This is a genomic window from Pseudomonas sp. AC083 (genome assembly GCF_979253165.1).
The window spans coordinates 1-55,162 of the sequence record NZ_CEEDDH010000004.1 but is presented as its reverse complement, the minus strand read 5'-3'; the positions used below and the strand labels follow the sequence as shown (position 1 = coordinate 55,162).

The window sequence follows — 55,162 nt, the reverse complement described above, 5'->3', positions numbered from 1 at the left end:
TGCAACCAGTGATGACGCTCGAATCGAAAGTCATCAGCGTGCGTGAATTGCCGGCCGGTGAACCGATCGGCTATGGCGCCAGGTTCATCACCGACAAGCCAATGCGCATCGGCGTGGTCGCCATGGGCTACGCCGACGGTTACCCGCGTCAGGCGCCGACCGGCACGCCGGTGCTGGTGGCCGGCAAACTCAGCCGCCTGCTGGGGCGTGTGTCGATGGACATGCTCTGCATCGACCTGACCGACATACCGGAAGCAGGCCTCGGTTCCAACGTCGAACTGTGGGGCAAAAACATCCTCGCCAGCGACGTGGCAAAGTGGGCCGAGACCATCCCGTATCAGATCTTCTGCAACCTGAAACGGGTGCCAAGGCTCTATTCCGAGGGTTGACGCCGCTACGGGGGCCAAGTGTTGTAAATACTGAACGCTGTCGCCATGATAACGCTCAATATTCTTACAACATCAGGAGGCTCCCGCCTTGGACGTCGGTGAACGACTGCAATCGATCCGCAAGCTCAAAGGGCTTTCCCAGCGTGAACTCGCCAAACGCGCGGGCGTCACCAACAGCACCATTTCGATGATCGAAAAGAACAGCGTCAGCCCTTCGATCAGTTCGCTGAGAAAGGTGCTCGGCGGCATTCCCATGTCGATGGTCGAGTTCTTTTCCGAAGAGATCCTGCAGGACCAACCGACCCAGATCGTCTACAAGGCCAATGAGCTGATCGACATCTCCGACGGCGCCGTGACCATGAAACTGGTCGGCCGCGCCCACCCGAGCCGGGCCATCGCCTTCCTCAACGAAATCTACCCGCCGGGCGCGGACACCGGCGAAGAAATGCTCACCCACGAAGGCGAGGAAACCGGGATTCTGGTAGAAGGTCGCCTGGAGCTGGTGGTGGGGCTGGAAACTTTTATCCTCGAAGCCGGCGACAGCTACTATTTTGAAAGTACCAAGCCGCATCGTTTCCGTAACCCGTTCGACGTGCCGGCGCGACTAATCAGCGCAGCCACGCCGGCGAATTTCTAAGCAGAAGGCGCCAGGCCATGGCGGCGAAGGTGCCCGAACCGATTTACCGATGGGCAACAAGACCCCTCTAACCATGGGGTTGTTTCAGTACAGCGGCCTACCCGCTATACTTGCGCCCGCCTGCGAACCGTGGCCGCAGGCGTGAATAGCCACCATTGAGGGTGAACGCGTGAACCTAATTATGAAAATGCTGGCTGCACCAGCAACCGTACTGGCCCTCTGGGCTGTCAGCGCTCAAGCTGCGACAAATGACGACATCGCCAAACGCCTCGAGCCGGTCGGACAGGTGTGTGTGCAAGGGCAGGAATGCAAGGGTATGGAAGTGGCCGCGACGGCTGGCGGCGGTGGCGGCGCGAGAACCCCGGACGAGGTGATTGCCAAGCACTGCAACGCTTGCCACGGTACCGGCCTGTTGGGCGCGCCGAAAATCAATGACACTGCAGCCTGGAAGGAGCGCGCTGACCATCAGGGTGGCCTCGACGGCATCCTCGCCAAGGCCATCACCGGCATCAACGCCATGCCGCCAAAAGGCACCTGCGCCGATTGCTCCGATGAAGAGCTCAAGGGCGCGATCAAAGAGATGTCCGGTCTGTAATCAGCGCCGGCTTTGAAAAAAACCGTCTTCGGACGGTTTTTTTGTGTCTGTGGTTTCTGGTTTCCGATTCATTCAGGCCCTGATCCCTCCAAACCAAATGCTGTCCTTTGCAGCAAACTCAAGGCAATCTCGGTCTACCCCTATCAACGGAACGGGCGGGAGGCTTCAGATGGTGCAGTTGTGTTCGATCGAACAGGCGGTGGACGACGTGCTGGCGCGTTTGCCTGCGCACATCCACATGGGCCTGCCGCTGGGGCTGGGGAAGCCGAATCACTTCGTCAACGCGCTGTATCGGCGGATCAAGGAGCTGCCCGAGCGGCAGCTGACGATCTATACCGCGCTGTGCCTCGGTCGGCCGAATCTGGGCGATGGCTTGCAGAAGCGCTTTATCGAGCCCTTTGTAGAGCGGGTGTTTGGTGATTATCCGGAGTTCGATTTCCTCGCCGATCTGCAGCGCGACAGCCTGCCCGCCAACATCCGCATTCAACAGTTTTTCATGCAGCCGGGCAGTCTGCTCAACAGCGCGCCGGCGCAGCAGGATTACGTCAGCAGCAATTACAGCCATGCCGCTCGCGACATCAACGCAGCGGGTCTCAATCTGGTGGCGCAATTGCTCGCCAGCAGCAGCGAACACCCTGATCGCTTAAGCCTGAGCTGCAACCCGGACATCACCCTCGACCTGTTGCCGATGATCGCCAAGCGCCGCGAGGCGGGGGAGACCATTGTGCTGGTCGGCCAGGTGCATACGGATCTGCCGTACATGCCCGGCGATGCGGAAGTCGACATCGACACGTTTGATCTGCTGATCGACGAGAAGGACAGCAGCACGCTGTTTTCCACGCCGAACATGCCCGTGGGCTTTCAGGATCATTTCATTGGCTTGCACGCCAGTACGCTGGTGCGCGATGGCGGTACATTGCAGATTGGTATCGGTTCGATGGGGGATGCGTTGACTGCTGCGCTACTTGCCCGTCAGGCCGATAACGCCGGTTATCAGGCGTTGCTCGATGACATCAACCTCAGCCAGTGGGCGCAGTTGATCCAGCGCGAGGGCGGCACCGCGCCATTTGCCAAAGGCCTTTACGGTTGCAGCGAGATGTTCGTCAACGGGCTGTTGGTATTGGCGGATGCCGGGATCATTCGGCGCAAGGTCTATCCGGATGTGCCGACTCAGGAGCAGGCCAACGCCGGTACCCTCGACGAAGCCGCGCAGCCCGACGGTATCTCGGTGCACGGCGGCTTCTTCCTTGGCCCGCGCAGTTTTTATGAGCGGCTGCGCGAGTTGCCGCAAAGCAAGCTGCTGGAATTCAACATGACCCGCATCAGCTACATCAACGAGCTGTACGGCCAGGAAGAGCTCAAGCGCTTGCAGCGCATTGATGCGCGCTTCATCAACACCGTGTTCACCATGACTCTGCTCGGCGCCGGCGTGGCTGATCAATTGGCAGACGGACGCGTGCTCAGCGGTGTTGGCGGCCAGTACAACTTTGTTGCTCAGGGTCACGCGCTGGAGGGCGCGCGATCGATGTTGATCCTGCGCAGCTGGCGCGAGTCCGGCGGCGAGGTCAGCTCCAATATCGTCTGGGACTACGGCCACTGCACGATCCCGCGGCACTTGCGCGACATCGTCGTCACCGAGTACGGCATCGCTGATCTGCGCGGTAAATCCGACGCGGCGGTGATCGAAGCGTTGCTCAACATCAGTGATTCTCGCTTCCAGCCGGGGCTGATCGAGCAGGCGCAGAAAGTCGGCAAGCTGCCGAAGGATTTTCGTCTCGATCCACGGTTTGCCGACAACACACCGCAACGCTTGCAGGCGATTGCCGCGCGGCATCCGAACCTGTTTCCGGAGTATCCGCTGGGCTGTGATTTCACCGCCATCGAACGGGATCTGCTGCGGGCGCTGAACTGGCTGAAGAGCAAGTTCAAGCTGACCGAGATTCTCGACTTGGGCAAGGCAGCGCTGGATGCGCCGGAGGCCTCGGCGTTCCCGGAACATCTTGAGCGGATGCAACTGACGAATCCGGAGGGCCTGAAGGAGGACCTTTTCCAACGCCTGCTGCTCACAGGCCTGAAAGCTACCGCGCAATAACTGCCCACACCAGAACCCATTGTGGGAGCGAGCCTGCTCGCGAAAGCGGTGTGTCATTCACTCAACAGGGTGACTGACACAATGCATTCGCGAGCAGGCTCGCTCCCACAGGGTAACTCGGTGCCGCTGGTTATTCGATAAAGGTGACGACGCCATCCTTCAGCGATTGCACGCGGGCCAGGGATTCAACGCGGTAGCCCTGCGAGTCCAGTTCGGCGCGGCCGCCCTGGAACGACTTCTCGATGACGATGCCCAGACCGGCAACGGTGGCGCCGGCCTGTTTGATGATCGAGATCAGCGCTTGCGAGGCCTTACCGTTGGCCAGGAAGTCGTCGATGATCAGCACGCGGTCGCTGCTGGTCAGGTGGCGCGGGGAGATGGCCACGGTGCTTTCGGTCTTCTTGGTGAACGAGTAGACGGTCGCCGAGAGCAGGTTTTCAGTCAGGGTCAGTGACTGTTGCTTGCGGGCGAAGATCACCGGCACGCCGAGGTTCAGACCGGTCATGATCGCCGGGGCGATGCCCGAAGCTTCGATGGTGACGATCTTGGTGATCCCGGAATCCTTGAACAGCGCGGCGAATTCGTCACCGATCAGCTTCATCAGGGCCGGGTCGATCTGGTGGTTCAGGAAAGCGTCGACTTTCAGGACCTGATCGGAAAGCACGATGCCTTCTTCGCGGATTTTTTTGTGCAGTGCTTCCACAACAGCTTCCTCTGTTGGCGCGATGGGCGCCGAAGGTAGATTAAAAAGTAGTCGATTCTAGCGCTTTAACATCGCGCGTATGTCGGCCAATGCGCTATTGCCACGCACGGCTTTGACTTCAGTCGGGGTGTCGTCGTTGCCTTCCCAGGCCAGATCGTCCGGCGGCAGCTCATCCAGAAAGCGACTCGGCGCGCAGTCGATGATTTCGCCGTACTGCTTGCGCTTGGCAGCAAAGGTGAACGCCAGGGTCTGGCGGGCGCGGGTGATGCCCACGTAGGCCAGGCGGCGTTCTTCTTCGATGGTGTCGGCTTCGATGCTGGAACGGTGCGGGAGGATTTCCTCTTCCATGCCCATGATGAACACGTAGGGGAATTCCAGGCCTTTGGAGGCGTGCAGCGTCATCATTTGCACGCCTTCGGCGCCGTCCTCTTCCTCCTGCTGGCGCTCGAGCATGTCGCGCAGCACCAGTTTGCCGATGGCGTCCTCGACGGTCATTTCGCCGTCTTCGTCTTTCTCGAGGGTGTTTTTCAACGCCTCGATCAGGAACCAGACGTTGCCCATGCGGTAGTCCGCCGCCTTGTCGCTGGAGCTGTTGGTGCGCAGCCAGTTCTCGTAGTCGATGTCCATGACCATGCTGCGCAGCGCCGAGATCGGATCTTCGCCGGCGCACTGCTCGCGGACCTTGTCCATGAAGCGCTTGAAACGCGCCAGGCGATCAGTAAAGCGGCTGTCGAGATGTTCGCCGAGGCCAATTTCGTCGGTGGCGGCGTACATCGAGATCTTGCGCTCGGTGGCGTAGTTGCCGAGCTTTTCCAGGGTGGTCGAGCCGATCTCGCGGCGCGGCACGTTGATCACGCGCAGGAAGGCGTTGTCGTCATCCGGATTGACGATCAGGCGGAAGTAAGCCATCAGGTCCTTCACTTCCTGGCGACCGAAGAAGCTGTTGCCGCCGCTCAGGCGATACGGCACCTGGTGGTGTTGCAGCTTCAACTCGATCAGCTTGGCCTGATAGTTACCGCGATAAAGAATGGCGAAATCGCTGTACGGGCGGTCGGTGCGCAGGTGCAGGCTGAGGATTTCCATGGCCACGCGCTCGGCTTCGGCGTCCTCGTTGCGGCAGCGGATCACGCGGATCTCGTCGCCGTGGCCCATCTCGCTCCACAGCTGTTTTTCGAATTCGTGCGGGTTGTTCGAGATCAGTACGTTGGCGCAGCGCAGGATGCGGCTGGTGGAGCGGTAGTTCTGCTCGAGCATCACCACTTTCAAGGTCGGATAGTCGTCCTTGAGCAGCATCAGGTTTTCCGGGCGCGCGCCACGCCAGGCGTAGATCGACTGGTCGTCGTCGCCGACCACGGTGAACTGGTTGCGCTTGCCGATGAGCATCTTCACCAGCAAATACTGGCTGGCGTTGGTGTCCTGGTATTCGTCGACCAGCAGGTAACGCACCTTGTTCTGCCACTTTTCGAGAATGTCGGCGTGTTCTTCGAAGAGCTTTACCGGCAGCAGGATCAGGTCGTCGAAGTCCACCGCGTTGAACGCCTTGAGCGTGCGCTGATAGTGGGTGTAGACGATGGCGGCGGTCTGCTCCTTGGGGTTGCGCGCGTTTTCCAGGGCCTGGGCGGGCAGGATCAGGTCGTTTTTCCAGGCGCCGATCATGTTCTTGATCTCGTCGACGCCGTCGTCGCCTGCGTATTCCTTCTGCATGATGTCGGTCATCAGGGCTTTGACGTCGGTCTCGTCGAAGATCGAGAAACCGGGTTTGTACCCCAGCCGCGCATGCTCCTTGCGGATGATGTTCAGGCCCAGGTTGTGGAAGGTGCAGACGGTCAGGCCGCGCCCTTCGCCGGCACGCAACAGGGTGCCGACCCGCTCTTTCATTTCGCGCGCGGCCTTGTTGGTAAAGGTCATGGCGACGATGTACTGGGCGCGGATGCCGCAGTTCTGGATCAGGTGCGCGATCTTGCGCGTGATCACGCTGGTCTTGCCGGAGCCAGCACCGGCGAGCACCAATAGAGGGCCGCCGACGTAGTTCACGGCTTCTTGCTGCCGGGGATTGAGTCGGGACATACGAAAATTCGGGAGTCGTTGACGAAATGGGCCGGCATTTTAACAGGCTCAGCGATTTCTGCTGCTCTGTCCGACTTGTGACGCAGCACGCGATTCAGATTTGCCGCTTTTGTTACTTTCACGCAGGATACGCGGGGATTTTGCGGCTAATGTTCTCATTCGTGACACAAAATAACGTTTCGATGCCGTTGTCATCAGACAACGCATTGGTCATTGTTCAGCACAACGGCATAATGCCCCGCCTACATCATTGCAGAGTCTAGGGAGTCAGCTTGTCTACGCCTGTCGAACCCTTGCGTTTGCTGCTACTGGCCGAAGAGCCAGCGTGGACAGCGTTGTTGCGTGAGTGTCTGGCTCCGATGGGGAGCGCGGCGGTGCTGATCAGCGCGCCGAACTGGGATTCGGTCAGCCGCCTGTTCGAGGACAACCGCCACGCGGTATTACTGACTCTGCCGGCGTTGCAACCGCCGCCCGGGCGTTGCAGCCTGCCGACCGTTCTGCTGCTGGAGCACGAACCGGCCACCGCGCCGGTCGGTGTCAGCGACTGGCTGGTGTTCGACGCCCTCGACGCCGGCATGCTCCAGCGTTGCCTGCGCCATGTGCGCGAGCGCGGCGTGCTGGAAAACACTCTTCAGCGCCTCGCCGAACAGGACCCGCTGACCGGTATCGCCAACCGTCAGGGCTTCCAGACCCTGCTCACGGCGCGCCTTGCCGAAGGCGACGGTCGCGGCCTCGCCCTCGGCCATCTCGATCTCGACAACTTCCGCCATGCCAACGACGCTCTCGGTCATCAGGCCGGCGATCGCTTGATCCTGCAAGTGGTCGCGCGGCTGAAAAGTCAGCTGGAGGCCGGCGATCAACTGGCACGGCTGGGCAGCGATGAATTCGCTCTGCTGATCGATACCCGTCGTGCACCGCAACGCGCCGAGTGGATGGCCGAACGCATTACTGAGGCGTTGGCCGAACCTTACTGGGTTGACGGCGAAAGCCTGCTGATCGGTTCCAGCCTCGGCATCGCCCATGCCCGCGCCAATGGCGGTGCCGATCCACTGATGTGGCACGCCCATATCGCCATGCAGCAGGCCAAGAGCACGCAGGGCTGCACTTTTCATATCTTCAACGAACGCATCAACCGCAACGCGCGCAGCATGGCCGACCTCGAAAGTGAACTGCGCCGTGCCCTGCGCCGCGATGAGCTGGAGCTGCATTACCAGCCACGCCTGAATCTTGAAGACGGCCAGATTGTCGGCCTCGAAGCGCTGGTGCGCTGGCGTCATGGCGAGCGCGGTCTGTTGCCACCGAGTGAATTTGTGCCGCTGGCCGAGCAGAGCGGTCTGATCGTGCCGCTGGGCTACTGGGTCATTTCCCGCGCCTTGCGCGATATGCAGGCGTTGCGCGAGCAGGGGCTGCCGGCGCTGCACATGGCGATCAACCTGTCGTTCCGCCAGTTTCAGGACAGCCAGTTGCTGCCGACGCTCAGCCGCCTGATTGCCGAGCGTGGCGTCGAGGCGCAGTGGCTGGAATTCGAACTGACCGAAACCGCGGTTATGCGGCGCAGCGATCTGGTCAAACAGACCATGGATGCGCTCGGCCGCCTCGGTGTGCGCTTCTCGCTGGACGATTTCGGCACCGGGTTTTCGTCGTTCGTGCACCTCAACAGCTTGCCGATTACATTGCTGAAGATCGACAAGAGTTTTGTCGGCGGCATGGAACAGCGCGATGAGAACCGCAAACTGGTGCACGCGATGATCAACCTCGCGCACAACCTGCACCTGGAAGTAGTCGCGGAAGGGGTCGAGACGCCGGAGCAACTGGAGTTGCTGCGCGGGTTCGGCTGCGATCAGGTACAGGGTTATCTGATCAGCCGACCGTTGCCGCTGGATGAGTTGGTGGAATATCTGACGTCGGGGTCGAACCAGCAGCCGGCTCTGGAAATCGTCGGTTGATCACGATTGTTGCGGCTGGCACAAACCCCCGTGGGAGCGAGCCTGCTCGCGAAGGCGTTATGTCAGCTGAATGATCTGGGCCTGACACTCGGTCTTCGCGAGCAGGCTCGCTCCCACAAAGGAAACCCTCATTCGGCCTGGGGGATGTTGAAACCTTGAGATTGCGGCTCGCGTCGAATCATCCGCTGCATCTTCCATTCGAACGCCAGCGTCAGGCTCACCGCCGCGCACGCCAAGCCCAGCGCCAGACCCCACCAGACACCCGTCGGTCCCCAATTGAGATGGAAAGCCATCCACCACGCCGCCGGCGCGCCAATCAGCCAATAGCAAGCGAGCCCCACGAGAAACGTAGTCTTGGCATCCTTGAGCCCGCGAATACAGCCCATGGCAATCGTCTGCGTGCCATCGAACAGCTCGAACCACGCCGCTACGGCCAGCAGGCTCACCGCCAGACGGATCACTTCGGCAAAAGCCGGATCGTTGTGGTCAAGGAACAGGCCGACCAACTGGTTGGGCCACAGCCAGAACACCAGGGCAAAGCCGAGCATCACCACGGCGCCGAAGGCGATGCCGACACGCCCGGACATGCGCGCATCGACCAGTTGCCCGGCGCCGTAGTGTTGGCCGACGCGCATGGTGATGGCGTAAGACATCCCGGCCGGGACCATGAAGGCCACCGACACGATCTGCAGGGCGATCTGATGCGCACCCATTTGCGTGCTGCCCATTGTGCCCATGCACAGCGCAGCGAAAGCGAACAACCCGACCTCTACCGCATAGGTGCCGCCAATCGGCAGACCCAGGCGCCACAACTCTTTCAGGTATTGCCGGTTCGGCCGCGCCAGGCCGGCGCGCAACGGATAAGCGTCATACGCCGGATGCCGGCGGATATGCCAGGCCAGCGCCAGTGCCATGCAGTTGGCGACAATCGCCGTGACCAGACCGATACCGGTCAGGCCCAGTTGTGGCAGGCCGAACATGCCGGTGATCAGCGCGTAGTTGAGCAGGAAGTTGGCCAAGGTGCCGGCGAGGCTGATGACCATCACTGGCGTCGCCCGGCCAATCGCACTGGTAAAACCGCGCAGGGCCATGAAGCTCAGGTAACCGGGCAGGGCGAAGGGCAGGGCGATGAGAAATTGCCCGGCGGCGTTGACGTTGGTTTCGGTTTGGCCGAACAGCAGCAGCACGGGTTTGAGGTTCCACAACAACAGCCCGGCGCCGAGGGCCATCAGCCAGGCCAGCCACAGTCCGGCCTGGGTCAGGCGTGCGGCACCGATGATGTCGCCGGCACCCTGACGGATTGCCACCAGTGTGCCGACCGCTGCAATCACGCCGATGCAGAAAATCGACACGAACGAGTAGCTCGCGGCACCGAGGCCGCCACCGGCCAGCGCTTCGGGGCTGAGGCGCGCCATCATCAGGGTGTCGGTCAGCACCATCAGCATGTGCGCCAACTGCGAAGCAATCAGCGGCCCCGCCAGCCGCAGAATGGCCCAGAGTTCGGTACGCACAGGATGCTGCATGGTCATCACCACCCAAATATCAGAGGAAGCATAAGAGCGTCGATTCTCGGCGCTTGGCAGGCTTTGCACAAAGGGATAAAAAGGATGGGTGGCATGATTAATACTCATCCTTAATCGTCCTGCCGAATTGGCTGAATCCCCGCTATTGGAGCTTTGTGTATGTCCCGACGCCTTCCGCCGTTGTATGCCCTGCGCGCATTCGAAGCGGCAGCGCGACACAGCTCGTTCACCCGCGCGGCGGAAGAACTGTCGATCACCCAGAGCGCGGTCAGTCGGCACATGCGCACTCTTGAAGAACACTTCGCCTGCCGGCTGTTTCACCGCAGCGGGCGCAATTTGCAACTGACCGAATCGGCGCGGCTGCTGCTACCCGGTATCCGCGAAGGCTTCGCCGCCCTTGAGCGCGCCTGCAATACCTTGCGCGCCGAGGACGACATTCTGCGCATGAAAGCGCCATCGACCCTGACCATGCGTTGGCTGCTGGCGCGGTTGAGTCGCTTCCGCCATTTGCAGCCGGGCAATGAGGTGCAACTGACCAGCGCATGGATGGATATCGATTCGGTGGACTTCAATAACGAACCTTTCGATTGTGCGGTGTTGCTCAGTGACGGGCATTTCCCGCCGGACTGGGAAGCGAGCCTGCTGTTTCCCGAGGAATTGATTCCGGTCGGAGCGCCGAACCTGCTCAATGACCAACCTTGGGACGTAGCGCGTCTGGCGGCTGCTGAACTGCTGCACCCGACCCCGGATCGCCGCGATTGGCGCAGTTGGCTGGAGCGCATGGGCCTGTCCGAGCAAGTTTCGCTTAAGGGCGGGCAAGTGTTCGATACGCTGGAGCTGGGCATGATCGCCGCGGCGCGCGGCTATGGCGTTTCGATGGGTGATCTGTTGATGGTTGCCGAAGACGTTGCGCAAGGACGCTTGAGCCTGCCGTGGCCGACCGCCGTCGCCAGTGGCCTGAATTATTACCTGGTGTGGCCGAAACCGCGTCCGGGAGGTGAACGTTTGCGCCGCCTCAGCGATTTTCTCCAAGGCGAAGTCCGCGCCATGCAATTGCCGGCGGTAGAGCGCTTGAGCTGAAACGTTCGAGCCGGCACAATGCCACTACTGCGCCATACCCACGCAAAGTGCTCAAGTATTCGGATTTTCCGCCGACTACGAGCATGTGGAACTGTCGTGCCGGTTCCGCGCTACCCCCATTATTAGAATATTTTCCGGGCAATTACCGCGATCAAGGAGGACTCGGTGGCTCGGCCAGGAGCTGTTCATGTCTCAACCTCGTGCTCGGATCGCCTCGCAGCTGGGCCTTGCCCTTGCTGTGATACTGGCGATAGTCATCAGCGGCAGTACGGTGTTCGCCTTGCGTTCGCTGGATTCCGCCAACCTCGCCACCCGTGAAGAGCATCTGGCCAGTGAGGCCCGGCTGCTGGCCGATCAACTGAGTACCTTTCACGGTACGCTGCGCGAAAGCACCCTGCGCCTGAGCGGGCTGTTCGAAAAGCGCTTCGGCAGTGGTTTGAGTGTGCACCCCGATCAGCCAGTGACCGTGGCCGGCGTGCAGACTCCGGGCTTGCATCTGGGCAACGAGGTGCTGAACAACAACTTCAAGGAAGTTGACGAGTTCAAGCAGATGACCGCTGGTGTGGCCACGGTATTCGTGCGCAGCGGCGAAGACTTCATTCGCGTCAGCACCAACGTCAGCAAGCAGGACGGCACCCGTGCCATCGGCACCGTGCTCGATCATGCCAACCCGGCGTACGCGAAGTTGATGGCCGGGCAAAGCTATGTCGGCCGCTCGCTGTTGTTCGAACGCTACTACATGTCCCAGTACACGCCGGTGCGCGATGCGGGCGGCAAGATTATCGCCGTGCTGTACGTCGGGTTCGACTACACCGACGCGCAGAACGCGCAGTTCGCTAATCTCAAGCGCTTCCGCATCGGCAAGACCGGCTCGCTGGCCTTGCTTGACGAGCAGAACAAATGGCTGGTGCCGATTGCCGGCGTCGAAAACCTGGATCAAGCCGCCCCGACCATCAACAACCTGGTGAAAACCCCGGGCAAGGGTGAGTTCTGGAGCGACAAGGGTGAGGACTTCTACAGCATCGCCGTGCCGTTCGAAGGTGGCCCGTGGTCGGTGGTGGCGAGCATGCCGAAAGCCGAGATTCGCGCGGTGACCTGGAGCGTCGGTACGCAACTGGCGATCGGCAGCCTGCTGGCGATGTTGCTCGCGGTCGGTTCCGTGGTCTGGCTGCTGCGTAGCAAACTCGCACCGCTGGGCGATCTGGTGCGTCAGGCCGAAGCCTTGGGCGCGGGTGATCTGAGTGTGCGGCTGAACGTATCGAGCCACGATGAAATCGGTCAGCTGTCCCGCGCGTTCAACCAGATGAGCCAGGCGCTGTCGACCATGGTCGAGCACATCCGCCGCGCTTCGGAAGAGGTCAACAGCCGCGCGCAGGCGCTGTCCGGTTTGTCCGGCGGTGCGTATGAAGGCATGGAGCAACAGTCGGGCGAAATCACCAGCATGGCCGGCGCCGTGGAAGAGTTTAGCGCCACCTCGCTGAACATTGCCGACAACATGGGCGCGACCCAGCGCCTGGCGCAAGAAAACGCTCAGCAGACCCAGATCGGCCGCAGCTCGATGGAAGAAGCGTCGTCGTCGCTGGAACAGATCGCTGGCGCGCTGAACAGCACCGCCAGCGTGATCAACACGCTGGGGCAGCGCTCGCAGGAAATCGGCGGGATTGTCGGCGTGATCACCTCGATCGCCGAGCAGACCAACCTGTTGGCGCTCAACGCTGCCATCGAAGCCGCTCGTGCCGGTGAGCAGGGGCGCGGTTTTGCCGTGGTCGCGGACGAAGTGCGCAGCCTCGCCTCGCGTACCCGTCAGGCGACCGATGAAATCTCCAGCATGATCCACAGCATCCAGCAGGAAACCGGCAACGCGATCAGCACCATGGAACAGGGCAATGTGCTGATGCAGGAAGGCCTGTCGCGCAACGCCAATGTCGCCTCGGCGCTGGCGCGGATTGATGAGCAGAGCCGTTCGGCAGGCCAGCAGTTCGCCGCGATCACCACCGCCACTCAGGAGCAAAGCAGCACTGCGACGTTGCTGAGCAGCAATTTGCAGAGCATCGCCTTGGCCAACAGCGAGCAGCGTGAGGTGGTGTCGAACCTGGCTGTCACCGCGAAAGAGCTGGAGAAGCTGGCGGCGGATCTGCGTTCCGAGGTTGATCGCTTCCGTTGATGCATCTTTGAAACAGCTATCGCGAGCAGGCTCGCTCCACAGTAGTCGGCGTAATTCACAAATATTGTGAAGGCCCGATGTCCCTGTGGGAGCGAGCCTGCTCGCGAATGCTTTTCTCCCACCGCTTCTTTGGACTTGCTGAAACGTTTCCGCAGCGCTATAAAAATGGCACAACTCCAATAAAGGCTGCTGCCATGACCCCGCTCAAGCTCCTCGTCGCCCTCGGCGCATTCTCTGCCGCTTCCCACGCCATGGCCTGGAACTATGTTCTGCTCGACGCCAACACTCCGGCAAAAGACCGGACGATCACCAGCGAGCAACTCGGTGTAAAAACCGCCAAACCGTTCTCCGTGACCCTGCGTACTCTGCATGGCGGTCGTCAGGAGGGCGTCAGCATTGTCGATATCGATAACGGCACGATGAAGCTGTCGGTCGTGCCGACCCGTGGCATGAATGTGTTGCAGGCTTCGGTGGGCGACGTGCGGATGGGCTGGGATTCGCCGGTCAAGGACGTGGTCAACCCGGCGTTCATCGAACTCAACGGTCGCGGTGGCCTGGGCTGGCTCGAAGGTTTCAATGAACTGGTCACCCGTTGCGGTTACGAGTGGGTTGGCCATCCCGGCATGGACAACGGCGAATTGCTGACCTTGCACGGTCGCGCCGCCAACATCCCGGCCAGCACCGTCACTTTGCACATCGACGAGAAGCCGCCGTATGCCATCACGCTGCGTGGCGAGCTGAAAGAGCAGGCATTCAAGAAAGTCGATTTCTCGGTAGCGACCCAACTGATCACCGAACCGGGCAGCGCCAGCTTCGCCCTCAACGACACCCTGACCAACAACGGCGACTATGCGAAGGAATATCAGGCGCTGTATCACAGCAATTTCAGCACGCCGTTTCTCGAGCAGGGCGCAAAGTTCGCAGCGCCGGTGAAGCAGGTTTCGCCGTTCAACGAGAAGGCCAAGGGAGATCTGCCCGACTGGCAGACCTATCGCGCGCCAACCAAGGACTACGACGAAACTGTCTACAACGTCGTGCCGTATGCGGACGCCAAAGGAGATACCTTGACCGTGCTGCACAACAAGGCCGGTAGCCTCGGCGTATCCGTTGGCTTCAATACTCAGCAACTGCCAGTTTTTTCGCTGTGGAAAAACACCGACTCCCAAGGGCAGGGCTACGTCACCGGGCTGGAGCCGGGAACCAGTTTTTCCTACAACCGTCGCTATCAGCGGCCGTTGAGTCTGGTGCCGACCATTGCGCCGAAAGAACATAAACAGTTCCAGATCAGCTACAGCCTGCTGGCGGACAAAGGGGCGGTGGACAAGGCCCTCAAGCGCGTGACCGAAATTCAGGCCGGGCGCGATACTGAAGTGCGCCAGGCACCGCTGGTTGATCTGACTGAGCATTAAGGTGTCGCCGGCCGGTATTGCAGTGCCTCGGCCAGATGCTCGCGGGTAATCGCATCGGCCTGTTCAAGATCCGCCAGCGTGCGCGCGACCTTGAGCAGGCGATGCGCCGAGCGCAGCGACAGGATCAGTCGCTCGCAGGCCGCCTCCAGCCATTTCTCGTCAGCTGTGGATAACTTGCAGTGACGCTTGAGCCCCGGCAGATCGAGAAACGCATTGGCACAGCCCTGACGTTTCTGCTGACGCTCCCGCGCTTCGGCGACCAACGCCGCAGCGCTGGCGCTGTCCTCGCCGGGCTTGGCTGCCGGATTCAACGCGGTTGCCTCACGCGCCACGGTCAGGTGCAGATCGATCCGGTCCAGCAGCGGCCCTGACAGCTTGTTGCGATAGCGCTGGACCATGTCCGGTGTGCACGAGCATTTGCCGCTCGGTTCGCCAAGATATCCACAGGGACACGGATTCATCGCTGCCACCAGTTGAAAGCGTGCGGGGAAACGTACGCGATCCTTGGCCCGAGCGATGACGATATGCCCGGATTCCAGCGGCTCGCGCAGAACCTCGAGAACCTTGCGATCAAACTCCGGCAATTCATCAAGAAACAGCACGCCGTGATGGGCGAGGGTGATTTCGCCGGGTTGCGGCTTTGAACTGCCACCGACCAGCGCTGGCCCGGAAGCGGAGTGGTGCGGTTGGCGGAAGGGGCGTTGCGGCCAATGAGTCAGAGGCACACCACTGGCGACCGATTGAATCGCTGCCACTTCCAGCGCTTCACACTCGGATAGCGGCGGCAATAATCCTGGCAGACGACTGGCCAGCAGCGTCTTGCCGGTTCCCGGTGGCCCGCTGAACAACAAATTGTGAGCTCCCGCTGCGGCAATCAGCAGTGCGCGTTTGGCGGCCGTCTGCCCCTGCACTTCGTTGAGGTCGGGATAGGGCTTGGCAGCGTGCATCAAACCATCGGATACGTAAGGCTCGACCGGCGTGTGCCCATTGAAATGCGCCACCGCCTCCAGCAAGTGATCGACCGCAAACACCTTCAGCCCGGATGCCAGACACGCCTCTTCCGCATTCGCCCGTGGCACCACCAACGCCCTCCCGGCCTTGCGCGCCGCCAGTGCCGCCGGCAGCACGCCACGCACCGGTCGCACGGCGCCAGACAGCGCCAACTCACCCAGACACTCCACCTCGTCCAGCGTCAGACACGGCACCTGCACACTGGCCGACAAGATCCCCAAGGCAATCGCCAGATCGAAGCGCCCACCATCCTTGGGCAGATCCGCCGGCGCCAGATTCAAGGTGATCCGCCGTGCCGGAAATTGCAGCCCGGAATTGATGATCGCGCTGCGCACCCGATCCTTGCTCTCCTTCACCGCCGCTTCAGGCAGGCCGACCATGGTCAGCGACGGCAGACCGTTGGCCAGATGGACTTCGACGGTGACAGCGGGGGCTTCCACGCCTATCTGGGCGCGACTGTGGACAATGGAGAGGGACATGGTCGTTCCTTGAGCTGAATCGGGGAGCCGCTTCCTGCGGGTTTTTGAAGGGTAGTTGAGCCGGGCTTCAGTGCTGAAATAGAGGTTTACAAGACGTATCCAGACCCGATTGGCTGTCACTGCTTGCCTGAAAATGAAGCGTTGACTCTCGCCCGGCATTGAAGGATCATCCCATTCGAGGACTGCAACTGCGCATTCGTCGGGACTGGGCACCAGTAAAAGCTCCCCCGCATTTTTGGCAGCAGAGAAAGCTGGTTTCTCTGAAGTAGTGACGACGGGCTAGCCTGTCGGATTCTGAACCCAAGGCCGTGAAGCCAGGAGCTAAAGAATCGCTGCGACTACTCCTCAAAAAATACTTAAAAGGCGTCCATCGGACGCCTTTTTTTATTTCTGATTTGGTGGTGCTCGTGGTATCTGCCCCACTAACGTGCCATGTGCACGTTTTTGCGGGTACCAAGTCACCACGAAGTAACCAAATCCTGTGGCGCGCTCGTGTCGCGGTTCAAGAATCAGTGTTCCCATAGATGTCCTCAGTACCGCGACCCTGTTTCCACATCGCTGTTCTTTGAACTCACAATAGATTTGTGCCCCCGGGACGATCATTTTCGCAACAATCGCTGCTACCCCATCGGCAGTCTGGCAACCATGCTTGAGCAAGTCTGCACTATGGGCTTCCCAAATGTGCACTACGCCAAAACCACTATTCGCTCGACGGTGAATACCTACCCGCAGATAAATCTTCCCGCCTGGCAAGCCGAATTTTGGCATATCGGGGATCGTGCCAAAGATGTAACCACCATCTGGATGCTGAACCAGCGTGTTTTCTTTAAGCTTGAGCAAATGAGACAAGAGGGATCCAGAACCAGAGTGTCTGGCGATCAATGTGTATCGCCTGGAACTCGACGAATAGGATCGACCAGCGCAGGCGAAAGCCACCAGCCTAATCACAGCCAAGAACTCACGGAATCAGGCGCAGACGCTGATTCTCGTAGGGTTATGCCCTATTAGTTGTAGGACGCCGGCCAAACGGTTTTGATGGTCTTGTTTTCCTGAATCGGATGCTCCAGTTTGGTCACTCAACGCAGCCTCTGGAGGCGAAAAATGAACCGCAATGGTATGCGCCCGATTCATCCGGGCGAGGTTCTGAATAAGGAGTTCATGGAGCCGTTGGGCATGACTGTCATGGATCTGGCCATGCCCACGAACTGGCCCGAAAGTGAGATCGAAAAGCTTGTGAAATGCCAGCTCAGGATCTGCGCCGATCTGGCAATCAGCCTTGCCACTCATCTCAACACTACGCCTGAGTTCTGGATGAATCTCCAATCGACTTACGATTTGCGCAGGGCCCAGCTCCGGCATGCGAGTTTATAGCGATTGCAGCATCCGCGAAGCTCTTTTCCACCAAGGCCCTGCCCGGGTCGCCAAACCCGCTGCTGAACATTCAGCATCAGATGAGCTTAGAAACCTGGGCTTTTTGGCGCAATCGGACGGCGGTCATAAAGGTTGTAGGACGTTGCGGGGATGGTTGAAGGGCTGAAGATCAAAAGATCGCAGCCTTCGGCAGCTACAGGGGACGCGAATTATTCAGCGGGCGGTGTCAGCTTCGCTTCCATCTCGGCGACTTTGGCTTCAAGACTCTCAAGCCGTGCCCGCGTGCGCGCCAACACCACCATCTGACTATCAAACTCTTCCCGGCTGACCAGATCGAGTTTGCTGAAGGCACTTTGCAGCAGCATTTTGAACTGGCTTTCGATTTCGGCTTTCGGCAGTGGCGTGTCGCCGCTGAACAGGCGGGAGGCGGTGCCGCTCAGGGCGTCGAGGAAGTCTTTGGGCGCGAGCATGGGGAATGTCCTGGAAACAATGGCCGGCAGTGTATCACGCAGTGTCTATAGTCAATCCCGTTGCACGGATGCACGCTTTTCGCGCAGGGGGACGGACGGTGGCGCACCGTTGTTGTGCGTATCGGCAAAAGCTTTTCTGCCCGAGCGCGTGCAACAGGGGCCAAGAGATTGAAATGCAGGGTTTTTGCCGAGCTGGCAAGGTTTCTGCTTAGTCACCCTCGACCCATGCACTGATGCAGTCGCTGTGACGAATGCAGTGCGGCAGACGAAGCGGGGAGTTTCGTCTGATGCGGTTAGCTGGCGTCAACGATGCGTTACAAAGCCAGGCACTGCGCTTAGACTTGAGACGGGTTTGTTTTCCTGGGGCAAGTCCACCAATTCGGGAGAGAGTTTCATGAAGCTAGTCACTGCCATCATCAAGCCGTTCAAGTTGGACGACGTGCGCGAGTCGCTGTCCGAAATCGGCGTGCAGGGCATTACCGTTACTGAAGTCAAAGGCTTCGGCCGGCAGAAGGGTCACACCGAGCTGTATCGCGGCGCGGAATATGTGGTCGATTTTCTGCCCAAGGTGAAAATCGACGTGGCCATCGACGACAAGGATCTGGATCGGGTTATCGAGGCGATAACCAAAGCGGCCAACACCGGCAAGATCGGTGACGGCAAGATCTTCGTGGTCAATCTGGAACAGGCGATCCGCATCCGTACCGGCGAAACCGATACCGACGCGATCTAAGCGCCGCCACAAACCCAACGCCCCAGGAGAAAACAATATGACTCTGCGTAAATTCGCAGGGCTAGGCGCCCTGTTGTCCATCGTAATGCCCGGCATCGCCATGGCGGCAGACGAAGTGGCAGCGCCAGTCCTCAATTCCGGCGACACCGCCTGGATGCTCACCTCGACAGCGCTCGTGCTGTTCATGACCATCCCCGGCCTGGCGCTGTTCTACGGCGGTATGGTTCGCTCGAAAAACATTCTTTCCGTGCTGATGCAGTGCTTCGCCATTACCGGTCTGATCAGCATCCTGTGGGTCATTTATGGCTACAGCATTGCCTTCGACACCACCGGCATGGAGCAGGGCGTCGTCAACTTCAATTCGTTCTTCGGCGGCATGGGCAAGGCGTTCCTCGCCGGTGTCACGCCTTCGAGCATCACCGGCCCGGCGGCGCTGTTCCCTGAGGCAGTGTTCATCACCTTCCAGATGACCTTCGCGATCATCACCCCGGCGCTGATCGTCGGTGCGTTCGCCGAGCGCATGAAGTTCTCCGCGATGCTGATCTTCATGGGCATCTGGTTCACTCTGGTTTATGCACCGATCGCGCACATGGTCTGGTCCGGTAACGGCGGCCTGATGTGGGACTGGGGCGTGCTCGACTTCGCTGGCGGCACCGTGGTGCACATCAACGCCGGTATCGCCGGTCTGGTCGCGTGCCTGGTGCTGGGCAAGCGCAAAGGCTTCCCGACCACACCAATGGCTCCGCATAACCTCGGCTACACGCTGATGGGCGCGGCGATGCTGTGGGTCGGCTGGTTCGGCTTCAACGCCGGTTCCGCTGCTGCTGCCAACGGCACTGCCGGTATGGCCATGCTGGTTACCCAGATCGCCACTGCCGCTGCGGCACTGGGCTGGATGTTTGCCGAGTGGGTCACCCACGGCAAGCCAAGCGCACTGGGCATTGCTTCGGGTGTGGTCGCCGGTCTGGTCGCGATCACTCCGGCTGCTGGCACCGTGGGCCCGATGGGTGCATTGGTGATCGGTCTGGCCGCAGGCGTGGTGTGCTTCTTCTGCGCCACCACCCTGAAACGCAAACTCGGCTATGACGATTCCCTGGATGCCTTCGGCGTGCACGGTATCGGCGGTATTCTCGGCGCGATCCTCACTGGTGTTTTCGCAGCGCCGGCGCTGGGCGGCTTCGGCACCGTGACTGACATCGGCGCGCAGGTCTGGATTCAGATCAAAGGCGTCGGCTTCACGGTGATCTACACCGCGATCGTCACCTTCATCATCCTCAAGGTGCTGGACGCCGTCATGGGTCTGCGCGTAACCGAGGAAGAAGAGTCGGTCGGCCTCGATCTGGCACAACACAACGAACGCGGCTACAACCTGTAAGTACGCGCGATAAAAAATTGCCCGGTTCGCCGGGCATTTTTTTGTCCGGGATTTGTCATTCAGGGAGCGGCTGAAAGGATTTTTCTTACGGCTTTGGTCGTCTTTACGACGAGGCTTTTTCTGCGGGCAATCGCTTACATCGCTGCAGGAATATTAGGGCCTTTGTTTTTTTTCAGAGCACGCTAGAATGCGCCCCGAACGAGCGGAGAACTGTATGTGGCAACAGACTCTGATAACCCTGCGGGCAAGGCCCCGGGGCTTTCATCTGGTAACCGACGAGTTGCTCGCAGGCTTGCCTGAACTCAAGACCTGTCGGGTCGGTCTGTTGCATTTGTGGCTGCAGCACACGTCGGCGTCGTTGACCATCAACGAGAACGCCGATCCGGCAGTTCGTCGCGACTTCGAACGATTTTTCAATCGTCTGATCCCACAAGGAACAGACGGCTACGAGCACAACGACGAAGGCCCGGATGATCTCCCGGCGCACTTCAAGGCCAGCGTGCTTGGTTGCCAGATCAGTCTGCCGGTTGCGGCAGGGCGGCTGGCCCTGGGTACTTGGCAAGGGATTTATCTGGGCGAGCACCGTGATCATGGCGGTGCCCGTAAAGTCCTCGCCACCTTGCACGGTGAACAGGCATGAGCCGCTGCCGGGCAGCGGCAGAAGATTTTTCAACGGCGGCTTCGACAGCCGCCAAAGCTGGTCTATAACTAATCTGCTTTTGGCAAGTCATGAGGTAGAACATGAGCGACGATGATCTGGAAAACGACGACCTCGAAGTAGGCGACGAAGACGAGGCCGAGGAAGGCCTGGAAGCGGCAGCGGAAGACGTTGCCGAAGACGATGGCGGTGACGACACGCCGGCCCCGGCTGCCAAAGGCAAAGCCAAGGCTGCGGTCTCGGTCGACGAGTTGCCGAGCATCGAAGCCAAGAACAAGGAGCGTGACGCCCTGGCCAAGGCCATGGAAGAATTCCTTGCGCGCGGCGGCAAGGTGCAGGAAGTGGAGGCCAATGTGGTCGCCGATCCGCCCAAGAAGCCGGACAACAAGTACGGCAGCCGCCCTATCTGAGGCGCGTCGCTCGCTTGCTGAAAAAGCCCGCCGTCGCTGCGGGCTTTTTCATGCCTGAAATAAATCCGTTGAAAACAAATGCAGTCCCCGGTGTCAGCGAGCCTGCTCGCGAAGAGGGCATTTCAGCCGACATACATGTTGAATGACACAGCGCATTCGCGAGCAGGCTCGCTCCCACAGGGCTGTAGATTAGTTCGAGGAAGCATTCCAGCGTGCGAGGACGGCGGGCAATTCGGTCAGGTTGCGAATTTCCGCATCAGGCAAGCGCTCCGCTTCCCAGACCTTGCCCGTCGGGTTGAACCACACCGCGCGCAAGCCCGCCTGCTGCGCCCCGGCGATGTCATCGCCGGGATGATCGCCGACATGCACCGCCGCTGCGGGGCTTACACCACCGCGCTGCAACGCTTCATGAAACAGCCGCGTATCCGGTTTGGCGATGCCGATGTCTTCGGCGCACAAGGCGAACTTGAAGTAATCCGCCAGCCCCAACCGACGCACGTCGGCATTGCCATTGGTGACCACGCCGAGGGCATAGTGATTGGCGAGCAGCTCCAGCAGCGGCTCGACTTCCGGGAACACCTCGAGCTGATGCCGCGCATGCAGGAACACTTCAAAAGCCTTGTCAGCCAGCTCCGACGCTTCGCCGTGGGCATACCCGGCTTCTTCGAGCGCATGGAACAGCACACGTCGACGCAGCGCGCTGATGCGGTGCTTGAGCCCCGGTTCGCCCGCCAGCACGCGCTCGCGAATCGACCACAAATGCTCCACCGGCACCGCGCCCAGGTTCGACGCATGTTCGCTCAGCCATTCGCGCAACACGGTTTCGGCGCTGGCGATCACCGGAGCGGTGTCCCACAGAGTGTCGTCGAGGTCGAACGTGATCAACTGAATGCTCATGAATCATCGCCTTTCATGCGTTTGGCCCGGGGATGGGCGCTGTCGTAGACCGCCGCCAGATGCTGGAAGTCGAGGTGGGTATAGATCTGTGTGGTTTTGATATCAGAGTGACCGAGCAATTCCTGCACCGCGCGCAAGTCCTGCGAGGACTCGAGCAAATGGCTGGCGAACGAGTGCCGCAGCATGTGCGGATGCAGGTTCTGCCCCAGTTCGCGCTCGCCAGCCAGTTTGACCCGCACCTGAATCGCCCGCGGGCCGAGGCGTCGGCCTTGCTGGCTGACAAATACCGCATCGTCCGCCGGGTTGGTCATGGCGCGCAGCGGCAACCAGTGTTCAAGGGCTTCGCGGGCCTTGGTGCCAACCGGCAACAGCCGGGTCTTGCTGCCCTTGCCGAGCACCTGAACCATGCCGTCGGCGAGGTCGAGTTGATCGAGATTGAGCCCGGTCAGCTCGGACAGGCGCAGGCCAGAGGAATAGAACAGCTCGAGAATCGCCTGATCGCGCCGGGCGAGAAAATCGTCCTCGACCGCACCTTCCAGCAGCTGCAATGCGCGGTCGGTATCAAGGGTTTTCGGCAGGCGCCGTTCGCCTTTCGGCGGGGCCAGGCCGGTGGCCGGGTCGTGGTCGCACAGGCCTTCGCGATTCAAGTAGTGATAGAGCCCGCGCACCGCTGAGAGCAGGCGGGCGAGGCTGCGCGAGGACTGGCCTTGCGCATGCAACCGGGCGATCAGGCTGCGCAGGCGCTGGATGTCCAGCGCGGCCCAGCTGCCGATGTTCTGCTTGATGCACCAGCCGAGGACTTTATCGAGGTCGCGGCGATAAGCCGACAGGGTGTGCGGCGACACCTGTCGCTCACTGCGCAGATGTTCGCAGTAAGCGTCCAGTTGTCGTTCCATGGTCAGCGTACCGAGCGCAGCGAGCTGTTGACCCGTGGCAGCACGCGGCCCATGACCTCGGCGATGTAACTGAGGAACAGCGTGCCGACCGAGCTCTTGTAGTGCTGCGGGTCACGGCTGGCGATGGCCAGAATGCCGTGAATGCCCTGATGGCTGACGGCAACCACGGCGGTCGAGCCGATCTGCTGGCGCTGTTCTTCGCCGAAGAGGAAGTCCAGCTCATGTTCACGCAGGCTGCCGCTGACGCTTTTGCCTTCGGTGAGCAGGCCGCCAATCGCGGTTTGCGCATCGGCGTGGGTTACCCAGCGGCCGACCGGGGCCGGGTTGTCGCCGAGCAGGATCAGGCTGACGAAGGGCACCTGGAAATCCTGACGCAGGCTGTCTTCAACGCTGATGACCACGTCTTCCAGGGTCGATGCATCCATCAGCGCGAGAATCAGGCGGCGGGTTTTTTCGAACAGGCGATCGTTGTCGCGGGCCACGTCCATCAGATGCGAAAGGCGATGGCGCATCTCGATATTGCGATCGCGCAGGATGGTCATCTGCCGCTCGACCAGCGACACGGTGTCGCCCCGTCGGTGCGGAATGCGCAACGACGGCAGCAGCTCTTCGTGCTCGACGAAGAAGTCCGGATGAGCCTCCAGGTAGGCGGCAACCGCGGCTGCCTCGAGGCTCTCGGACGCTGATTCGTCGACTGGTCGGGCGGGTACCTGTGGCTTGTCGGTCATGATTTCTGCTCGCTCAAAGACGCACTTGTCCTTCGTATACACGCACTGCCGGACCGGTCATCAACACCGGTTCGCCCGGGCCGGCCCACTCGATGGACAGACGCCCGCCGGGCAGGTCGATCAACAGCGGCGAATCCATCCACCCCTGACTGATGGCCGCCACCGCCGCCGCACAGGCGCCGGTGCCGCAGGCCTGGGTTTCCCCGGCGCCGCGTTCCCAAACACGCAGTTGCGCGCGATGGCGGTCGATGACCTGAAGGAAGCCGACATTGACCCGCGCCGGAAAGCGCGGATGGTGCTCGATCTTCGGCCCCAATTCATGCACCGGTGCGCTGTTGATGTCGTCCACGCGGATCACCGCATGGGGATTGCCCATCGACACGGCGGCCAGTTCGACCGTGGTGCCATCGACGTCCAGCGAATAGCTGCTGGCCTGCGCTGGCGCCTGGAATGGAATGTCCGCCGGCACCAGGCGCGGCGCGCCCATGTTGACGCCGATCTGGCCGTCGTTACGTACGTCCAGTTCGATGATGCCGCCCTTGGTCTCGACCCGGATCTGCCGCTTGGCAGTCAGACGCTTGTCGAGCACGAAGCGGGCGAAGCAGCGCGCACCGTTGCCGCACTGCTCCACTTCCGAACCGTCGGAGTTGAAGATCCGGTAGCGGAAATCCACATCCGGGTTGCTCGGCGCTTCGACGATCAGCAACTGGTCGAAACCGATCCCGGTGTGGCGATCGCCCCATTGCTTGGCGTGTTTGGGCTGAATGTGCGCGTGCTGGCTGACCAGGTCGAGGACCATGAAGTCGTTGCCCAGGCCGTGCATTTTGGTAAAACGCAGCAGCATGGGTTACTCCGGCAGCAGGCTTTCGCCGGCAAACAGCTCGGCCACGGTTTCGCGGCGACGCACTTCAAAAACCTGATCACCATCCACCAGCACCTCGGCGGCACGGCCACGGGTGTTGTAGTTGGAGCTCATGACGAAACCGTAGGCACCGGCCGAATGCACTGCCAGCAAGTCGCCCTCTTCCAGCGCCAGCTCGCGGTCCTTGGCGAGGAAGTCGCCGGTTTCGCAGATCGGGCCGACGATGTCGTACTTGCGTGCAGCGCTGTCGCGCGGTTTCACCGCGGTGACGTCCATCCACGCCTGATACAGCGCCGGGCGGATCAGGTCGTTCATCGCCGCGTCGACGATGGCGAAATCCTTGTGCTCGGTGTGCTTGAGGTATTCGACCTGCGTCAGCAACACGCCGCCATTGGCAACGATGAAGCGACCCGGTTCGAACACCAGCGCCAGATCACGCCCGTCGAGACGCTCGCGCACAGCCTTGATGTAATCGGCAGCCAGCGGCGGCTCCTCATCGCGATAACGCACGCCCAGGCCGCCACCGAGATCGATGTGGCGCAGGTGAATGCCGCAATCGCCCAAGCGGTCGACCAGATCGAGCAGGCGATCCAGGGCGTCAATGAATGGCGGCAGCGTGGTCAGTTGCGAACCGATATGGCAGTCGACACCGACCACTTCCAGGTTCGGCAGATGCGCGGCGCGCACGTACACGTCTTCGGCGTCGGCAATGGCGATGCCGAACTTGTTCTCTTTCAGACCGGTGGAAATGTACGGGTGGGTGCCGGCATCGACGTCCGGGTTCACGCGCAGCGAAACCGGGGCGCGAACACCCAGCTCGGCGGCGACTACTTGCAGGCGCTCAAGCTCATCGGTGGACTCGACGTTGAAGCAGTGCACGCCGACTTCGAGGGCGCGGCGCATGTCGTCACGGGTCTTGCCGACGCCGGAGAAAACGATCTTGTCGGCGCTGCCACCAGCGGCCAGTACACGTTCCAGCTCGCCACGGGAAACGATGTCGAAACCGGCGCCGAGACGGGCCAGGACATTCAGTACACCGAGGTTGGAGTTGGCTTTGACCGCGAAGCAGACCAGATGCGGCATGCCGGCCAGCGCATCGGCGTAGGCCAGATACTGCGCTTCGATGTGGGCGCGCGAGTAGACATAGGTGGGCGTGCCGAAGCGGTCGGCGATGGCGGACAGCGCCACACCTTCCGCAAACAGCTCCCCGCCACGGTAGTTAAAAGCGTCCATGGCGATCCCTTAGTAAACGTCGTGCTTGTGAGCCTTGGATGGCTGCTTCTGCGAAGACTGGGCTTGTTCGGCCGGGTCCTGGTCGTCATCGGGCAGGTACAGCGGGCCTTTTTGACCACAGGCCGAAACCAGGCAGGCAACCGCGACGAGCGCAGCAAGGGAAGAGATCAGGCGCTTCATGGCGAAATCCTTGAAAATGCGTTAATTGCGCCGGAGTATACCGGCCACCCGGCAGCTTGCCTATGCGAGGGGGTTCCCGTCCGGCGGGGCTTGCTGGATACCGGATGGATACCTGCAATACCTGTGGGAGCGAGCTTGCTCGCGAAGAGGTCGTCACATTCGATATGTTTGTTGCCTGACACACCGCTTTCGCGAGCAAGCTCGCTCCCACAGAGTGCGATGTTGGATGGAAACTGGTGCTTGGTCGTTAATCTTTGCAATCGGTCGGCAGCGTCCGTATCTTTCGGCGCTTGAGCCTGATCAGACATTTTTGAGGTTGCCGCAATGAGTTTGTCCGAAGCCCGTTTCCACGATCTGGTCGATGAAACCCAGGAAAAACTGGAAGACATATTTGACGAAAGCGATCTGGACATCGATCTGGAAAGCTCGGCAGGTGTCTTGACCGTCAAGTTCGAAAACGGCTCGCAGCTGATCTTCAGCCGCCAGGAGCCATTGCGTCAGCTGTGGCTGGCGGCCGTGTCCGGTGGTTTCCACTTCGACTATGACGAAGAAAGCGAGCGCTGGATGTGCGACAAGAGCGAAGAGCAATTGGGCGAAATGCTTCAGCGCCTCGTCAAGCAGCAGGCTGGCGCTGAATTCGATTTCGAAGGTCTGTGATTCGTGACGGATGCCGCGCCTGTTCGCCCGCCGAAACCGCTCTACAGCAACGTCAGCCCGGCGGTACCTTCGCCGTGCACGGGCGTATGTCGGCTGGACGAACAGAAAGTCTGTCTCGGCTGCGCGCGTCACGTCGAAGACATTCGCGAATGGCGCTCGGCCGATGATCAACGGCGCCGGGTGATTTGCCAGCAGGCTGCTGCCCGCCAAAATTCTGTTTGATACCCCATTGTGGGCGAGGGGATTTATCCCCGTTGGGTCGCGTAGCGGCCCCAGAATCTATACGGCTGCTGCGCAGCCGAACGGGGATAAATCCCCTCGCCACAAGGGTTTCACCCGGGCAAAAAGTGGGTGACTTGTATATTTTTTGAGCTGTGATAGTGTCCGCGAACGCCTCAAACCACCGAGGCACGGTGAAACCCCCGTCTTTTTTGGCGGGGTTTTGCTTTTTTTGTGCAGAAGAAAGGAGTCTGCCTGGATCATGACCGCACCTTCCATCACCCTTACCCGTCTGGACGTGCAACGTCTGGAGCGCCTGATCGACAGCCTGAGCGACAAAGACCAGGCTGCACCGGGCGTGATTGCGCTGCAAACCGAGCTGGATCGCGCCGATACCGTGGTCGGCCACGATGAAGTGCCCGCCGATGTCGTGACCATGAATTCCCGCGTGCATTGCCGCGAAGAAGGCAGTGGCAAGGATTACCACCTGACGCTGGTCTATCCCAAGGACGCCAACGCCGACAACGGCAAGATTTCGATTCTCGCGCCGGTCGGCAGTGCGCTGCTGGGTCTTAAGGTCGGTCAGCACATCGATTGGCCGGCGCCGGGTGGCAAGTCGCTGAAACTGACCTTGCTGGAAGTGGAATCGCAACCGGTCAACGGCGGCGCCTTTCCCGAATAAATCCCCGCTTCAAACCTGTTCGAGCGCTTCATTCAACGAGCGCTCCAGGTCTGCCTTGTAGCGCAGATACAGATTGCTTGGACTGTGCCCGTCACCGAGCAGCCCCGAGAGATCGAGGTCGGTGATGTAGCAGCGATAGCGTTCGGTCTCGCGGCGCTGCTCGACGATCTCCCGGGCGACCACGCTGAACAACTGGTCGCCATGCTCCAGCTCGCTGAATTCACGCTGATTGCAATACAGGGTGACCTGCACTTCGCCGGGCGCGGCTTTACCGATGATCGCCTGTACGTCATAGAACGGTTTGTTCACCGGGGTCTGCGGTGCCGGCCGGGTTTCGACCCTGCGCGAGCGCCCCGGGCCTGACGGCAACAGCTGGTAATACAAAGTCTCGGGGCTGCCCGCAGGGCCACCGTCCATCGGCAATTGCGCTTCACGGCGGTACTGGATCGATTGCAGAAAACGCTGCAGCGGCACCAGCAGACTCTGCTCGTCGTGGTACGGCAGTTGCTGCTGCCACAGCGCATTGAATTCATCCAGCACGTACAGCTCGGCCTGCTGTTCGCTGATGCGGTAGAACACCTGAATGCACTCCGGCTGACCCATCGGCAGGATCAGCGCCAGGTCATGGTCCTCCAGCGCCATCGGGTCGAGGTGCAGCGGGCTGTAGCGCGGTTGTTCTTCGCCCAGATAATCGAGCAGTGCCGGCAGAGTGGCGAGGGCGACATGGTTGACCTGGCCGGGCACCAGCTCCAGCACGTGATAGTGCTGCTGCACCTGAATCAGGTAGCGGTGATTCAACTCGCTGAGCAACAGGGTCTGCGCGGTGTCGACGATTTCTTCGACGCGGCGGGCAATGAATTGCGCGCGGTTGTGGCAGAAACAGCGCACTTTCAGCGACGGCTGCACCGGGCCGCGCGGCAGGTTGTTGAGGTAATCGCGCAGGCAGTCGAGCAGCGCATGCGGGCCGTCGAAACGATTGACCAGCACTTCGTTCCAGCTGTTGAGCGTGACCTGATCGAGGGTCAGCACCAGGTTCTCGCGCACACCGGCATAGCTCAGCGAGTCGGTGCGTTCGGTGGTCATCAGGATGTTCAGATCACGGTGATGCTTGAGCGGGTCGACGCCGACGTTGATCAGCAGCAGCACTTCGCTGGGCACAGCGGCACGTAGCAATGGCTCTTCAGCAACAGAGGGCAAGGGCAGGGCGATGCACTGCTGCAAGCTGCCGAGCAGGTTGAACAGCTCGAACTCGCTCAAGTCGCTGGTGCCCGGATGCAGGGCCAGACGTGTGCTGCTGTCGATCACGCCGTTGCGGTGGCACCAGGTCAGCAGTTCAAGCAGCTCGCGACTGCGCTTGATCGGCGCGAAGTGTTCCCACTCCAGTGCCGTCAGGCTGCCGTTGTACAGGCCCCACTGGGTCTGCCCCGGCTCCTTTTTGTTCGGCGACTGCACCAGGGTCAGGGTGTCTTCGGCCAGATCCGGGGCAATGCCCGGATTGATGAACTCGACCTTGTCGGCCTTGCGCTCGAACGCTGCGTAGAGGCGCCGGCCGAGGACATTGAGGTCGCGCTTGTTGATCAGGCTGACAGTCTGTTCGCTGCGGGCGAACTGGGTCAGAAAGCGATAGCTGTAGTTGAGTTCATTGACCAGCGCGCGGCGCTCGGCGCTGACCTGGCGGACTTTCCACTGACTGCGACTGTCGAGCAGCGCCAGTTGCCGTTGATCCCAGTGCCACTCGCCGGCCAGGCGTTCGAGCAGTGCGCGTTGCCAGCCCTGGCTGCGGCTGTTGCCGGTGAGCTTGCGGTTGACCTTCAGATACAGCGCGCGGCGCACCAGCTCAAGACGTTCCGGCTCGTTGCGGGCGATCAGGTATTCCTCGATACGCCGGTACACCACCATGTACGGGTCAAGCTCATCGAGATCGAGCTGATTGGCGAACACGGCTTTCTTGAAGCGCAGGCTCAGGCACTGCACGTGCGGGTGTTCACTGGCGTACACCTCGGTCAACAGCAGTTTGAGCACCGATTTGTAGGGCGACTCGATGCCTTTGAACAACTGCCACAACCCGGCGCCGATGAATTCTCCGGGCGGAATGGTCGCCATCGGCCCGAGATCGAGGGTTTCGTCGGCGCGAATAAAGCGTTTGGACAGCAGGGTGTGGGTGTAGGCGTCGTAGGCCGTTTCTTCATAGACCGGCACCAGCCACCAGATCGGCGTGCGCCCGGCCAGCCAGATCGCCGTGCGATAAAACTCGTCGAGCAGCAGATAGTGCTGGGTGCTGCCGCAGTTGTCCGAACTGAGCTTTGAATCGCGTTCGCCTTTGACGAAGCGCGCCGGGTCGATCAGGAAGAAATGCGCTTCGGCACCCTGGCTCGCAGCCCAGGCTTCCAGCAATTGGCACTTCTTGCTCAGCTCGGCGAGCTCGCTTTCGCTCAGATCCGGCCCATGGCAGACCCACACGTCCATATCGCTCTGATCGGCCTGGGCCAGCGTGCCGAGGCTGCCCATCAGGAACAGGCCGTGGATCGGTCGCGGCGGGTTGCTGCCGTGGCGCGGCCTGTAAGAGAACGAGCGAGTCAGGCGCTGCGCCTCGGTCAGCGCATTGGCGTCCGGCTCATAATTCGAAAGCCCCGCCGGCGTACTGCCCGAGACATAGCCGGGCAGCAACGGATGATTGACGTGAAAGAACAGCGGCAACAGCGTCAACACGCTTTGCTGGCGCGTCGACAAGCCTTCGAGAGCGCGGCCGAGGCGGCCTTCATTGAGTTTGAGAAAACGTGCGCGCAGTTGGCTGAGTACCTTGCGGTCGATGCCTTCGTCCAGGTCGGGGCGGATTTCGTGGGTGCGGGTCATGTCAGCTCAAACCGGCTTGCAGGCTCGGACGTAGAGGGTCTCGGAATGGCCGCAGTTTAGCCGCTGCGCGGCAGGACGTTTAAGCTGAATTTGTTTTTTGACGTCAGTTTTTTATCGACAGCGATTGGGCGGGCCCGCGGAAATCCCGTGGCAGGAGTTCCCGTGGGCAAAGTCAGAGAAATCAGGCGGTTTCCTGTTCTTTCAAAATCGTCAGTACGGTCTGCACGTTTTGCGCGGCATCGCGACCGAGGCTGGTCAGATAACCGCCATCGGGCTGGTCGGTGAGTTCTTTTTCAAAGAGGCGCTGGGCAGCAGCGATATGTTTCGGGGCAGCGGTCTGGTGAATTTTCAGACCTTCCTGGGAACTGTCCAGGTTGAAGAGTGCAAGGACTTCCAGTTCGGCAACCAACTCAGGGGTAAGCGACATAAGGACTCCAGACTTTCTAGGAATTGGACGACAGCGCCCCTAAGGTGAACCCGCTGGTGCAGCATGTCCAGTGCTCGGATCAGGGGATTTTGCCTTGAGGCGAATTCCAGTGTAGTCCGGCGGCAGCAGATGGCTGGATGGATGCGTAACAAACCTTGTGGGAGCGAGCCTGCTCGCTCCCACAGGAATGATGTGGTTACTGCTTTTCCGGTGGCAGCTCTGGCAAAGCACGCAGTGCTGCTTCGTACCACTGGGTGTCGAACGGGCGATCTTCATCGAGCATCGCGTCAATTTCGAAAGCCAGCACGTGGGCCATCAGATTGAGGATCTCCTCACGGTCCATGCCGACCAGAGTCAGCTTGTTCAACGTCGCCTTCGCCGCTGGCGGGTTGTCGCTTTCAATCTGGTTCTCGATGGCTTCGATCAGCGTCGCTTCGGTGAATGCTTCTTCGTCGTCATCATTGACGATATCTGTCGGCTCGCTCATGGCAGGCTCCTCAGGGAAAGGCGCCAGTTTACCCGCATTCAGCGGCGTGATGCTGCTGGCGGGAAACGCCGCGGCGATCTATAAACAGGCACTGCCCACCCCGCACGGCCTGGAGGCTCTGTGATGTTCAAGCTCTACGGATTCGCTGTCAGCAACTACTACAACATGGTCAAACTGGCACTGCTGGAAAAAGGCCTGCCCTTCGAAGAGGTGACCTTCTACCCGACGCAGACCCCGGAGTCACTGGCAATCAGTCCGCGTGGCAAGGTCCCGGTGCTGGGGGTCGACGCCGGTTATATCAACGAAACCGCGATCATCCTCGAATACCTCGAACAAGCACAAAAGGGCACGCCACTCCTGCCCAGCGACCCGTTCGAGCGCGCGCAGGTATTGGCAATTGCCAAGGAGATCGAGTTGTACATCGAGTTGCCGGGGCGTGCCTGCTATGGCGAGGCGTTTTTCGGTGTGACATTGCCGGAGGCGATCAAGGAGAAGACCCGGACCGAGCTGCTGCTGGGCTTCGCCGCGCTGGGCCGTCATGGCAAGTTCGCCCCGTACGTGGCGGGTGACAGCCTGAGCATTGCCGATTTGTATTTCCTCTACAGCGTGCCGCTGGCCTGTGCGGTCGGGCAGAAGCTGTTCGGGATTGATCTGCTGGCCGAGATGCCGCAGGCGAAAGCGTTGCTGGAGCGGCTTGAGCAGAATCCGCATGTGCAGAAGATCGCGGGGGACAAGGACGCGGCGATGCCGGCGTTCTTGGCGATGATTGCTGCCAAGAAATGAATTTTGTAGCGCTCTGAAGGAAGCCTTCGCGAGCAGGCTCGCTCCCACATTGAACCGGTGGTGAACACAAATTTTGTGAACATCCAGAATCCCTGTGGGAGCGAGCCTGCTCGCGAAGCTCTTGGCTTTTAGCGGCTGGCCAGCAGGGCCTGGCCGCGCGCCACTGCAGCCTTGACCTGCGCCGGCGCAGTCCCGCCGATATGGTCGCGGGCATTCACCGAGCCTTCGAGGGTCAGCACGGCAAACACGTCCTGCTCAATCTGATCGCTGAACTGACGCAGTTCTTCCAGGCTCATCTCGGCCAGATCCTTGCCGCTGTCGACGCCGTATTTCACCGCGTGGCCAACGATTTCATGGCAGTCGCGGAACGGCAGGCCACGGCGGACCAGATAATCCGCCAAGTCAGTCGCAGTGGAGAAACCGCGCAATGCCGCCTCACGCATGATCGCGTGTTTTGGCTTGATCGCCGGGATCATGTCGGCGAACGCGCGCAGCGAGTCGCGCAGGGTGTCGGCGGCGTCGAACAGCGGTTCCTTGTCTTCCTGGTTGTCCTTGTTGTAGGCCAGCGGCTGGCCTTTCATCAGGGTCAGCAGGCCCATCAGCGCGCCGAAGACGCGGCCGGTCTTGCCGCGCACCAGCTCGGGCACATCGGGGTTTTTCTTTTGCGGCATGATCGAGCTGCCGGTGCAGAAACGGTCTGGCAGATCGATGAACTGGAACTGCGCGCTGGTCCACAGCACCAGCTCTTCGGAGAAACGCGACAGGTGCATCATCGCGATGCTCGCGGCCGAGCAGAATTCGATGGCGAAGTCGCGATCGGAAACGTTGTCCAGCGAGTTGCCGCCGACGGCGTCGAAGCCGAGCAGTTGCGCGGTGTATTCGCGGTCGATCGGGTAGGTCGTGCCGGCCAGCGCGGCGCTGCCCAGCGGCATGCGGTTGGTGCGCTTGCGGCAGTCGACCAGACGCTCGTAGTCGCGGCTGAGCATTTCGAACCAGGCCAGCATGTGGTGCCCGAAGGTCACAGGCTGTGCGGTCTGCAGGTGGGTGAAGCCCGGCATGATGCTCGCGGCCTCACGTTCGGCCTGCTCCAGCAGGCCCTTTTGCAGACGGGTGATCTCGGCGAGGATCAGGTCGATTTCATCGCGCAGCCACAGGCGGATATCGGTGGCAACCTGGTCGTTGCGGCTGCGCCCGGTGTGGAGCTTTTTACCGGTGACGCCGATGCGGTCGGTCAGGCGTGCTTCGATGTTCATGTGCACGTCTTCGAGGTCGACGCGCCAGTCGAACTGGCCGGCCTCGATTTCGCCCTGAATGGTCTTCAGGCCATCGATGATGCTGTCGCGCTCGGCATCGGTCAGTACGCCGACCTTGGCCAGCATGGTGGCGTGGGCGATCGAGCCCATGATGTCGTGGCGATACAGGCGCTGGTCGAAAGTGACGGAGGCGGTGAAGCGGGCGACGAAGGCGTCGACGGGTTCACTGAAGCGGCCGCCCCAGGACTGATTGGTCTTGTCAGTGCTCATGAATTCGCTCGTATCGGCTTGAAGAAATGGCGTGAAACGCTGGCGCGGATAATAACAGGGTTGCCAATCCTGTCGCTGACACCGGTCGATACGTTTTTTCGCGGATGTGTCAGGCATGTCCGGCGCGGTCTGCAAGGAATTTACAAAAGGATATTTTTTGATTGAGCAATATCGTTCCGACGAACGTCTACAGTGGACATAAGGGTCGGTGCGAATGCGGATCATGCAAAGGTCCGGCCACTGGCTATAAGAAGAGGGGGCGGGTGAGTTGTACAACGGTCACCCACCGTGAGAAACGCAGGAAACACTGGGCTCCGAGCGGTACGACCCGGACGCTGGCAAATATTGCTGGCCGACGTACGGCACTTTTTGGCGCTCGGGCTAGTCTTAGCGTGGATCGCGGTGACGGAGGTCACTACACCTGTCTACGCTATCCTTGTGCGAGACTCACGCAGGAATCCAGCGCAATATGAATGTCCTGATCGTTGATGACGAACCCCTGGCTCGCGAGCGCCTAAGCCGTATGGTGAGCGAACTCGAGGGTTACACAGTCCTGGAGCCCAGTGCCACGAATGGCGAGGAGGCGTTAGCGCTGATCGACAGCCACAAGCCGGATATCGTGCTGCTCGATATCCGCATGCCGGGCCTCGATGGCCTGCAGGTTGCTGCCCGACTGTGCGAACGAGAGACGCCGCCGGCCGTGGTGTTTTGCACCAGTCCCGATGAATTTGCCGTGGAAGCCCTGCAGGCCAGCGCCGTGGGCTATGTGGTGAAACCTGTGCGAACCGAACACTTGAATGAAGCCCTGAAGCGGGCTGAACGTCCCAACCGGGCGCAACTCTCGGCCCTGACCCGTCCCGCTGCCGAAAGTGGCAACGGTCCACGCAGCCACATCAGCGCACGGACCCGTAAAGGCATCGAGCTGATTCCGCTGGATCAGGTGGTCTACTTCATCGCCGACCACAAATACGTGACCCTGCGTCACGAAGCCGGCGAGGTGCTGCTCGACGAACCCCTCAAAGCCCTTGAAGACGAATTCGGCGAACGCTTTGTGCGTATCCACCGCAACGCGCTGGTCGCTCGCGACCGTATCGAGCGATTGCAACGCACACCACTGGGACATTTCCAGTTGTTCCTCAAAGGCCTCAATGGCGATGCACTGATTGTCAGCCGGCGGCATGTTGCCGGTGTGCGCAAGATGATGCAGGGGCTTTGACCCGGTCCTCACCGGGCTTTTCGAGTTTTTTATCCGGCATGGCTGGCCAGGGAGGGCACGCCGGTTCTGATTCAGGTCAAAGCGAAATTGACTGAGCTGTTATTATCCGCCGTATCTATTCAGTACGGATTGTTCCATGTCCCCTCGCGAAATCCGCATCGCCACCCGTAAAAGTGCGCTGGCCCTCTGGCAGGCCGAATACGTCAAAGCCCGTCTCGAGGCGGCCCACCCGGGCCTGCTGGTGACGCTGGTGCCCATGGTCAGTCGCGGCGACAAGCTGCTCGACTCGCCACTGTCGAAGATCGGCGGCAAGGGTCTGTTCGTCAAGGAACTGGAAACCGCGCTGCTGGAAAACGAAGCCGATATCGCCGTGCATTCGATGAAAGACGTGCCGATGGACTTCCCGCAAGGCCTGGGTCTGTTTTGCATCTGCGAACGTGAAGACCCGCGCGATGCATTCGTCTCCAACACCTACGCCAGTCTTGAAGCGCTGCCTGCCGGGGCCATCGTCGGCACTTCGAGCCTGCGTCGGCAGACGCAATTGCTGGCGCGGCGTCCCGATCTGCAGATCCGTTTCCTGCGCGGCAACGTCAACACCCGTCTGGCCAAACTCGACGCCGGCGAGTACGACGCTATCATCCTCGCCGCGGCCGGTCTGATCCGCCTGGGTTTCGAAGAGCGCATTACATCGGCGATCAGTGTCGATGACAGCCTGCCGGCCGGTGGTCAGGGCGCGGTCGGCATCGAATGCCGCAGCGCCGACCACGAAATCCACGCCTTGCTCGCGCCTTTGCATCACGCCGATACCGCTTCGCGGGTGAGCGCCGAACGCGCCCTCAACAAACATTTGAACGGCGGCTGCCAAGTGCCGATCGCCTGCTACGCCGTGCTTGAAGGCGAGCAGCTGTGGTTGCGCGGTCTGGTCGGTGAGCCGAGCGGCGGCAGGCTGCTCAGTGCCGAAGCCCGCGCGCCGCGCGCGGACGCCGAGACCTTGGGCGTGCAGGTCGCTGAAGACCTGCTCAAGCAAGGCGCCGACGACATTCTCAAAGCGGTGTACGGCGAGGCGGGTCACGAGTGACAGCCTGGCGCCTGCTGCTGACGCGCCCGGCAGACGACTGCGCGGCGCTGGCCGAACAGTTGGCCGGGCACGGGATTTTCAGCAGTTGTCTGCCGCTTTTGGACATCGTTCCGCTGCCGGTCTCTGACACTATTCGCCAGGCGATTTCGCGATTGCCCGCTTGCAGCGCGGTGATTGTGGTCAGCAAACCGGCGGCGCGGATTGCGGTGGATCTGCTCAAGTCCGAAGGCACGGCGCCATTGAGCATGCCGTGGTTCAGCGTCGGTGCGGCGACCGCAGGCATTCTTCGCGAGCATGGTCTCGATGTCAGCTTCCCGGCTGACGGCGATGACAGTGAAGCCCTGCTGCAATTGCCGCGTCTGCGCGAGGCGCTCGACCAGTCCGGCGCGCAGGTGATGATCCTGCGCGGCGAGGGCGGTCGTGAACTGCTCGCCGAGCGCCTGCGCGCGCTTGGTGCTAGTGTCGAGTATCTGGAATTGTATCGCCGCGACCTGCCAGCCTACCCGCCAAACGAGCTGCCACGGCGGATCGAAGCGGAACGCTTGAACGGGCTGGTGGTCAGCAGTGGACAGGGTTTCGAGCACCTGCGGCAGATGGCCGGCGATGCCTGGCCGAAGATCGCGCAGTTGCCGTTGTTTGTTCCAAGCCCGAGGGTCGCCGAGCTGGCACGTGCCGCCGGGGCTCAAACAGTTGTGGATTGCCGCGGCGCAAGTGCCGCGGCTTTGCTGACGGCGTTACGGGAATGTCCCATGCCGTTTTCTAATGCAAAGGATGGATACGTGAGCGAAACAGCCTTGCCAAAAGATGACGTCCAGCCTGCGCTCGATGCCCAGGTTGAAACTCCACCACCGGCCAAAGAGCCGCGCCGAGGCAATGGACTGGCAATTGTCGCCCTGCTGCTCGGCGCCGCCGGTGTCGCCATCGGTGGTTGGGGTGTCTGGCAGGTGCGCCACCTGCAGAACAACACGCAGCAACAGTCGAGTCAGGTGCAGGCTTTGAACGATCAGGCGCAGAGTCTGAAGCTCAACGAACAGCGTCTGACCGAGCGCCTGGCGCAGTTGCCCGGTGCTGACGAGCTCGCCGAGCGCCAGCGTCTGGTCACGCAACTGCAGGGCGATCAACAGCGCCTGAATCAACGTCTGGAAACCGTCCTCGGCGCCAGCCGCAAGGACTGGCGTCTGGCCGAGGCCGAACACTTGCTGCGTCTGGCCAGCCTGCGCCTTTCAGCGTTGCAGGACATCAGCAGCGCCCAGGCATTGGTGCAGGGCGCCGATGAAATTCTCCGTGAACAGAACGATCCGGGTTCCTTCGCCGCGCGCGAGCAAGTGGCGAAAACCCTGGTCGCCTTGCGCAGCACCGAACAGCCGGATCGCACCGGGCTGTTCCTGCGCCTTGGCGCGCTGCGCGATCAGGTTATCGACCTCACGGAGCTTGCGCCGGAGTACAAGGATCGCGGCGAGTCGCTGCTGGGCCTGACCAACGATGGCGATGGCGCCAGTCGCTGGGCGCAGTGGTGGGACAAGGTTTCGCGCTATATCCGCATCGATTTCAACGCTGACAAGAACGTCAAACCGCTGCTGGCCGGACAGAGCCTGAGCCAGGTGCGCCTGGCCCTGAGCCTGGCGCTGGAGCAGGCGCAGTGGGCCGCGCTCAACGGTCAGGCGGCGGTGTACACCCAGGCGCTGGCCGAGGCACGCGATGTGCTCAAAGGCAATTTCAACCCGGACAATCCGCAAAGCAAAGTCATGCTGGAACAGGTCGCCGAGCTGAGCAAGGAACCGGTCACCGTCAAGACGCCGGATCTGGCCGGCACCTTGAGTGCGGTGCAGGGATATCTGGAGCGACGTAACGTCAATGCCGAGGAATCGGTGAAACCGTTCGCCAAGCCTGCCGCCAATGCTGCGCAGGAGGCGACCCCATGAAGCGCCTCTATGTAATCGTGTTTCTGGTCATCGCCGCGACGGCAGCGCTGGGCCTGGCGATTGCCGAGCATTCCGGTTACGTGCTGGTGGCGTACAAGAGCTTCCGCTACGAATCGAGCCTGTGGGCGACACTGGCGGTGATCGCGGTGCTGTGGCTGCTGTTCTGGGGCATCAAGGTGCTGGTCGAGCTGGTGATGACCTCCACCGGCGTGGTCAATCCATGGTCGCGACGCAATCGCAGCCGCCGCGTGCAAGTGGCGATCGAACACGGACAACTGGATCTGGCGGAAGGTCGCTGGGCCAGCGCGCAGCGGCATTTGACCCGCGCAGCGGAAGCCGAGCGTCAGCCACTGCTGTATTACCTCGGCGCCGCCCGTGCGGCGAACGAGCAAGGTCAGTACGAAGAAAGTGATCGTTTGCTCGAACGCGCGCTGGAGCGTCAGCCGCAAGCCGAATTGGCGATCGCCCTGAGTCACGCACAGTTGCAGACCGATCGTGGCGACACCGACGGTGCGCTGGTGACCTTGCAGGCAATGCATGAACGGCATCCGCGCAGCGCGCAGACATTGCGTCAATTGCAACGTCTGCATCAGCAGCGTGGCGAATGGCCGGCGGTGATTCGTCTGCTGCCGGAGCTGCGCAAGGACAAGGTCCTGCCGCCGGCCGAACTGGCCGAACTCGAGCGCCGCGCTTGGGGTGAGAACCTGTCCTTGGCAGCGCATCGCGAAGAAGACGGTACGGTGGGTCTGCAATCGCTCAAGCGGGCGTGGGAACAGCTGACTTCGGCGCAGCGTCAGGAAGCACCTTTGGTGCTGGCCTATGCCGAGCAACTGCGCCAGTTGGGCGCTCAGGTCGAGGCCGAAGAAGTGCTGCGCACAGCGCTCAAGCGCAAGTACGACAGCCATCTGGCGCGGCTTTATGGTCTGGTTCGTGGCAGTGATCCTGCGCGTCAGTTGCAGGTTGCCGAAGGCTGGCTCAAGGAGCATCCGGCCGATCCGAGTCTGCTGCTGACCCTCGGGCGGTTGTGTCTGCAAACCAGTCTGTGGGGCAAGGCTCGCGACTATCTGGAAAGCAGTTTGCGCGTGCAGCGCAACCCGGAGACCTGTGCGGAGTTGGCCCGTCTGCTTGCGCAGCTTGGCGATACCGATCGCAGCAATCAGTTGTTCCAGGAAGGTCTGGGGCTGCTGGATGAACGCCTGCTCGCGGCGCCTTTGCCGATTGCGGCGAAGGTCTGAATGGCGAGGGAGGTTGCTCCCTCGTGAACTTTGATGACCGAAAATTCCCCTTCTTCGCGCTCTGGAGACAAAGTCCTACAGAGCGCTTCACCGTTTCCTATCGAGCCTGTCGGGTTTTCCCTACACCTGCGGTGAACTGTCGGCAGGCCCTTGCCTTGAAAGGCTGACACGCTTTCCTCTACCGTAACCGTCTGTCTCTACTGTTACGGAAAAGCCATGTCGTTGGCCTGCTCACGCTCCTTGTTCTTCATGGCTTTCATTGCGGGGGCCTTTGCTCTGGGAGCTTCCTATTACCTCGAATATGCGGTCGGACTGACGCCTTGCAGTCTGTGCCTGGTGCAGCGATTGTTCCTCACATTGCTGTGCATCGGCTGCGGCGTGGCGGCGGTGCATGGCCCCCGGCGCGTTGGCTTATGGTGGTACTGGCTGTTTGCACTCGGCGCCAGTCTGGGTGGAACCACCGCTGCGTGGCGGCAGGTGTTGATCCAGAGTGACTCGATGCTGCAACTGGTCAAATGCTCGCCAACCGTGGAGTCACTGTTCAGCGACCTGCCGTGGATCTGCGCCTTGCAACGGATGTTCAACGGCGGCGCCGATTGTGCGGACATCTCCTGGACACTGTTCGATCTGAGCATCCCGGAATGGAGCCTGCTGTTTTTTGTCGGCGTGTCGATCCTTGCGGTTTATCAGTTGTTGCGTCTGATCTGGAGCGCTCTGCAACGACCGGTCAGCGACGAAGCGTCGCACCACCTGCTGGTCAGGGATTAAACACTTGTATGAACTTTATCTCCTGCGTACCTTGAAGCCATAGGCGTGCGGGCATAATCTGGCCGGCACGTGTCATTGGATTTATGTTGCTCGATGACGCTCTGCCTGATCGTCCACCAGTCAAATCAGAACAGGGGCGCGGGTGTAGAGCAGCATGACCCACAAGGGAAGAGAGATCGCCATGCTCGAAAGTTGTCAGAATGCTCAGGAACGTTGGGGTGGGGTTCATCTGCTGATCGACCGCTGGTTGCAGGAGCGTGAAGAGCTGATCGGCGCCTACGACAAGCTCGGTGCGCAGCCTGAGTCGCTGTCCGAGAGCCGCAAGCCTTTGCAGGAATTCTGCGGCGTGCTGGTCGATTACGTATCGGCGGGGCACTTCGAAATCTATGAACAGCTGACTGGCGAAGCCAAGGCGTTCAACGACAAGCGCGGTCTGGAACTCGCCGAGACCATATACCCGCGCATCGACGTCATTACCGAGAAGCTGCTCGCGTTCAACGACCTGTGCGATGAAGGCAAATGCGTTGCGGAGAAATTCAAGGAATTGGGCGGCTTGCTGCATGAGCGCTTCGAACTTGAAGACTGCCTGATCGAAGTGCTGCACACGGCACACAAGGCAGAAGATCCGGTTCAGGCCTGATCCACGTCCTTCATGAAAAAACGGTGCGCCCGAAAGCGCACCGTTTTTTTATGCCTGATCAGCTCGTCGCGCCACGCAATTCCACTTCGAAAACCAGAGGCGTGAACGGCGCGATCAGGTCGCCGGCACCGTCGGCGCCATAGGCTTGATCCGATGGAATCACCAGCCGCCATTTCGCCCCCACCGGCATGTTCTGCAAGGCGGTGCGCCAACCGGCGATCACGCTGTCGAGGTTGAACCATTGCGGCTGGGTGTTCTGATCGAACACGGTGCCATCCGGCAGCTTGCCGACATACAGCACCTGCACTTTGCCGTCCGGGCCGGCCTTGGCGCCAGTGCCCGGAACCAGTTCAGTCAGGAGGATGCCATCGGCCAGTTCCTTCACCCCCGGTTTGGCTTTTTCCGCACTGAGAAAGCGTTGCTCGTTTTCCATTGCCGCGTCGCTCGATTGCCGTGATGCCTGCTCGGCATTGCGCGATTCGTGGTCGGCCAGAATCTGTTCAATACGCGCTTCACTCAGCGCCAGCGGCTTGCCCTGATACGCCTGTTGCAGACCTTCGATCAGCGCCTGGATCTGCAACTGCGGCACCTCTTGGCGCAGCCGTTCGCCGAGGCTGGCACCGAGGCTGTAAGCCAGATCATGAGCATCGTTCGGCGTGTTTTTTTCATCGGCATACGCCGTCGAAAAAAACACGCAGAGGGACAAAATAAAGTAGCGCGACATGGGCACTCTCCGACCTGGGATGCGGGGGATTATGCCAGTGCAAACGTCTGCATCGGTGAACTGCTTTTTCCCGCGCGCAGAACATTTCGGCTTCGGTGCAACGCAACGGAGCAGATACTGTCAACATGCCCTAGCGGCGGTATCAGCAGAGGTCTAGTATGAGCCGCACTCACGTCAGCCAGGAGGTAAACCATGTCGGCCACCAAGAAGCCTGTAAATACTCCGTTGCACTTACTCCAACAGTTGTCGGGCAGCCTGCTCGAGCATTTGGAAAACGCTTGCTCGCAAGCCTTGGCTGATGCTGAAAAACTGCTCGCCAAGCTGGAAAAACAGCGTGGCAAGGCGCAGGAAAAACTGCACAAATCGCGCACCAAATTGCAGGACGCCGCCACCGCCGGCAAAGCCAAGGCGCAGAACAAGGCCAAGTCTGCCGTGAAAGAACTCGAAGACTTGCTCGACGCTTTGAAAGATCGTCAGTCCGAAACCCGCAGCTACATTCTGCAGCTCAAGCGCGATGCCCAGGAAAGCCTGAAACTGGCCCAGGGTGTTGGCCGCGTGCAGGAAGCAGTGGGCAAAGTTCTGTCGTCGCGCTCGGCCAAACCCGCAGCAGCACCAGCGAAGAAAGCTGCTGCCAAGCCTGCTGCAAGCAAAGCCCCGGCGAAGACCGCTGCAGCGAAACCTGCTGTTGCGAAAACCGCCGCCAAACCAGCGGCCAAGGCGCCAGTGAAAGCGGCTGCCAAACCAGCGGCGAAAACTGCAGCGAAGAAGCCGGCGGCGAGCGCGGCAAAATCGGCGGCTAAAACCACCGCAGCCAAACCTGCTGCAGCCAAGCCAGCAGTGAAAGCCACCCCTGCCAAAGCCGCTGCAAAACCGGCCGCGAGCAAAGCTGCACCGGCGAAAACCGCAGCCGCCAGACCTGCTGCCAAAGCAGCAGCGAAACCAGCAGCAAAACCTGCTGCCAAGACTGCCGCTGCGAAGCCTGCTGCCAAGACTGCGGCCAAGCCGGCCGCCGCCAAACCTGCTGCGAAAGTGGCGGTAAAACCGGCTGCCAAACCAGCCGCAACATCGGCAGCAAAACCTGCGGCAAAAACCGCTGCGAAACCGGCCGCCAAGCCAGCTGCGAAACCCGCTGCTGCAAAGCCTGCGACCGCTGCTGCAAAACCGGCCGCCAAGCCAGCCGCAAAACCAGCGGTGAAAAAGCCTGCAGCTGCCAAGCCAGCCGCGACCAAACCGGCTACCGCTCCAGCAGCCAAGCCTGCCACTGCCTCCCCGGCTGCTCCAGCTGCGTCGGCACCGTCGTCCGCCAATCACTCGACCCCTTCGACTGCGCCAGCGCCAGCCGCTTCGTCGAACGTCAGCAGCACCCCGACCAGCGCTTCCTAAGTGCCGGTTGCCGCGACGCGCAGCACTTGCAGCGCGTCGCGGTTCAGGCTGGCGGCATTGCCGGCCAGGTCTTCCAGCCAGGTCACCGAACCTGCATCGTTGCGCGTCCACTCCTGCGCCACACCTTCGAGCCGTGACAGCAAGGTGCGCTCAGCTTCAAGCTCCAGTGATTTGATCTGCTCGCGCATGCCGGCCACCACTGCATCGTTGACGGCCCGCGCTTTCCATTGCAGGCGCAGGGTTCGCAGCGGCTGCACCACTTCGATATCCCATGGCGCGGTGAGAGCCTTGAGCAGGCGTACACGCGGTTCATCGCAGGTCACCGCGCGCTGCTCCAGCCACAAACCGCAGAGCAGCAGGCAGACATTGGCGCCCGCCGTTTGCAATTGCAGGCAGGCATCTTCCACGCCCGGCCGGGCGTAGACATCAAGGGCAAAGCTCCACAGGTCAGAGGACATCGTGCTACTCGCGCCAGTTGTGAGCGAAGCTGGTAGACTCCGCCGCCATTATGATCCGACTTCAGAACCTGACTTTACAGCGTGGCCCGCAACGTCTGCTAGAAGACGCCGAGCTGACCCTGCACGCCGGCCACAAAGCCGGCCTCATCGGCGCCAACGGTGCCGGCAAATCCAGCCTGTTCGCCCTGCTGCGCGGCGAGTTGCACCCGGACTCGGGCGACTGCCTGCTGCCGGCCGACTGGCGTATCGCGCATATGCGCCAGGAGGTCGACACTCTCGAGCGCCTGGCGGTCGATTATGTGCTCGATGGCGACCTGCGTCTGCGCGAGGTGCAACGCGAGCTTGCCGCCGCCGAGGAGGCCCACGACGGCACCGCACTGGCGCGCCTGCACGCTGAACTCGACAGCGCCGACGGCTACACCGCCGATGCGCGGGCGCGCAAGCTGCTCGCCGGCCTGGGTTTCACCAATGAGCAGATGGACCGTCAGGTAGGCGATTTCTCCGGTGGCTGGCGGATGCGTCTGAATCTGGCGCAGGCACTGATGTGTCCGTCGGATCTGCTGCTGCTCGACGAACCGACCAACCACTTGGATCTCGATGCGATCATCTGGCTCGAAGAGTGGCTGAAAAGTTATCCGGGCACCTTGCTGCTGATTTCCCACGACCGGGATTTCCTCGACGAAGTGGTCGATCACGTCGCCCATGTCGATCAGCGCAAACTGACCCTCTACCGGGGCGGCTACACCGCGTTCGAACGCGCCCGCGCCGAGCGTCTGGCCCAGCAGCAACAGGCCTACGAGAAGCAGCAGGCGCAGCGTGCGCACATGGAAAGCTACATCGCCCGCTTCAAGGCGCAAGCGACCAAGGCCCGTCAGGCGCAGAGCCGGATCAAGGCGCTGGAGCGCATGGAAGAATTGTCGGCGGCCCACGTCGATTCGCCGTTCGACTTTGTTTTCCGCGAGTCGACCAAGATCTCCAGTCCGCTGATCGACCTGTCCGATGCACGCCTGGGTTATGGCGACAAGACCATCCTCGAGAAGGTCAAGCTGCAACTGACCCCGGGTGCGCGGATCGGTCTGCTTGGGCCGAACGGCGCGGGTAAATCGACGCTGATCAAGAACCTCGCCGGCGAGCTCGAACCGCTGGCCGGGCGCCTGACCCGTGGCGAAAACACCGTGGTCGGCTACTTCGCTCAGCATCAGCTCGACTCGCTCGACTCCAAGGCCAGCCCGTTGTTGCATTTGCAGCGTCTGGCGCCGGGTGAGCGCGAGCAGACCCTGCGCGACTTCCTCGGCGGCTTCGACTTCCGGGGCGCACGCATCGATGAGCCGGTGCTGAATTTCTCCGGTGGCGAGAAGGCCCGTCTGGCCCTCGCGCTGATCGCCTGGGAACGGCCGAACCTGCTGCTCCTCGACGAGCCGACCAACCACCTCGACCTGGAAATGCGTCTGGCGCTGACCATGGCCCTGCAGGAATTCAGTGGTGCGGTGCTGGTGGTCTCTCACGATCGGCACTTGCTCAAGAGCACCACCGACAACTTCTATCTGGTCGCCGACGGCAAGGTCGAAGAGTTCGATGGCGATCTCGAAGACTACGCACGCTGGCTGGTGGAATACCGTCAGCGCAATGCGCCGGTCAGCAACACGCCGGTCAACCCGGACAAGACCGACAAGAAAGCGCAACGCCAAGCGGCGGCAGCGTTGCGTCAGCAACTGGCGCCACACAAGCGCGAGGCCGACAAGCTCGAAGCCGAACTGGGCAAGCTGCACGAGAAACTGGCCAAGGTCGATGCCAGCCTGGGTGACAGCGATATCTACGAGCCGGCACGCAAGAATGAATTGCGTGATCTGCTCGCCGAACAGGCGAAATTGAAGGTTCGTGAAGCCGAGCTGGAAGAAGCCTGGATGGAAGCCCTGGAAACCCTGGAAAGCATGCAGGCGGAGCTGGAGGCGTTGTCCTGATGGAAGCCTTCAAGCTGCCCTTTGCGGCGGTGTGGGTCGAACCGTTGTGGTTCACCGCGCAGATTCTGCTGATTCTGCTGGCCGGTTACCTGACCCAGCGTTTCGTTGCCAAAGGCCTGACTCGCCTCGGTGAGCGCTATCCGTTCCCACCGCAGTTGCTGATGCCGCTGCGTGGCGTGTTGCGCTGGCTGATCATGGGCAGCGCGCTGCTCTTCGTGCTCGAGCGCCTCGGCGTTTCGGCCACGGTGCTGTGGACGGCGCTGTCGGGATTTGTCGCGGTGGCGGCGGTGGCGTTCTTCGCCATGTGGAGCGTGCTGTCGAACCTGCTCTGCGCGATTCTGATCTTCACCGTCGGGCCGTTCCGCCTCGGCGACGTGGTCGAGCTGGTCGACACCACCGACAAGCCTGGCGTCAAAGGCCGGGTGATCGCGATCAATCTGCTCTACACCACGCTGGTCGAGGCCGAAGAGTTAGGCACCGGCAGCGCCATGGTGCAGGTGCCGAACAGCCTGTTCTTCCAGCGATCGGTGCGGCGTTGGCGCGGGACCGATGTGTTGCCGTCGAGTGGGTTCGAGAAGTAGCTTTTTCAGGAAGATCGCAGTCTTCGGCAGCTCCTACATTTGGAATACGATCCCTGTAGGAGCTGCCGAAGGCTGCGATCTTTTGCTTTTAGCCCCAAACAGCATTAGTTTTGACGACTTGTCACAAGCATCAGCCGAGGTGTGCGATGGAGCTTCAAACATGGCTGGCATTTTTTGCCGCCTGCTGGGTGATCAGTCTGTCCCCGGGCGCGGGCGCCATCGCGTCGATGTCCAGCGGTTTGCAATACGGATTCTGGCGCGGTTATTGGAACGCGCTGGGCCTGCAGATCGGGCTGGCGGTGCAGATCGCGATTGTCGGCGCGGGTGTTGGCGCTGTGCTCACTGCTTCGGCCACGGCATTCCATGCGATCAAATGGTTCGGCGTTGCCTATCTGGTTTATCTGGCGATCAAGCAATGGCGGGCGCTGCCCATGGACATGAGTGATGACGCCGCGGTACGGCCGATCGGCAAGCCGCTGGCCCTGGTGTTTCGCGGCTTTCTGGTGAACATCAGCAACCCCAAGGCGTTGGTGTTCATACTCGCGGTGTTGCCGCAGTTCATCAATCCCCATGCGCCGCTGCTGATTCAGTATCTGGTGATCGGCGTGACCATGGTGTTCGTCGACCTGATTGTCATGGCCGGCTATACCGGACTGGCGTCGAAGGTGCTGCGCCTGTTGCGCACGCCCAAGCAGCAGAAACGCATGAACCGCACCTTTGCCGGGCTGTTCATCGGCGCAGCGGCGTTTATGGCGACGTTGCGCAAAGCGGCGGCGTAAACCGCTCGGGCAGAAAAAAGGCGACCTCAAGAGGTCGCCTTTTTCATTTCTACCGAGACATCGGGGCAAGCGAGCTTTTCTTGAATCAATAGCGAGGGCCGCTTCGCGACCCAACGGGGATAAATCCCCTCGCCACAGAGCCTTTCGCCACAAAATTCCTCAGATCCGGCTCAGCGTAAAATCACCGGCGCTGTATCACGCGGCAGATTGTTGCGCTGCGGCGCCTCACGCGGTTGTTCATAACCGTCACCGCCACCGAGCTGCATGCTCAGTTGCCCGGCCACGTCTTCGCCCAAGGCCTTGGACACCTCACGCACCACCCGCGGACGGTTCAGCGAGATCTTGATGTCGCGATGGTTAACCAGTTTGGTGTCCTGCGCTTCACCCATCGCCGTGAAGGCCGAGGTGATCTCGTAGGTCTTGGTGTTGATCAGACTGAAATCCGCCACCAGCGTCAGGCCCAGCACCGCCGAGTAGCTGTCGGTGTGCGCCAGCTCATTGATGTCCTGGGTGAAGTCGATGTCGGACACAGTGCCGAACAGCACGTAGTCGGCGCCTTTGAAGTTGCCGGCCTTGATGCGCTTGATCACGTCATACACATCGCCTTTGGATGAGGCGGTATACGGCGTGCCCTGCACCAGCTGGAACATGCCGGTACGCAGGATTTCACCCTTGATGTCGCCGGTGAATTTGCGCAACTCGCCCTGTTCGATGTAGCTGGTGGTCGCTTCGATCTCGTTGTAGCTCGAAGAACCGCTGGCGCTGTAGTAACTCTCGCGGTGATTGCTCTGCGCCGAAACGATGTGGATGTATTGCTCCACGCGCTCCTGATACGCCAGATCCGTCACCGCCACTTTCGGGGCCGCCTGCGCGCTGAAGGCGCAAGCCAGGGCCATCATGCCAATCCATGTGCGCATTGATCAACGCTCCGTGGTTTTGCGGATCTCTTTTTCATCCATCCACTCGGCCAGACCGCTTTCGACGTCGATCAACTGCAGGCTGAATTTGTAGAAGACGTCCTTGTAGTCGCTGCTGCGCTTGACGATCGAACTGATCGAGCCTTCGATGCGGTACTTGGCGGCAACCATGTTGCCGGTCTTGGCCACGGTGCTTTTCTTGTACAGGCCGCTCTGGTTTTGCAGCTTGAGCTGGTCAACCTGGCTCTGCATCGCATTGTTGTCGCTGGCGAAGCGCGCAACACCGGTCTTCATCAACTGAGTCTTGATGCTGGTGGTGATTTCGCGGGTGTCGATGTACTCGCTGGTCTTGTTCTTCACATCGTAGACCTGAACCACCGGACGACCCTGCAGAATGCCGGACTGGGCCAGCGAGCGGGTCATCGACTCGGCGATCATTTGCAGGTCGGTCGAACCGAATTCGTTGGTCACGGTTTCAACCGCTTTGGTGTCGCCGTAGCTGATGTTCTTGCTGCCCAGGGTCGGCGAGGTGTTGGCGCAACCGGAGGCGAGCAGGGCGATGACGGCGATGCAGGAAAAGCGTGCAAACATGAGAAAGCTCTCTCAATCAGAAATAGGGTGGCGGGTTTACGGCGTCTTGATTTCCAGACGGAAATCCACGGCTTTCGGGGTCGGCGCGATGGCCTGAATGAAGCTGGTCTGGGCGCCGTACATCATCTGGCTTTTCCACACTTCTTCTTCGGCAACCGGGAAACCTTCGGCGCCAAGCCAGGCGAAGCGGTAGTAGAAAATCTTGTTGCTGTTGAGGGTGTTGCTCAACTGCACGTTGACGGTCATGAAGCCGTTTTCACGAGCCACGCGCATGGCGCCGACGACGATGTGTTTCTGCGGGCCCATGGCCACGACTTTGCTCGCGGCGCTGCCCGGCTCCGGCGGTGGCGGGGTGGCGCAGCCTGCCAGCAAGGCGAGGGCGGCGACGGCGATGATCTTCAAGCGCATTGCAAAGACTCCGTTCTTAAGGTTGTTTGAGGCTGGCGAGGTTGGTCGCGGCAGCGCTCGGCATTACGTGAGCAGCGATGCCGCCAGCGAATACCTGGTTGCCCACGGCACGCAGGCTGATCACTTGGTAGCGCTGGTCGACAGTGACCTTGACCACCGAGCCGCCGACGGCGCTCGGCAGGGTAACCTGATGCTCACCTTTTTTCAGGCGCAGACGCACCACTTGGGTGTTGTCCGGCAGGGTGCGCCATGTACGGGTATCGGCACCTTCAAGCACCGCTGAAGAAATACCCACGGCGAGACCGGCCAGCGGGTTGGTTTCGTTGATCTTCTTTTGCGCCACACCTTTGGTGATCGCGCGCACGGTGGTGCGCACGATGATCCCCGGCATGTCATCGCGCAGAGCGCGGCGGGACATGGCGGTGGTGCTGTTCAGCGCGGTCAGGTCGACCTGCTTGCCGTCGACGCCGATCTGCGCAAACGGCGCGGTGGAGGTGTCCGGTTTGATGATCGGGAACGACAGCGGAGTGATCACCACGTTGTTGGAAATCGGCAGCGGCAGCGGCACGCGAATCGAGTCGCGGGCCGGGGCCAGACCGCTCTGCACGACGATGAGAATGTCGCTGTCATCGGATTTGGAAGGCTTGTCGAGATTGACCAGCGCCTGCTCGAGCAGCGGCGTGTTCGGACGCAGTTCGGCAGCCTTGCGATAACCCGGCGCGGCCAGATCCTTCTCGCCCAAAGCTTCGTAAACGTAACCGGCCAGGTAATGGCTGAACGCACTCTGGTAGCTGTTCTTCAGGCCGACCACTTCCGGCGCGTCGAGGCTGGCCACCGGATAACCCTGCAAATCCTTGTACTGGGTCTTGATGCCTTCTTTCTCGGCCTCTTCTTCGCTCTTGAGGTATTCCTTGTCGCGCAGGTCGGCGATCACCGCTTCGCGTTCGTGGGTCTTTTTGATCGCCGTGCGGGCGCCATCGAAATCGTTGACGGCCAACAGGTTCAGGGCCATCTGCGTGGTCAGCATGACTTTCTCGTAGTCATAGCCTTCGTAGCGACGCACCTTGTCGTTGACGATAAAGCTGCCGAACTGTGCCAGGTACTTGGCCGAGTCGAGCTTGACCGCGTCTTCCCACTGACCGACCACCTGATCGGCACTGCCCCAGGCGTTCTGGCTGCCTGACAGGTCGCCCTTGGCGCGCAGCAGTTCACCTTTCTCGAAGTAATAGAGCAGGTCTTTGTCGGTACCGGTGTTGTTCTTTTCCAGCAGGGTCAGCGCGGCGTCGACGTTGCCGGAAGCCAATTGCTGATTGGTCTGGGCCAGTTCGGAATCGTAGTTGCGAAACGCTGCGCAGCCGGACAACAGCGTGACGGCGCTGAGCGCGAGCAGCATGGGAGCGCGGAATGCCATGGGTACTTCTTCCCTGAGTAACAAAACTTGCAGCCGCGTGTGCTGGTCGGGCTGGTGTGACCTATCGACGGCGGCGCTGGCCTCCTGCCAATTCCTCATGGGTGAGGAGCTTTTGATGCCGGCTCGCTGGGCGAGGGCGCGGCATTATAAACGTGGGATGATGGCTATGTAATAGCTTTTTGGGTGCATTTTCAGATGCTGTGCCATCACTTCTCCGCAGCAGCGGGTTTATCCGACGCGGGTTTTTGATTCGGTACAAAAGCTGATCCGACGGTATAGACCTGATCCCGGAATACCCGCAGGTGCAGAATCTGGCGGTCCTGGTCGACGCGCATTTCAAAAGGGTGGTCGATGGACGCAGGCGCAAAACGGAAGGTATGCAGGCCTTTCTTCAAGCGCAGGCGGGCGACCAGCGTCTTGTCCGGCAACGCTCGCCATGTGCGGGTGTCGGCTTCTTCGAACGGATCATGCTGAGTGACGATCAACGAGGCTTTCGCCGGGTTGCGCTCGTTTTCCTGCGCTTGACCGATGGCGGCCATGTTGGCGCGGAACATCGCCCGCGAGATGATTTGCGGCATGTCGTCGCGCAGTGTGCGCATGGACATGTCAGTCACGCTGTTGATCACTACCAACGGCTGTTTGCGACCGTCTACGGTGATACTGCTGAAGTTGGGCGTAACTGCGTCCGGCACCATCACCGGAAATGAAATGGGCGCGATGATGACCAGCGTTTCGTTCAGACGAACCGGGATCGGCACTTGCACTGAGCTGCGAGCCGGAGCCAGGCCACTCTGGATAATCAGCAACACATCGCTTTCATCGGCTTTCGCTGGCGGTTTGTCGAGATTGCTCAGGGCCTTTTGCAGCAAGGGCATGTCCGGCCGCAGTTCGATCGCCTGACGATAACCGGCCGCCGCGAGGGCGCGTTCGCCGAGGGCTTCATAGGTGAATCCGGCCAGATAGTGGCTGAACGCACTTTGGTAGCCGTTTTTCAGCTCAACGACCTGCGGCGCATCAAGCAAGGCGACCGGGTAGCCTTCCAGTTCTTTGTAATGGAGAATCTTGCCCTGAGCTTTCGCCTGTTCCTCGGCCGCTTCGTATTGCTTTTCACGCTGGCGCGCGATCAATGCTTCGCGTTCGTGGGTTTTCCTGATGTCTGCGCGGGCGCCGGCAAAGTCATTGACGGATAGCTGGTTCAAGGCCATTTGCGTAGTCAACATGACCTTTTCGTAATCGTAGCCTTCATAGCGCCGCAGCTTGTCGTTGACCAGCATCGTGCCCATTTCATCAGCGAAACGGGCCAGTAATTTCATCGCGCCGGACGGGTTGGCTTCCTCGCGCTGGAAGATCATCCGGTCGGCATTGCGCCAAGCGTCCTGGCTGTCGGGCAGGGCACTGCCAGCGCTGAGGATCGCGCCTTTTTCCAGGTAATACAGCAGATCCTTGTCTTCCCACGGGTTGTTCATTTCCACCAGTGCCAGAGCCCCGGTCATACTGCCCCGGGTCATTTGCTCGGTGGTCTGCTGCATTTCAAGATCGTAGTTGCGATAGGCGGCACAACCGCTCAACTGAACAGCAACGCAAAGCAGCAAAACGAACGGAAGACTCCGCATTGAGGTTGATTCCTTGCGCGCAAATGCTCTGGGGCGGGCAGTATAAGGTGGATGGTGGCAAATGGCTGTGATCTTGATCGAACGTGTCGAGGCTCAATCGGCAGCGGGTTGTGCGGCAATACTCGACGACAAACGCTGCTGCCGTCTGCCGGGTATTTCCTGCCAATCAAAGCGAAACGCCGACAAAGCTTGAGAGAAATGTCTTCGAAGTGAACAATATGTAACTTCGCATTTCCATTTGAGATTCGTTCATGACTGCCTCGTCCCGATTGCTGGCCTGGCTGCTGTTCCCGTTATTGTCCCTGAGCAGCCTGCCGCTGCTGGCCGATACCGTGGAAGGCGCGCCGCAAGCGTTGCACCTGCTCGATTACATCAGTGCTGATTACCCGCCAACGGTCGCGGCAGGCAAAGTCATCGACAATGGCGAATACCGCGAGCAGCTGGAATTCACCCAGGTTCTGCAAGGCTTAATCACTGCATTGCCAGCCAAACCGGAAAAAGCCGCGCTGGAACAGGGCGTCGAATCTTTGCACGCCGCCATCAGTGCGAAGCAGGACGGTGCCGATGTCGCCCGTCAGGCGCGACAGCTGGGGGCGAAACTGGCGGTGGCTTATGAAGTCAGCCAGGCGCCGATCATCACCCCGGACCCGACACGCGGTGCGCCCCTATATGCGCAGAACTGCTCGGTGTGCCACGGCGACACTGGCGCTGGCGACGGCCCGGCCGGTGTCGGTCTGACCCCTGCGCCAGCCAACCTGCGCGACGCTGCGCGCATGGATCACCTGAGCCTGTACGCGATCTACAGCACCCTCGGCCAAGGCGTCGAGGGCACCGATATGCCGGCATTTGCCGATCAGCTCGATGATCGCCAGCGCTGGGATCTGGCCACCTACATCGCCGGCTTCAGTGCCGATGCGGCAGCGGCCAAGTCCGCCAAGGTCTACAACATCGCCGACCTGGCCCGGCAGACCCCGGCCGAAGTGCAGGCTGCCGAGGGCGCAGAGATCGCGGCGACATTCCGTGCCCAGCGCGCGCAACCGCCGCAGGTCAAACGTGGTCCGGCACAGTTGCTTGATTACACTGCCGCCACGCTGGACAAGAGCCTCGCGGCCTACCGCGCCGGGGAACATGATCAGGCCTATGACCTGTCGGTAGCGGCGTATCTGGAAGGCTTCGAACTGGTGGAAAGCTCGCTGGATAACGTCGATGCCAACGTGCGCAAGGACACCGAAAAATCCTTGATGGCGTATCGGCAGTCGCTGCAGGACGGCCTGCCCGTCGAGCAGGCCGAGCAGCGTCTGGACGCGGCCAAGGCCAAGCTCAAGGAATCCGCCGGCCTGTTGGGCGGCGATGGCTTGAGCTGGTCGCTGAGCTACATCTCCGGCCTGCTGATCCTGCTGCGTGAAGGCCTGGAAGCGATTCTGGTGCTGGCGGCGATCCTCGCCTTCTTGCGCAACACCGGTCAGCAGTCAGCGGTGCGCAGTGTCAACGTTGGCTGGGGCCTGGCGTTGCTGGCGGGCTTGGGCACCTGGGCACTGGCCGCGTACGTCATCGACGTCAGCGGTTCGCAGCGTGAGTTGCTGGAAGGCGCCACCGCGCTGTTTGCCAGCGTCATGGTGTTGTGGCTCGGCGTGTGGATGCATGACCGCCGTCACGCGGCGGCCTGGCAGGATTACATCAAGAGCAGCCTGGTCGGCGGCGGTGGTCGTTTCGGCTTTGCGATCCTGGCGTTCTTCTCGGTCTATCGCGAGTTGTTTGAAGTGATCCTGTTCTACGAAACCCTGTGGCTGCAGGCCGGGCCTGCCGGGCACAACGCCGTGTTGGCCGGCGGTGCGACGGCGCTGGTGCTGCTGGTCGGTCTGGCGTGGGTGATCCTGCGCGGCTCGGCGAAACTGCCGCTGACGCTGTTCTTCAGCATCAACGCCGCGCTGTTGTGCGCGTTGTCGGTGGTATTTGCCGGGCATGGTGTGAAGGCCTTGCAGGAAGCCGGGATCTTCGGCACACGGCCGGTGGCGTTCTTTGAATTCGACTGGCTGGGGATCCATGCCGATGCCTATTCGCTGACCGCGCAGGTGGTGGCGATTGTGGCGATTGCTGTGCTGTATGGGCGCAGTTGGGTGGCGGAGAAGCGTCGGGTTTCGGCTGCATAAAGGCATTCGCTGCGCTCGTATTCGCGAGCAGGCCCGCTCCCACAGGTTCGGTATGTATCCTTTGGGGGCGAGCCTGCTCGCGAATTTTTTGGAGGCAAGAACATGCGTGTATGGATCGATGCCGACGCCTGTCCACGGGCGGCGAAGGATCTGGTGGTGAAGTTCGCGTTAAAGCGCCAGTTCGAAGTGGTGCTGGTGGCCGGGCAGCCGCAGGTCAAGCCGGGGCTGGCGATCGTCAAATTGATTGTGGTGCCGAGCGGGCCGGATGCGGCAGATGATTATCTGGTCGAGCATGCGGTGCCGGGCGAACTGGTGATCTGCAGCGATATTCCGCTGGCCGATCGGCTGGTGAAGAAGGGCGTGGCGGCGCTGGATCCGCGCGGCAAGGAGTTCGATGCGCAGAACATGGGCGAACGCCTGGCGGTGCGTAATCTGTTCACCGATCTCAGAGAGCAGGGCCAGATGAGCGGCGGGCCGGCGCCGTTTGGCGAGCGTGAAAAGCAGGCGTTTGCCAATGCGCTGGACCGGATCCTGACCCGACTCACCCGCAAGCCCTGAAAAGATCGCAGCCTGCGGCAGCTCCTACCGGGGCGGTGTATGCCGCAATATCACGGCGCGACACGGAACCTGTAGGAGCTGCCGAAGGCTGCGATCTTTTGATTTCAAGCGTCGTTTTCGTGAGTCAGTTCGAGCACGCGGTCGACCAGTTTGTTGATTCCCGAAGCCGCTTCACTGATGGTCTGCGCCAGCATGTACGCCGGGGTGGTGACCAGTTTGCGCGCCTTGTCTTCGACGATTTCGGTCACCGCGCACTCTTCGTGGGTGGCGCCCATCTTGTTCATGGCCGCAGCGGTGTCGGCGTCGTTGCCGATGGTGCAGGTCACGCCCGGGCCATAGATTTTTGCTGCCAGCGCCGGGGAGATGCAGATCAGCCCGACCGGCTTGCCCGCTTCGGCAAATGCTTCGGCCAGGGCCAGCACTTCGGGTTGCACGGTGCAGCCGGCGCCTTCGATGGCGAAGTTCGACAGGTTCTTCGCCGCGCCGAAACCGCCGGGCACGATCAGCGCATCGAAGTCTTCGACGTCGGCGTCGCGGATATCCTTGACGTTGCCCCGGGCAATCCGCGCCGATTCCACCAGTACGTTGCGCGATTCCGGCATTTCTTCGCCGGTCAGGTGATTGATCACATGCAATTGCGCGATGTTCGGCGCGAAGCACTGCACCTGCGCGCCGCGCTGGTCGAGGCGCAGCAGGGTGATGACACTTTCCTGGATTTCGGCGCCGTCGTACACGCCACTGCCGGACAGGATCACTGCAACTTTTTTGCTCATGGGCTTCTCTCCAGATTCATGGCGCTCAATGTCCCTCAAATCGTCGCGCGTGGCCATAGGGGCATGGCTGACGCGCGCGGGGGCAGAGCGCTCTCTCAATGGATCGCAACGGCGGCGGGGTGTTCATTATTTGCCTGGGCTGCGCGTGGCAGCCGCCAGCGAATGGCTTATTCGGCTGGCGTTTTCGGTCCGGCAGGAGGGGTCGCTTCGGCCTGGCGCAACTGCTCTGCCTCGGCGGCCTTGGCGAGCTGCTCGTCCTGATAGATTTTCTTCGCCAGTTGCGCATTCTTGAAGCGGCGCCGCAGCCACAGGCCCAGCCCGAGGATCAGCAAGGCACCGAGTACCCACAGCTCGTACTTCTTGATGCTGCCAAGCATGCCTTCCAGCACTGCGCCGAAGTGGTAAGCCGCCGCAGCCAGTGCGGTGGCCCAGATCGCCGCGCCGATGCCGTTGAGCA

At 61.0% G+C, this 55,162-nt stretch carries 53 protein-coding genes and 3 pseudogenes (1 of these 56 cut by a window edge); 31 read left to right on the top strand and 25 right to left on the bottom strand.

Features of this window, described 5'->3' with window-relative positions; genetic code table 11:
* The 4 genes from alr to AC0IXA_RS08905 all read left to right on the top strand — a co-directional run.
* Nucleotides 1-389, top strand: partial view of an alanine racemase gene (gene alr / locus AC0IXA_RS08920; RefSeq protein ID WP_471812920.1) — the final stretch only. The gene continues 685 nt to the left of window position 1, outside the view; only the last 389 of its 1,074 coding nucleotides appear in the window; the start codon falls outside the window, past its left edge; the stop codon is at nt 387-389.
* 88 nt (nt 390-477) lie between these two features.
* Nucleotides 478-1,026, top strand: coding sequence for a cupin domain-containing protein (locus AC0IXA_RS08915; RefSeq protein WP_016772566.1), 549 nt, complete (start codon nt 478-480; stop codon nt 1,024-1,026).
* A 181-nt stretch (nt 1,027-1,207) separates the two neighbouring features.
* The gene (locus AC0IXA_RS08910) at nt 1,208-1,621 is read left to right on the top strand and encodes a c-type cytochrome (RefSeq protein WP_341638297.1); all 414 of its coding nucleotides are present in this window, start codon (nt 1,208-1,210) and stop codon (nt 1,619-1,621) included.
* Nucleotides 1,622-1,790: 169 nt separating this feature from the next.
* Nucleotides 1,791-3,713, top strand: coding sequence for an acetyl-CoA hydrolase/transferase C-terminal domain-containing protein (locus AC0IXA_RS08905; protein WP_341638167.1), 1,923 nt, complete (start codon nt 1,791-1,793; stop codon nt 3,711-3,713).
* 130 nt (nt 3,714-3,843) lie between these two features.
* On the opposite strand, the gene AC0IXA_RS08900 is transcribed toward AC0IXA_RS08905, so the two are convergent.
* The gene (locus AC0IXA_RS08900; protein ID WP_016772573.1) at nt 3,844-4,416 is read right to left on the bottom strand and encodes a xanthine phosphoribosyltransferase; all 573 of its coding nucleotides are present in this window, start codon (nt 4,414-4,416) and stop codon (nt 3,844-3,846) included.
* 57 nt (nt 4,417-4,473) lie between these two features.
* A complete protein-coding gene (gene rep / locus AC0IXA_RS08895; RefSeq protein ID WP_471812676.1) occupies nt 4,474-6,483 on the bottom strand; it encodes a DNA helicase Rep in 2,010 nt (669 codons plus the stop codon).
* A 272-nt stretch (nt 6,484-6,755) separates the two neighbouring features.
* On the opposite strand from rep, the gene AC0IXA_RS08890 reads away from it, so the two are divergent.
* Entirely contained in the window at nt 6,756-8,429 is a 1,674-nt protein-coding gene (locus tag AC0IXA_RS08890) for a putative bifunctional diguanylate cyclase/phosphodiesterase (RefSeq protein WP_460154362.1), read from the top strand.
* A 128-nt stretch (nt 8,430-8,557) separates the two neighbouring features.
* On the opposite strand, the gene AC0IXA_RS08885 is transcribed toward AC0IXA_RS08890, so the two are convergent.
* On the bottom strand, nt 8,558-9,952 hold the full coding sequence (locus AC0IXA_RS08885; protein ID WP_341638166.1) for a NorM family multidrug efflux MATE transporter: 1,395 nt from the start codon (nt 9,950-9,952) through the stop codon (nt 8,558-8,560).
* 159 nt (nt 9,953-10,111) lie between these two features.
* On the opposite strand from AC0IXA_RS08885, the gene AC0IXA_RS08880 reads away from it, so the two are divergent.
* From AC0IXA_RS08880 to AC0IXA_RS08870, 3 genes are all read left to right on the top strand, one after another.
* Nucleotides 10,112-11,032: a LysR substrate-binding domain-containing protein gene (locus AC0IXA_RS08880; RefSeq protein ID WP_071172126.1), complete on the top strand. Its 921-nt coding sequence runs from the start codon at nt 10,112-10,114 to the stop codon at nt 11,030-11,032.
* A 187-nt stretch (nt 11,033-11,219) separates the two neighbouring features.
* Entirely contained in the window at nt 11,220-13,196 is a 1,977-nt protein-coding gene (locus AC0IXA_RS08875; protein WP_016772578.1) for a methyl-accepting chemotaxis protein, read from the top strand.
* Between the two features lie 194 nt (nt 13,197-13,390).
* Nucleotides 13,391-14,605, top strand: a complete 1,215-nt coding sequence (locus tag AC0IXA_RS08870; RefSeq protein ID WP_471812674.1) for an aldose 1-epimerase family protein — start codon at nt 13,391-13,393, stop codon at nt 14,603-14,605.
* Here AC0IXA_RS08870 and AC0IXA_RS08865 read toward each other — a convergent pair.
* The gene (locus AC0IXA_RS08865; protein WP_341638164.1) at nt 14,602-16,095 is read right to left on the bottom strand and encodes a YifB family Mg chelatase-like AAA ATPase; all 1,494 of its coding nucleotides are present in this window, start codon (nt 16,093-16,095) and stop codon (nt 14,602-14,604) included. The two genes, AC0IXA_RS08870 and AC0IXA_RS08865, sit on opposite strands and share 4 nt — an antisense overlap.
* A 384-nt stretch (nt 16,096-16,479) precedes the next feature.
* Nucleotides 16,480-16,944 (bottom strand): hypothetical protein, encoded by a 465-nt coding sequence (locus AC0IXA_RS08860; RefSeq protein WP_073470953.1) that lies wholly within the window; start codon nt 16,942-16,944, stop codon nt 16,480-16,482.
* Between the two features lie 252 nt (nt 16,945-17,196).
* Here AC0IXA_RS08860 and AC0IXA_RS08855 point away from each other — a divergent pair, with 252 nt between their 5' ends.
* Nucleotides 17,197-17,466: a HigA family addiction module antitoxin gene (locus AC0IXA_RS08855; RefSeq protein ID WP_130928432.1), complete on the top strand. Its 270-nt coding sequence runs from the start codon at nt 17,197-17,199 to the stop codon at nt 17,464-17,466.
* Between the two features lie 209 nt (nt 17,467-17,675).
* Here AC0IXA_RS08855 and AC0IXA_RS08850 read toward each other — a convergent pair whose 3' ends face one another.
* The gene (locus tag AC0IXA_RS08850; protein WP_007920416.1) at nt 17,676-17,936 is read right to left on the bottom strand and encodes an accessory factor UbiK family protein; all 261 of its coding nucleotides are present in this window, start codon (nt 17,934-17,936) and stop codon (nt 17,676-17,678) included.
* A gap of 394 nt (nt 17,937-18,330) precedes the next feature.
* On the opposite strand from AC0IXA_RS08850, the gene glnK reads away from it, so the two are divergent.
* The 4 genes from glnK (at nt 18,331) to sutA (ending at nt 21,112) form a co-directional block, all read left to right on the top strand.
* Complete coding sequence (gene glnK / locus AC0IXA_RS08845) at nt 18,331-18,669, top strand: P-II family nitrogen regulator (protein ID WP_002555808.1); 339 nt, start codon at nt 18,331-18,333, stop codon at nt 18,667-18,669.
* A gap of 37 nt (nt 18,670-18,706) precedes the next feature.
* The gene (locus AC0IXA_RS08840; protein ID WP_041476939.1) at nt 18,707-20,044 is read left to right on the top strand and encodes an ammonium transporter; all 1,338 of its coding nucleotides are present in this window, start codon (nt 18,707-18,709) and stop codon (nt 20,042-20,044) included.
* A 214-nt stretch (nt 20,045-20,258) separates the two neighbouring features.
* Entirely contained in the window at nt 20,259-20,684 is a 426-nt protein-coding gene (locus AC0IXA_RS08835; protein ID WP_024014775.1) for a secondary thiamine-phosphate synthase enzyme YjbQ, read from the top strand.
* A gap of 101 nt (nt 20,685-20,785) precedes the next feature.
* Complete coding sequence (gene sutA / locus AC0IXA_RS08830) at nt 20,786-21,112, top strand: transcriptional regulator SutA (protein ID WP_016772583.1); 327 nt, start codon at nt 20,786-20,788, stop codon at nt 21,110-21,112.
* Nucleotides 21,113-21,301: 189 nt separating this feature from the next.
* Here the strand turns inward: sutA and AC0IXA_RS08825 are convergent, their stop codons facing one another.
* The 6 genes from AC0IXA_RS08825 to lptM are packed head-to-tail and all read right to left on the bottom strand — an operon-like array spanning nt 21,302 to nt 25,908.
* Complete coding sequence (locus tag AC0IXA_RS08825; protein ID WP_471812656.1) at nt 21,302-22,009, bottom strand: HAD family hydrolase; 708 nt, start codon at nt 22,007-22,009, stop codon at nt 21,302-21,304.
* Nucleotides 22,006-22,905, bottom strand: a complete 900-nt coding sequence (gene xerC / locus AC0IXA_RS08820; RefSeq protein ID WP_024014773.1) for a tyrosine recombinase XerC — start codon at nt 22,903-22,905, stop codon at nt 22,006-22,008. The genes AC0IXA_RS08825 and xerC overlap by 4 nt, the downstream gene beginning before the upstream one ends.
* A gap of 2 nt (nt 22,906-22,907) precedes the next feature.
* Nucleotides 22,908-23,633 (bottom strand): DUF484 family protein, encoded by a 726-nt coding sequence (locus tag AC0IXA_RS08815; protein ID WP_024014772.1) that lies wholly within the window; start codon nt 23,631-23,633, stop codon nt 22,908-22,910.
* 13 nt (nt 23,634-23,646) lie between these two features.
* The gene (dapF, locus tag AC0IXA_RS08810) at nt 23,647-24,477 is read right to left on the bottom strand and encodes a diaminopimelate epimerase (RefSeq protein ID WP_016772587.1); all 831 of its coding nucleotides are present in this window, start codon (nt 24,475-24,477) and stop codon (nt 23,647-23,649) included.
* Nucleotides 24,478-24,480: 3 nt separating this feature from the next.
* Nucleotides 24,481-25,728 (bottom strand): diaminopimelate decarboxylase, encoded by a 1,248-nt coding sequence (lysA, locus tag AC0IXA_RS08805; protein WP_056791636.1) that lies wholly within the window; start codon nt 25,726-25,728, stop codon nt 24,481-24,483.
* A 9-nt stretch (nt 25,729-25,737) separates the two neighbouring features.
* Nucleotides 25,738-25,908: an LPS translocon maturation chaperone LptM gene (gene lptM / locus AC0IXA_RS08800; RefSeq protein WP_016772589.1), complete on the bottom strand. Its 171-nt coding sequence runs from the start codon at nt 25,906-25,908 to the stop codon at nt 25,738-25,740.
* 324 nt (nt 25,909-26,232) lie between these two features.
* On the opposite strand from lptM, the gene cyaY reads away from it, so the two are divergent.
* The 3 genes from cyaY (at nt 26,233) to rnk (ending at nt 27,466) form a co-directional block, all read left to right on the top strand.
* A complete protein-coding gene (cyaY, locus tag AC0IXA_RS08795) occupies nt 26,233-26,565 on the top strand; it encodes an iron donor protein CyaY (protein WP_041476930.1) in 333 nt (110 codons plus the stop codon).
* A gap of 3 nt (nt 26,566-26,568) precedes the next feature.
* The gene (locus AC0IXA_RS08790; RefSeq protein ID WP_122698693.1) at nt 26,569-26,787 is read left to right on the top strand and encodes a DUF1289 domain-containing protein; all 219 of its coding nucleotides are present in this window, start codon (nt 26,569-26,571) and stop codon (nt 26,785-26,787) included.
* Nucleotides 26,788-27,046: 259 nt separating this feature from the next.
* Nucleotides 27,047-27,466 carry a nucleoside diphosphate kinase regulator gene (gene rnk / locus AC0IXA_RS08785; RefSeq protein WP_341638161.1) on the top strand — a complete coding sequence of 140 codons (420 nt, stop codon included), beginning with the start codon at nt 27,047-27,049 and terminating at the stop codon, nt 27,464-27,466.
* A 9-nt stretch (nt 27,467-27,475) separates the two neighbouring features.
* Here the strand turns inward: rnk and AC0IXA_RS08780 are convergent, their stop codons facing one another.
* The 3 genes from AC0IXA_RS08780 to AC0IXA_RS08770 form a co-directional block, all read right to left on the bottom strand.
* Complete coding sequence (locus tag AC0IXA_RS08780; protein WP_341638160.1) at nt 27,476-30,319, bottom strand: class I adenylate cyclase; 2,844 nt, start codon at nt 30,317-30,319, stop codon at nt 27,476-27,478.
* A gap of 181 nt (nt 30,320-30,500) precedes the next feature.
* Nucleotides 30,501-30,746, bottom strand: a complete 246-nt coding sequence (locus AC0IXA_RS08775; protein ID WP_016772594.1) for a TIGR02647 family protein — start codon at nt 30,744-30,746, stop codon at nt 30,501-30,503.
* A gap of 196 nt (nt 30,747-30,942) precedes the next feature.
* Nucleotides 30,943-31,233, bottom strand: coding sequence for a hypothetical protein (locus AC0IXA_RS08770; RefSeq protein ID WP_122698690.1), 291 nt, complete (start codon nt 31,231-31,233; stop codon nt 30,943-30,945).
* Nucleotides 31,234-31,356: 123 nt separating this feature from the next.
* On the opposite strand from AC0IXA_RS08770, the gene AC0IXA_RS08765 reads away from it, so the two are divergent.
* Nucleotides 31,357-32,016 carry a glutathione S-transferase family protein gene (locus AC0IXA_RS08765; protein WP_471812651.1) on the top strand — a complete coding sequence of 220 codons (660 nt, stop codon included), beginning with the start codon at nt 31,357-31,359 and terminating at the stop codon, nt 32,014-32,016.
* 128 nt (nt 32,017-32,144) lie between these two features.
* Here the strand turns inward: AC0IXA_RS08765 and argH are convergent, their stop codons facing one another.
* Nucleotides 32,145-33,539, bottom strand: coding sequence for an argininosuccinate lyase (gene argH / locus AC0IXA_RS08760; protein ID WP_122698688.1), 1,395 nt, complete (start codon nt 33,537-33,539; stop codon nt 32,145-32,147).
* Nucleotides 33,540-33,853: 314 nt separating this feature from the next.
* Here argH and AC0IXA_RS08755 point away from each other — a divergent pair.
* The 8 genes and pseudogenes from AC0IXA_RS08755 to AC0IXA_RS08720 form a co-directional block, all read left to right on the top strand.
* Nucleotides 33,854-34,012: pseudogene (locus AC0IXA_RS08755) on the top strand (sensor histidine kinase); the annotation flags it as partial.
* Complete coding sequence (locus AC0IXA_RS08750) at nt 34,009-34,755, top strand: LytR/AlgR family response regulator transcription factor (protein ID WP_016772598.1); 747 nt, start codon at nt 34,009-34,011, stop codon at nt 34,753-34,755. The pseudogene AC0IXA_RS08755 and the gene AC0IXA_RS08750, both read left to right, overlap by 4 nt.
* Nucleotides 34,756-34,891: 136 nt before the next feature.
* The gene (hemC, locus tag AC0IXA_RS08745) at nt 34,892-35,833 is read left to right on the top strand and encodes a hydroxymethylbilane synthase (protein WP_471812649.1); all 942 of its coding nucleotides are present in this window, start codon (nt 34,892-34,894) and stop codon (nt 35,831-35,833) included.
* Nucleotides 35,830-36,576: pseudogene (locus AC0IXA_RS08740) on the top strand (uroporphyrinogen-III synthase); the annotation flags it as partial. The gene hemC and the pseudogene AC0IXA_RS08740, both read left to right, overlap by 4 nt.
* Nucleotides 36,577-36,612: 36 nt before the next feature.
* A complete protein-coding gene (locus AC0IXA_RS08735; protein WP_016773671.1) occupies nt 36,613-37,755 on the top strand; it encodes a uroporphyrinogen-III C-methyltransferase in 1,143 nt (380 codons plus the stop codon).
* Complete coding sequence (locus tag AC0IXA_RS08730) at nt 37,752-38,990, top strand: heme biosynthesis HemY N-terminal domain-containing protein (protein WP_471812648.1); 1,239 nt, start codon at nt 37,752-37,754, stop codon at nt 38,988-38,990. The genes AC0IXA_RS08735 and AC0IXA_RS08730 overlap by 4 nt, the downstream gene beginning before the upstream one ends.
* 216 nt (nt 38,991-39,206) lie before the next feature.
* A complete protein-coding gene (locus AC0IXA_RS08725) occupies nt 39,207-39,758 on the top strand; it encodes a disulfide bond formation protein B (protein ID WP_016772601.1) in 552 nt (183 codons plus the stop codon).
* A gap of 181 nt (nt 39,759-39,939) precedes the next feature.
* Nucleotides 39,940-40,398 (top strand): Rsd/AlgQ family anti-sigma factor, encoded by a 459-nt coding sequence (locus AC0IXA_RS08720; RefSeq protein ID WP_016772602.1) that lies wholly within the window; start codon nt 39,940-39,942, stop codon nt 40,396-40,398.
* A gap of 58 nt (nt 40,399-40,456) precedes the next feature.
* Here AC0IXA_RS08720 and AC0IXA_RS08715 read toward each other — a convergent pair whose 3' ends face one another.
* Complete coding sequence (locus AC0IXA_RS08715) at nt 40,457-41,122, bottom strand: FKBP-type peptidyl-prolyl cis-trans isomerase (RefSeq protein ID WP_341638159.1); 666 nt, start codon at nt 41,120-41,122, stop codon at nt 40,457-40,459.
* 192 nt (nt 41,123-41,314) lie between these two features.
* Here AC0IXA_RS08715 and AC0IXA_RS08710 point away from each other — a divergent pair, with 192 nt between their 5' ends.
* Nucleotides 41,315-42,505 (top strand): AlgP family protein, encoded by a 1,191-nt coding sequence (locus AC0IXA_RS08710; RefSeq protein WP_341638158.1) that lies wholly within the window; start codon nt 41,315-41,317, stop codon nt 42,503-42,505.
* On the opposite strand, the gene AC0IXA_RS08705 is transcribed toward AC0IXA_RS08710, so the two are convergent.
* Nucleotides 42,502-42,963 (bottom strand): TIGR02444 family protein, encoded by a 462-nt coding sequence (locus AC0IXA_RS08705; protein ID WP_341638157.1) that lies wholly within the window; start codon nt 42,961-42,963, stop codon nt 42,502-42,504. The two genes, AC0IXA_RS08710 and AC0IXA_RS08705, sit on opposite strands and share 4 nt — an antisense overlap.
* A 50-nt stretch (nt 42,964-43,013) precedes the next feature.
* On the opposite strand from AC0IXA_RS08705, the gene AC0IXA_RS08700 reads away from it, so the two are divergent.
* The 3 genes from AC0IXA_RS08700 to rhtB all read left to right on the top strand — a co-directional run bounded on the left by AC0IXA_RS08700 (nt 43,014) and on the right by rhtB (nt 46,284).
* Nucleotides 43,014-44,924 carry an ATP-binding cassette domain-containing protein gene (locus tag AC0IXA_RS08700; protein ID WP_016772606.1) on the top strand — a complete coding sequence of 637 codons (1,911 nt, stop codon included), beginning with the start codon at nt 43,014-43,016 and terminating at the stop codon, nt 44,922-44,924.
* A complete protein-coding gene (locus tag AC0IXA_RS08695; RefSeq protein ID WP_101161538.1) occupies nt 44,924-45,505 on the top strand; it encodes a mechanosensitive ion channel family protein in 582 nt (193 codons plus the stop codon). Before AC0IXA_RS08700 ends, AC0IXA_RS08695 begins: the two co-directional genes overlap by 1 nt.
* A gap of 146 nt (nt 45,506-45,651) precedes the next feature.
* Nucleotides 45,652-46,284: a homoserine/homoserine lactone efflux protein gene (gene rhtB, locus AC0IXA_RS08690; protein WP_471812644.1), complete on the top strand. Its 633-nt coding sequence runs from the start codon at nt 45,652-45,654 to the stop codon at nt 46,282-46,284.
* Nucleotides 46,285-46,454: 170 nt separating this feature from the next.
* On the opposite strand, the gene AC0IXA_RS08685 is transcribed toward rhtB, so the two are convergent.
* The 5 genes from AC0IXA_RS08685 to AC0IXA_RS08665 all read right to left on the bottom strand — a co-directional run bounded on the left by AC0IXA_RS08685 (nt 46,455) and on the right by AC0IXA_RS08665 (nt 51,224).
* Nucleotides 46,455-47,201 (bottom strand): hypothetical protein, encoded by a 747-nt coding sequence (locus tag AC0IXA_RS08685; protein WP_016772609.1) that lies wholly within the window; start codon nt 47,199-47,201, stop codon nt 46,455-46,457.
* Between the two features lie 3 nt (nt 47,202-47,204).
* A complete protein-coding gene (lpoB, locus tag AC0IXA_RS08680; RefSeq protein ID WP_016772610.1) occupies nt 47,205-47,792 on the bottom strand; it encodes a penicillin-binding protein activator LpoB in 588 nt (195 codons plus the stop codon).
* A 36-nt stretch (nt 47,793-47,828) separates the two neighbouring features.
* The gene (locus tag AC0IXA_RS08675; RefSeq protein ID WP_016772611.1) at nt 47,829-48,200 is read right to left on the bottom strand and encodes a YcfL family putative periplasmic lipoprotein; all 372 of its coding nucleotides are present in this window, start codon (nt 48,198-48,200) and stop codon (nt 47,829-47,831) included.
* A 16-nt stretch (nt 48,201-48,216) separates the two neighbouring features.
* The gene (locus AC0IXA_RS08670) at nt 48,217-49,611 is read right to left on the bottom strand and encodes a COG3014 family protein (RefSeq protein ID WP_471812641.1); all 1,395 of its coding nucleotides are present in this window, start codon (nt 49,609-49,611) and stop codon (nt 48,217-48,219) included.
* A gap of 206 nt (nt 49,612-49,817) precedes the next feature.
* Nucleotides 49,818-51,224, bottom strand: coding sequence for a COG3014 family protein (locus AC0IXA_RS08665; protein WP_471812639.1), 1,407 nt, complete (start codon nt 51,222-51,224; stop codon nt 49,818-49,820).
* A 251-nt stretch (nt 51,225-51,475) separates the two neighbouring features.
* On the opposite strand from AC0IXA_RS08665, the gene AC0IXA_RS08660 reads away from it, so the two are divergent.
* A complete protein-coding gene (locus AC0IXA_RS08660; protein WP_471812637.1) occupies nt 51,476-53,374 on the top strand; it encodes an FTR1 family protein in 1,899 nt (632 codons plus the stop codon).
* Nucleotides 53,375-53,476: 102 nt separating this feature from the next.
* Nucleotides 53,477-53,932 (top strand): YaiI/YqxD family protein, encoded by a 456-nt coding sequence (locus AC0IXA_RS08655; protein WP_186569443.1) that lies wholly within the window; start codon nt 53,477-53,479, stop codon nt 53,930-53,932.
* Between the two features lie 104 nt (nt 53,933-54,036).
* Here AC0IXA_RS08655 and elbB read toward each other — a convergent pair whose 3' ends face one another.
* Both elbB and AC0IXA_RS08645 read right to left on the bottom strand, forming a co-directional pair.
* On the bottom strand, nt 54,037-54,705 hold the full coding sequence (gene elbB / locus AC0IXA_RS08650; RefSeq protein ID WP_016772616.1) for an isoprenoid biosynthesis glyoxalase ElbB: 669 nt from the start codon (nt 54,703-54,705) through the stop codon (nt 54,037-54,039).
* Between the two features lie 167 nt (nt 54,706-54,872).
* Nucleotides 54,873-55,162: pseudogene (locus tag AC0IXA_RS08645) on the bottom strand (DedA family protein); the annotation flags it as partial.

Excerpts from the sequence above, each read along its gene's own strand:
- AC0IXA_RS08910 (WP_341638297.1), top strand. The coding sequence starts at position 1,208 with ATGAAAATGCTGGCTGCACCAGCAACCGTACTGGCCCTCTGGGCTGTC.
- AC0IXA_RS08905 (WP_341638167.1), top strand. The coding sequence starts at position 1,791 with ATGGTGCAGTTGTGTTCGATCGAACAGGCGGTGGACGACGTGCTGGCG.
- rep (WP_471812676.1), bottom strand. The coding sequence starts at position 6,483 with ATGTCCCGACTCAATCCCCGGCAGCAAGAAGCCGTGAACTACGTCGGC.
- AC0IXA_RS08885 (WP_341638166.1), bottom strand. The coding sequence starts at position 9,952 with ATGCAGCATCCTGTGCGTACCGAACTCTGGGCCATTCTGCGGCTGGCG.
- AC0IXA_RS08880 (WP_071172126.1), top strand. The coding sequence starts at position 10,112 with ATGTCCCGACGCCTTCCGCCGTTGTATGCCCTGCGCGCATTCGAAGCG.
- AC0IXA_RS08875 (WP_016772578.1), top strand. The coding sequence starts at position 11,220 with ATGTCTCAACCTCGTGCTCGGATCGCCTCGCAGCTGGGCCTTGCCCTT.
- AC0IXA_RS08870 (WP_471812674.1), top strand. The coding sequence starts at position 13,391 with ATGACCCCGCTCAAGCTCCTCGTCGCCCTCGGCGCATTCTCTGCCGCT.
- AC0IXA_RS08865 (WP_341638164.1), bottom strand. The coding sequence starts at position 16,095 with ATGTCCCTCTCCATTGTCCACAGTCGCGCCCAGATAGGCGTGGAAGCC.
- AC0IXA_RS08855 (WP_130928432.1), top strand. The coding sequence starts at position 17,197 with ATGAACCGCAATGGTATGCGCCCGATTCATCCGGGCGAGGTTCTGAAT.
- AC0IXA_RS08850 (WP_007920416.1), bottom strand. The coding sequence starts at position 17,936 with ATGCTCGCGCCCAAAGACTTCCTCGACGCCCTGAGCGGCACCGCCTCC.
- glnK (WP_002555808.1), top strand. The coding sequence starts at position 18,331 with ATGAAGCTAGTCACTGCCATCATCAAGCCGTTCAAGTTGGACGACGTG.
- AC0IXA_RS08840 (WP_041476939.1), top strand. The coding sequence starts at position 18,707 with ATGACTCTGCGTAAATTCGCAGGGCTAGGCGCCCTGTTGTCCATCGTA.
- AC0IXA_RS08835 (WP_024014775.1), top strand. The coding sequence starts at position 20,259 with ATGTGGCAACAGACTCTGATAACCCTGCGGGCAAGGCCCCGGGGCTTT.
- sutA (WP_016772583.1), top strand. The coding sequence starts at position 20,786 with ATGAGCGACGATGATCTGGAAAACGACGACCTCGAAGTAGGCGACGAA.
- AC0IXA_RS08825 (WP_471812656.1), bottom strand. The coding sequence starts at position 22,009 with ATGAGCATTCAGTTGATCACGTTCGACCTCGACGACACTCTGTGGGAC.
- xerC (WP_024014773.1), bottom strand. The coding sequence starts at position 22,905 with ATGGAACGACAACTGGACGCTTACTGCGAACATCTGCGCAGTGAGCGA.
- AC0IXA_RS08815 (WP_024014772.1), bottom strand. The coding sequence starts at position 23,633 with ATGACCGACAAGCCACAGGTACCCGCCCGACCAGTCGACGAATCAGCG.
- dapF (WP_016772587.1), bottom strand. The coding sequence starts at position 24,477 with ATGCTGCTGCGTTTTACCAAAATGCACGGCCTGGGCAACGACTTCATG.
- lysA (WP_056791636.1), bottom strand. The coding sequence starts at position 25,728 with ATGGACGCTTTTAACTACCGTGGCGGGGAGCTGTTTGCGGAAGGTGTG.
- lptM (WP_016772589.1), bottom strand. The coding sequence starts at position 25,908 with ATGAAGCGCCTGATCTCTTCCCTTGCTGCGCTCGTCGCGGTTGCCTGC.
- cyaY (WP_041476930.1), top strand. The coding sequence starts at position 26,233 with ATGAGTTTGTCCGAAGCCCGTTTCCACGATCTGGTCGATGAAACCCAG.
- rnk (WP_341638161.1), top strand. The coding sequence starts at position 27,047 with ATGACCGCACCTTCCATCACCCTTACCCGTCTGGACGTGCAACGTCTG.
- AC0IXA_RS08780 (WP_341638160.1), bottom strand. The coding sequence starts at position 30,319 with ATGACCCGCACCCACGAAATCCGCCCCGACCTGGACGAAGGCATCGAC.
- AC0IXA_RS08775 (WP_016772594.1), bottom strand. The coding sequence starts at position 30,746 with ATGTCGCTTACCCCTGAGTTGGTTGCCGAACTGGAAGTCCTTGCACTC.
- AC0IXA_RS08770 (WP_122698690.1), bottom strand. The coding sequence starts at position 31,233 with ATGAGCGAGCCGACAGATATCGTCAATGATGACGACGAAGAAGCATTC.
- AC0IXA_RS08765 (WP_471812651.1), top strand. The coding sequence starts at position 31,357 with ATGTTCAAGCTCTACGGATTCGCTGTCAGCAACTACTACAACATGGTC.
- argH (WP_122698688.1), bottom strand. The coding sequence starts at position 33,539 with ATGAGCACTGACAAGACCAATCAGTCCTGGGGCGGCCGCTTCAGTGAA.
- AC0IXA_RS08750 (WP_016772598.1), top strand. The coding sequence starts at position 34,009 with ATGAATGTCCTGATCGTTGATGACGAACCCCTGGCTCGCGAGCGCCTA.
- hemC (WP_471812649.1), top strand. The coding sequence starts at position 34,892 with ATGTCCCCTCGCGAAATCCGCATCGCCACCCGTAAAAGTGCGCTGGCC.
- AC0IXA_RS08730 (WP_471812648.1), top strand. The coding sequence starts at position 37,752 with ATGAAGCGCCTCTATGTAATCGTGTTTCTGGTCATCGCCGCGACGGCA.
- AC0IXA_RS08725 (WP_016772601.1), top strand. The coding sequence starts at position 39,207 with ATGTCGTTGGCCTGCTCACGCTCCTTGTTCTTCATGGCTTTCATTGCG.
- AC0IXA_RS08720 (WP_016772602.1), top strand. The coding sequence starts at position 39,940 with ATGCTCGAAAGTTGTCAGAATGCTCAGGAACGTTGGGGTGGGGTTCAT.
- AC0IXA_RS08715 (WP_341638159.1), bottom strand. The coding sequence starts at position 41,122 with ATGTCGCGCTACTTTATTTTGTCCCTCTGCGTGTTTTTTTCGACGGCG.
- AC0IXA_RS08710 (WP_341638158.1), top strand. The coding sequence starts at position 41,315 with ATGTCGGCCACCAAGAAGCCTGTAAATACTCCGTTGCACTTACTCCAA.
- AC0IXA_RS08705 (WP_341638157.1), bottom strand. The coding sequence starts at position 42,963 with ATGTCCTCTGACCTGTGGAGCTTTGCCCTTGATGTCTACGCCCGGCCG.
- AC0IXA_RS08700 (WP_016772606.1), top strand. The coding sequence starts at position 43,014 with ATGATCCGACTTCAGAACCTGACTTTACAGCGTGGCCCGCAACGTCTG.
- AC0IXA_RS08695 (WP_101161538.1), top strand. The coding sequence starts at position 44,924 with ATGGAAGCCTTCAAGCTGCCCTTTGCGGCGGTGTGGGTCGAACCGTTG.
- rhtB (WP_471812644.1), top strand. The coding sequence starts at position 45,652 with ATGGAGCTTCAAACATGGCTGGCATTTTTTGCCGCCTGCTGGGTGATC.
- AC0IXA_RS08685 (WP_016772609.1), bottom strand. The coding sequence starts at position 47,201 with ATGCGCACATGGATTGGCATGATGGCCCTGGCTTGCGCCTTCAGCGCG.
- lpoB (WP_016772610.1), bottom strand. The coding sequence starts at position 47,792 with ATGTTTGCACGCTTTTCCTGCATCGCCGTCATCGCCCTGCTCGCCTCC.
- AC0IXA_RS08675 (WP_016772611.1), bottom strand. The coding sequence starts at position 48,200 with ATGCGCTTGAAGATCATCGCCGTCGCCGCCCTCGCCTTGCTGGCAGGC.
- AC0IXA_RS08670 (WP_471812641.1), bottom strand. The coding sequence starts at position 49,611 with ATGGCATTCCGCGCTCCCATGCTGCTCGCGCTCAGCGCCGTCACGCTG.
- AC0IXA_RS08665 (WP_471812639.1), bottom strand. The coding sequence starts at position 51,224 with ATGCGGAGTCTTCCGTTCGTTTTGCTGCTTTGCGTTGCTGTTCAGTTG.
- AC0IXA_RS08660 (WP_471812637.1), top strand. The coding sequence starts at position 51,476 with ATGACTGCCTCGTCCCGATTGCTGGCCTGGCTGCTGTTCCCGTTATTG.
- AC0IXA_RS08655 (WP_186569443.1), top strand. The coding sequence starts at position 53,477 with ATGCGTGTATGGATCGATGCCGACGCCTGTCCACGGGCGGCGAAGGAT.
- elbB (WP_016772616.1), bottom strand. The coding sequence starts at position 54,705 with ATGAGCAAAAAAGTTGCAGTGATCCTGTCCGGCAGTGGCGTGTACGAC.